This window comes from Paenibacillus sp. 01T431 (assembly GCF_056398625.1).
Genome location: NZ_JBFTPT010000001.1, coordinates 57,672 through 115,342 on the forward strand (window position 1 = coordinate 57,672; position 57,671 = coordinate 115,342).

Annotated in this window: 47 protein-coding genes (2 of these 47 cut by a window edge); 35 read left to right on the plus strand and 12 right to left on the minus strand. The window is 44.3% G+C overall.

Features of this window, described 5'->3' with window-relative positions; translation table 11 throughout:
- From htpG to gucD, 12 genes are all read left to right on the plus strand, one after another.
- Positions 1-456, plus strand: partial view of a molecular chaperone HtpG gene (gene htpG, locus AC1DM9_RS00275; RefSeq protein ID WP_477577981.1) — the final stretch only. 1,425 nt of this gene lie to the left of the window's left edge; 456 of the gene's 1,881 nt are visible here — the last part of the coding sequence; its start codon lies off the left edge, out of view; it ends in the stop codon at positions 454-456.
- A gap of 399 nt (positions 457-855) precedes the next feature.
- Complete coding sequence (locus tag AC1DM9_RS00280; protein ID WP_441885075.1) at positions 856-2,676, plus strand: cache domain-containing sensor histidine kinase; 1,821 nt, start codon at positions 856-858, stop codon at positions 2,674-2,676.
- Positions 2,673-4,247, plus strand: a complete 1,575-nt coding sequence (locus tag AC1DM9_RS00285; protein WP_477577982.1) for a response regulator transcription factor — start codon at positions 2,673-2,675, stop codon at positions 4,245-4,247. Before AC1DM9_RS00280 ends, AC1DM9_RS00285 begins: the two co-directional genes overlap by 4 nt.
- Positions 4,248-4,399: 152 nt before the next feature.
- A complete protein-coding gene (locus AC1DM9_RS00290; protein ID WP_477577983.1) occupies positions 4,400-5,725 on the plus strand; it encodes an ABC transporter substrate-binding protein in 1,326 nt (441 codons plus the stop codon).
- Between the two features lie 67 nt (positions 5,726-5,792).
- Positions 5,793-6,659 carry a carbohydrate ABC transporter permease gene (locus AC1DM9_RS00295; RefSeq protein ID WP_083681827.1) on the plus strand — a complete coding sequence of 289 codons (867 nt, stop codon included), beginning with the start codon at positions 5,793-5,795 and terminating at the stop codon, positions 6,657-6,659.
- A gap of 9 nt (positions 6,660-6,668) precedes the next feature.
- Positions 6,669-7,499 (plus strand): carbohydrate ABC transporter permease, encoded by an 831-nt coding sequence (locus tag AC1DM9_RS00300; RefSeq protein WP_339205068.1) that lies wholly within the window; start codon positions 6,669-6,671, stop codon positions 7,497-7,499.
- Positions 7,500-7,535: 36 nt separating this feature from the next.
- Complete coding sequence (locus tag AC1DM9_RS00305) at positions 7,536-8,315, plus strand: SDR family NAD(P)-dependent oxidoreductase (protein WP_477577984.1); 780 nt, start codon at positions 7,536-7,538, stop codon at positions 8,313-8,315.
- A gap of 49 nt (positions 8,316-8,364) precedes the next feature.
- Positions 8,365-9,711, plus strand: coding sequence for a family 4 glycosyl hydrolase (locus AC1DM9_RS00310; RefSeq protein WP_477577985.1), 1,347 nt, complete (start codon positions 8,365-8,367; stop codon positions 9,709-9,711).
- A 14-nt stretch (positions 9,712-9,725) separates the two neighbouring features.
- Positions 9,726-10,703: an aldose epimerase family protein gene (locus AC1DM9_RS00315; RefSeq protein WP_477577986.1), complete on the plus strand. Its 978-nt coding sequence runs from the start codon at positions 9,726-9,728 to the stop codon at positions 10,701-10,703.
- A 2-nt stretch (positions 10,704-10,705) separates the two neighbouring features.
- Positions 10,706-12,427 (plus strand): dihydroxy-acid dehydratase, encoded by a 1,722-nt coding sequence (locus AC1DM9_RS00320; RefSeq protein ID WP_477577987.1) that lies wholly within the window; start codon positions 10,706-10,708, stop codon positions 12,425-12,427.
- Between the two features lie 49 nt (positions 12,428-12,476).
- Positions 12,477-13,409: a hypothetical protein gene (locus AC1DM9_RS00325; RefSeq protein WP_477577988.1), complete on the plus strand. Its 933-nt coding sequence runs from the start codon at positions 12,477-12,479 to the stop codon at positions 13,407-13,409.
- Positions 13,410-13,442: 33 nt separating this feature from the next.
- Positions 13,443-14,900 (plus strand): alpha-ketoglutaric semialdehyde dehydrogenase GucD, encoded by a 1,458-nt coding sequence (gene gucD / locus AC1DM9_RS00330; protein ID WP_477577989.1) that lies wholly within the window; start codon positions 13,443-13,445, stop codon positions 14,898-14,900.
- Between the two features lie 148 nt (positions 14,901-15,048).
- Here gucD and AC1DM9_RS00335 read toward each other — a convergent pair whose 3' ends face one another.
- On the minus strand, positions 15,049-16,677 hold the full coding sequence (locus tag AC1DM9_RS00335) for a response regulator transcription factor (protein WP_477577990.1): 1,629 nt from the start codon (positions 16,675-16,677) through the stop codon (positions 15,049-15,051).
- Entirely contained in the window at positions 16,667-18,490 is a 1,824-nt protein-coding gene (locus AC1DM9_RS00340; protein ID WP_441885097.1) for a sensor histidine kinase, read from the minus strand. Before AC1DM9_RS00340 ends, AC1DM9_RS00335 begins: the two co-directional genes overlap by 11 nt.
- A gap of 191 nt (positions 18,491-18,681) precedes the next feature.
- Between AC1DM9_RS00340 and AC1DM9_RS00345 the strand changes: the two genes are divergently transcribed.
- From AC1DM9_RS00345 to AC1DM9_RS00375, 7 genes are all read left to right on the plus strand, one after another.
- Positions 18,682-20,043 (plus strand): ABC transporter substrate-binding protein, encoded by a 1,362-nt coding sequence (locus tag AC1DM9_RS00345; protein ID WP_477577991.1) that lies wholly within the window; start codon positions 18,682-18,684, stop codon positions 20,041-20,043.
- A gap of 82 nt (positions 20,044-20,125) precedes the next feature.
- The gene (locus AC1DM9_RS00350; protein WP_441885101.1) at positions 20,126-21,010 is read left to right on the plus strand and encodes a carbohydrate ABC transporter permease; all 885 of its coding nucleotides are present in this window, start codon (positions 20,126-20,128) and stop codon (positions 21,008-21,010) included.
- Positions 21,011-21,065: 55 nt separating this feature from the next.
- Positions 21,066-21,950 carry a carbohydrate ABC transporter permease gene (locus tag AC1DM9_RS00355; RefSeq protein ID WP_441885103.1) on the plus strand — a complete coding sequence of 295 codons (885 nt, stop codon included), beginning with the start codon at positions 21,066-21,068 and terminating at the stop codon, positions 21,948-21,950.
- A gap of 126 nt (positions 21,951-22,076) precedes the next feature.
- Positions 22,077-22,940 carry an ABC transporter permease gene (locus AC1DM9_RS00360; RefSeq protein WP_339209762.1) on the plus strand — a complete coding sequence of 288 codons (864 nt, stop codon included), beginning with the start codon at positions 22,077-22,079 and terminating at the stop codon, positions 22,938-22,940.
- Positions 22,941-22,983: 43 nt separating this feature from the next.
- Positions 22,984-23,886, plus strand: coding sequence for a carbohydrate ABC transporter permease (locus AC1DM9_RS00365; RefSeq protein ID WP_076267345.1), 903 nt, complete (start codon positions 22,984-22,986; stop codon positions 23,884-23,886).
- Between the two features lie 72 nt (positions 23,887-23,958).
- The gene (locus tag AC1DM9_RS00370) at positions 23,959-25,611 is read left to right on the plus strand and encodes an extracellular solute-binding protein (RefSeq protein WP_477577992.1); all 1,653 of its coding nucleotides are present in this window, start codon (positions 23,959-23,961) and stop codon (positions 25,609-25,611) included.
- A gap of 1,490 nt (positions 25,612-27,101) precedes the next feature.
- Positions 27,102-27,554, plus strand: coding sequence for a disulfide oxidoreductase (locus AC1DM9_RS00375; RefSeq protein WP_339205055.1), 453 nt, complete (start codon positions 27,102-27,104; stop codon positions 27,552-27,554).
- 405 nt (positions 27,555-27,959) lie between these two features.
- On the opposite strand, the gene AC1DM9_RS00380 is transcribed toward AC1DM9_RS00375, so the two are convergent.
- Both AC1DM9_RS00380 and AC1DM9_RS00385 read right to left on the minus strand, forming a co-directional pair.
- Positions 27,960-29,315 carry a dipeptidase gene (locus AC1DM9_RS00380; RefSeq protein WP_477509916.1) on the minus strand — a complete coding sequence of 452 codons (1,356 nt, stop codon included), beginning with the start codon at positions 29,313-29,315 and terminating at the stop codon, positions 27,960-27,962.
- A gap of 136 nt (positions 29,316-29,451) precedes the next feature.
- Positions 29,452-30,342, minus strand: a complete 891-nt coding sequence (locus AC1DM9_RS00385) for a LysR substrate-binding domain-containing protein (protein WP_477577993.1) — start codon at positions 30,340-30,342, stop codon at positions 29,452-29,454.
- A 141-nt stretch (positions 30,343-30,483) separates the two neighbouring features.
- Between AC1DM9_RS00385 and AC1DM9_RS00390 the strand changes: the two genes are divergently transcribed.
- The 11 genes from AC1DM9_RS00390 (at position 30,484) to AC1DM9_RS00440 (ending at position 41,139) form a co-directional block, all read left to right on the plus strand.
- Positions 30,484-31,971 carry an SLC13 family permease gene (locus AC1DM9_RS00390; protein WP_076267340.1) on the plus strand — a complete coding sequence of 496 codons (1,488 nt, stop codon included), beginning with the start codon at positions 30,484-30,486 and terminating at the stop codon, positions 31,969-31,971.
- A gap of 21 nt (positions 31,972-31,992) precedes the next feature.
- Positions 31,993-33,228: a 2,3-bisphosphoglycerate-independent phosphoglycerate mutase gene (gene apgM / locus AC1DM9_RS00395; protein WP_477577994.1), complete on the plus strand. Its 1,236-nt coding sequence runs from the start codon at positions 31,993-31,995 to the stop codon at positions 33,226-33,228.
- 254 nt (positions 33,229-33,482) lie between these two features.
- Positions 33,483-35,096: a sensor domain-containing diguanylate cyclase gene (locus tag AC1DM9_RS00400; RefSeq protein ID WP_477509913.1), complete on the plus strand. Its 1,614-nt coding sequence runs from the start codon at positions 33,483-33,485 to the stop codon at positions 35,094-35,096.
- A gap of 44 nt (positions 35,097-35,140) precedes the next feature.
- Positions 35,141-36,016 (plus strand): DUF72 domain-containing protein, encoded by an 876-nt coding sequence (locus AC1DM9_RS00405; protein WP_477577995.1) that lies wholly within the window; start codon positions 35,141-35,143, stop codon positions 36,014-36,016.
- 60 nt (positions 36,017-36,076) lie between these two features.
- Positions 36,077-36,607, plus strand: coding sequence for a hypothetical protein (locus AC1DM9_RS00410; protein WP_477509911.1), 531 nt, complete (start codon positions 36,077-36,079; stop codon positions 36,605-36,607).
- 66 nt (positions 36,608-36,673) lie between these two features.
- Entirely contained in the window at positions 36,674-37,561 is an 888-nt protein-coding gene (locus AC1DM9_RS00415; protein ID WP_477509910.1) for a PhzF family phenazine biosynthesis isomerase, read from the plus strand.
- 42 nt (positions 37,562-37,603) lie between these two features.
- The gene (locus tag AC1DM9_RS00420) at positions 37,604-38,239 is read left to right on the plus strand and encodes an HAD-IA family hydrolase (RefSeq protein ID WP_477509909.1); all 636 of its coding nucleotides are present in this window, start codon (positions 37,604-37,606) and stop codon (positions 38,237-38,239) included.
- Between the two features lie 188 nt (positions 38,240-38,427).
- Positions 38,428-38,691, plus strand: a complete 264-nt coding sequence (locus tag AC1DM9_RS00425) for a hypothetical protein (RefSeq protein ID WP_477509908.1) — start codon at positions 38,428-38,430, stop codon at positions 38,689-38,691.
- Between the two features lie 273 nt (positions 38,692-38,964).
- Complete coding sequence (locus AC1DM9_RS00430; protein WP_477509907.1) at positions 38,965-39,843, plus strand: NAD-dependent epimerase/dehydratase family protein; 879 nt, start codon at positions 38,965-38,967, stop codon at positions 39,841-39,843.
- A 198-nt stretch (positions 39,844-40,041) separates the two neighbouring features.
- Positions 40,042-40,182: a hypothetical protein gene (locus AC1DM9_RS00435; protein ID WP_179089775.1), complete on the plus strand. Its 141-nt coding sequence runs from the start codon at positions 40,042-40,044 to the stop codon at positions 40,180-40,182.
- An 18-nt stretch (positions 40,183-40,200) separates the two neighbouring features.
- Positions 40,201-41,139, plus strand: coding sequence for a magnesium transporter CorA family protein (locus tag AC1DM9_RS00440; protein ID WP_477577996.1), 939 nt, complete (start codon positions 40,201-40,203; stop codon positions 41,137-41,139).
- A gap of 90 nt (positions 41,140-41,229) precedes the next feature.
- On the opposite strand, the gene AC1DM9_RS00445 is transcribed toward AC1DM9_RS00440, so the two are convergent.
- The 6 genes from AC1DM9_RS00445 to AC1DM9_RS00470 all read right to left on the minus strand — a co-directional run bounded on the left by AC1DM9_RS00445 (position 41,230) and on the right by AC1DM9_RS00470 (position 48,344).
- Complete coding sequence (locus AC1DM9_RS00445; protein WP_477509906.1) at positions 41,230-41,889, minus strand: P-loop NTPase family protein; 660 nt, start codon at positions 41,887-41,889, stop codon at positions 41,230-41,232.
- A gap of 181 nt (positions 41,890-42,070) precedes the next feature.
- A complete protein-coding gene (locus AC1DM9_RS00450) occupies positions 42,071-43,267 on the minus strand; it encodes an RNA polymerase sigma factor (protein WP_339205040.1) in 1,197 nt (398 codons plus the stop codon).
- Between the two features lie 398 nt (positions 43,268-43,665).
- Positions 43,666-44,814, minus strand: coding sequence for a DHHW family protein (locus AC1DM9_RS00455; RefSeq protein ID WP_477577997.1), 1,149 nt, complete (start codon positions 44,812-44,814; stop codon positions 43,666-43,668).
- Positions 44,815-44,835: 21 nt separating this feature from the next.
- Positions 44,836-46,224, minus strand: a complete 1,389-nt coding sequence (locus tag AC1DM9_RS00460) for an MBOAT family O-acyltransferase (RefSeq protein WP_477577998.1) — start codon at positions 46,222-46,224, stop codon at positions 44,836-44,838.
- Positions 46,225-46,229: 5 nt separating this feature from the next.
- Positions 46,230-46,754, minus strand: a complete 525-nt coding sequence (locus AC1DM9_RS00465) for a DUF4358 domain-containing protein (protein ID WP_477577999.1) — start codon at positions 46,752-46,754, stop codon at positions 46,230-46,232.
- A 315-nt stretch (positions 46,755-47,069) separates the two neighbouring features.
- On the minus strand, positions 47,070-48,344 hold the full coding sequence (locus AC1DM9_RS00470; RefSeq protein WP_477578000.1) for a DUF3895 domain-containing protein: 1,275 nt from the start codon (positions 48,342-48,344) through the stop codon (positions 47,070-47,072).
- 269 nt (positions 48,345-48,613) lie between these two features.
- Here AC1DM9_RS00470 and AC1DM9_RS00475 point away from each other — a divergent pair, with 269 nt between their 5' ends.
- The 5 genes from AC1DM9_RS00475 to thrC all read left to right on the plus strand — a co-directional run bounded on the left by AC1DM9_RS00475 (position 48,614) and on the right by thrC (position 56,895).
- On the plus strand, positions 48,614-49,270 hold the full coding sequence (locus AC1DM9_RS00475) for a pentapeptide repeat-containing protein (protein ID WP_441880797.1): 657 nt from the start codon (positions 48,614-48,616) through the stop codon (positions 49,268-49,270).
- A 194-nt stretch (positions 49,271-49,464) separates the two neighbouring features.
- Positions 49,465-49,791: a PadR family transcriptional regulator gene (locus AC1DM9_RS00480; protein ID WP_477578001.1), complete on the plus strand. Its 327-nt coding sequence runs from the start codon at positions 49,465-49,467 to the stop codon at positions 49,789-49,791.
- Positions 49,784-50,320, plus strand: a complete 537-nt coding sequence (locus tag AC1DM9_RS00485; RefSeq protein WP_441880795.1) for a DUF2812 domain-containing protein — start codon at positions 49,784-49,786, stop codon at positions 50,318-50,320. Before AC1DM9_RS00480 ends, AC1DM9_RS00485 begins: the two co-directional genes overlap by 8 nt.
- Before the next feature lie 269 nt (positions 50,321-50,589).
- Complete coding sequence (locus AC1DM9_RS00490) at positions 50,590-55,281, plus strand: S-layer homology domain-containing protein (protein ID WP_477578002.1); 4,692 nt, start codon at positions 50,590-50,592, stop codon at positions 55,279-55,281.
- Positions 55,282-55,500: 219 nt separating this feature from the next.
- Entirely contained in the window at positions 55,501-56,895 is a 1,395-nt protein-coding gene (thrC, locus tag AC1DM9_RS00495; protein ID WP_477509898.1) for a threonine synthase, read from the plus strand.
- A gap of 85 nt (positions 56,896-56,980) precedes the next feature.
- Here thrC and AC1DM9_RS00500 read toward each other — a convergent pair whose 3' ends face one another.
- On the minus strand, positions 56,981-57,424 hold the full coding sequence (locus tag AC1DM9_RS00500) for a heme-degrading domain-containing protein (RefSeq protein WP_477578003.1): 444 nt from the start codon (positions 57,422-57,424) through the stop codon (positions 56,981-56,983).
- A gap of 41 nt (positions 57,425-57,465) precedes the next feature.
- On the minus strand, positions 57,466-57,671 hold the end of the coding sequence (locus AC1DM9_RS00505) for a sugar phosphate isomerase/epimerase family protein (RefSeq protein ID WP_477509896.1). Its footprint extends 628 nt past the window's final position; 206 of the gene's 834 nt are visible here — the last part of the coding sequence; its start codon lies beyond the right edge, outside the window; its stop codon occupies positions 57,466-57,468.

The window sequence follows — 57,671 nt, forward strand, 5'->3', positions numbered from 1 at the left end:
GCGAAGTATAAGGATAAAGAATTCAAGTCGGTATCAAGCGGCGATCTTGGTATTGAAGAGGACGAGAAGGACAAGGAAACGGCCGAAGAGCAGGATGCCAATAAAGAGCTTTTCGAGCAGATGAAAGAAATTCTTAACAATAAAGTAAAAAGCGTAAAAGCTTCAAAACGCCTTAAAACACACCCTGTGTGCTTATCCACTGAAGGTGAAGTAACGATTGAAATGGAAAAAATATTGAATTCGATGCCGAACAACCAAGATGTAAAAGCAGACAAGGTGCTCGAAATTAACGTGAACCATGAAATCTTCCAATCGTTGAAGGATGCTGCTGGGCAGGATAAAGTGAAGCTGGCTCTTTATACAAGCCTGCTTTACAACCAAGCGCTTCTCATCGAAGGTTTGCCAATTCAAGATCCAGTTGCGTTTACGAACGATATTTGCAAAGTAATGGTTTAATAGAGCAAGCGTAAAAAGCCCGTACGGGGTCATTCCCGTACGGGTTTTTTTTTCTATGACAGCACAATTATTTAACGAAATTTACATTCCGTCTATCGATTACACAAGGGAGACGAATTGAACAGGATTGCTTCCCCCTATGCTTTCATAAAATCGCCTTCTACGTATTGGAATTCCAGACTATTGATATAGTTGAGATAGCTACCGATAAAATTACACGAGGCGCGTGGTGTGCTTGCGCAAAATATAATAAATCATGGTATTGATTATTATTCCGGATATAATAGCACTACAAGATAAGAAATAATTGAATAAGAATGCAGAAACAAATAAATAAACAAATAAATAAACAATATTCATTGCATGAATCAATGTGAAGCCGCAGAGGAGGGTTTATAGATGATACGGATAAAACGCCGGCTAAACTTAATTACGCTTATTTTGCTGCTCATGTGTATTATTATTGTTCCGGTTCTTATCCAAGGTTATATGTTGGGCAAAGGAGCAGTTAAGCAAGTGGAAACGCTGTATGACAAATCGGTTTCGAGCAATATGGAGTCGCTCTCCATCAGCTTGGACTTTTATGTGAACCATATCGAGGATTATATTCGAACCTTGTCGCAGGATCAGGAATTACAGAGGCTGTTAAGTCGAAAAAATAACGCTCCCATAAATGAACAGGCGGTCAGAGACCGGCTGAAGTCGTTCACTGCTGCGTATCGGTTAAGAGTGCCCTTATACGTTCAAATTATTAACGATCAAGGGGAAGTATTCAGCAATAGCGTTTTGCATGACACAGAAGTTGAACGGTTAAAGCAAGTGGTGCAGCAGTTTAATTGGCCTTCCGAGAGGATACCTTATGATAATAACGTCATGTATCGCAATGTGGGCCCCAATTTTCACGACCTCTCGGAGGGGCAGAACGCATTTTATTTCACAAAAAATATTGTACATGGCAATTCGGCGCTAGGCCTCTTGAACGTAGAGGTCAACGAGAGCTTATTTCAGCGGCTGCTGCGCAAAATTCAACTGAACAGCTCAACCCTTGCATTCATAAGTCAGGAAGACGGCGAATTGCTCATTTCTAGCGAAGATGATGACGACCGCCTGCATGAGCTATCCAGACAGGCGATATCGAAGGCGAAGGTGGACGGTGGGGGATATGAAAGCTTTTTGATTCAGTGGAACGGCCAAAGCTACTTTTGCTCCATCCAGAACATTCCCTTCTTAAGATGGTATTTAATTGCGTTAACGCCGGAAGAGCTTTTGGCCAGTCCCACTAAGCAATTGTGGAGCCATACGCTCACGGTAACCGTGTCGTCCATTCTTTTGATTTCACTTATCCTGTATATATTCACAAGAAAAGCGATGATACCTGTGCTGAATTTATCGAGGATGGTTCGGAAAATACGCTTTAATGATGCTGGGCAGGGGCAGGATGTCATTGGAAATTTCCAATACAAAGGCTTGGAGGAAATCGAAATTTTATTCTCGGGCATTCAGCAAATGCTAAGCCGGATTAATGAACAGATTGAGCGAATTAAAACGGATGAACGGGAAAAGTCGAGCCTGGAGCTCAATCTCTTGCTGTCCCAGATCAAGCCTCATTTCCTGCATAATTCGATTAATTCGATCCGTTGGATGGCGGAAATGAAGGGCGAGAAGATGATTGCCCAGACTCTTGTTAATTTAAGCAGCATGCTGAACTATACACTAAGCAAATCACGAACCATATGGAGCACGGTCGGCGAGGAAATGGATTATGTCAGAAGCTATATTGCGTTTCAGGAAAAACGGATGTTCATCAAAATTGAAACGATATGGGATGTGCCGCATGAGGTGCAGGGTGCAAGAATATTGAAGCTGACGCTGCAGCCGATTGTCGAGAATGCAATCATGCATGGATTTACTAATCTTGATGGAATTACGCCACAGCTGACGATTACTTGCGCGATGGAAGGGGAGCAGATACGGGTGGAGGTTATAGATAACGGAGTCGGAATTGAAGAAGGCTCCATTGCCGGTATGCTGATAACGGATTCCAATGAGTACGAGGATGAGGAACGAACCTCGGGGATCGGGCTTAAAAATGTGCATCGTCGCTTGCAGCTGGAGTATGGCGAGAGGTATGGCATCGAAATTCGAAGTGTAGTGGGTAAAGGGACGAACGTAACGCTTACCTTTCCCTATATCGATCATAATGGAGGAGATTCGGAATGAAAGTGATGATTATTGAAGACGATATGCTAGTTAGAATGGGGATCAAATCATTAATTCCTTGGTCTGAAATGGGGCTCGAGGTCGTCTGCGAAGCCAGAGACGGAGTTGAAGCTGTTGAGCTGTACGAGAGATTTCTGCCGGACATCGCACTAGTGGATATTCTGCTTCCCAGAATGAATGGGCTTGATTTTATTGAGAAGGTAAAGCCCTTAAATCCGGACGGGGAATTTGTTATTTTGACCTGCAATCAAGATTTCGAAACGGTTCGCAAATCGCTGCGCCTGGGCGTTCATGACTTTATTGTAAAATCCACGATGGAAATTGAAGAGCTTCAGCTTATTTTGAAGCAGCTGACAGCGAAGATGAAAGCCAAGCTGCTGGAGCATCATTTTCAGGAAGAAGGGACGCCGGAAGCGGGTTCAAGATTCGTTCGTAAAGCCAGCTTATTAAGAGATTGGCTGCACGGCTTGTATAACAGTGAAGAGACAGAAGCGTTTGCCGAGAAGCTGGGAGAGTATAAATATTTTCTGCAAAAGGGAGAATATGAGGCATGGGTTGTGGCGTTAGATCCTTCTCAGGATGAACCCAAATTAACTTCCCAAGAAATCGTTAAAATAGGCCATTCGATTGACCATATGGCTGTTGAACTTTACCGCAGCAGGCTAATTGGGTTCGTGGAAAACATAAATGATAACCGATGGCATGTATTGGTAAGCAGCACGAATAGCTCGGATATCGACCCGAAGCTGTTGATCGACTCGGTTTCGCAGTATATGGGCCATACTCTATCCATTGCTGTGAGTAAAAGGTTTACAGACTGGCGGGAGTGGACCGTGTATGATCGTTTTGCTAGCGACCTGCTAAGCCTCAAATATTTTTGTGAAAATGACCACCTGTTTCAGGGCGAGCTGCCTGAAGCAACGCTTTCCGATGCCGTGTTTATTTGGAAAAAGGCGATAATGAACAAACTGTCCAGCTTTCAATACGAGCAGGCAGGAGATCTGCTTGCAAACCTCAAGCAGGTCGTCGGCCCGCCATATCCCAAACCAAACCTGCTGCACAATGTACTGGAGGATATTTTATTTCAACTGAAACAAATCTGCGAAATGTCGGGACGGCGTCCATCGGAGACTTATTTCCAAAGATCTGAGCTGCTGGACTGCGTTTCATTAACGCAAGCGGTGCATTTGTTATACAACGCTATCCATGTGCTGCAAGAACCGGCATTCAAAGAGAAGAACGGCCATGAAAGAAAGAAGTTTGTTGAAGCCACCGAAATGTTTATTCAAGAGCACAGGTTTGATGAAATTAGTTTAAATGCCATCGCGATGCATCTTAAAGTAAGCCCTGTATATCTCAGCAGAATATATAAGGAAGAGAAAGGGATTTCTTTCAGCACCGCTGTTTTGACAGCCAAGGTGGAGCAGGCCGAAACGATGATCCGCAGCGGAATGACCTTAACTGAGGTTTCGGACAAGCTGGGCTACCTAAACTTAAGCTCGTTTACCCGCATGTTTAAGAAAATTAAGGGGATTGCACCCTCACACTATGCAGATGCTGAAAAGAATTAAAAGATGTTAACTGCGGCTTGAAAAATGATAAATGGTATCCTCTTCGGATATAAAGTGATAAATCAAATGGTTGGCTTAGGAGATTCATCTGCTTATGGAAAGCTTCTATACTAGGAAGCAAGACATCAACTAACGAAAGAAGGAAGGTTTCCATGAGAATGAGAAGATGGTCTGTTTTAAGTATAGCTTTAATGATGCTGGTTACAATGTCGCTTTCTGCATGTTCCAAGAATAAAAATGAAAGCGCTTCTACAGGTGGAGAAGGACAGGAGAAAGTCAACATTGTTTTCTGGAATTCAGGGTTTGCGACCATTGATGAAAATAACAAAGCGAAGAAAAAAGAAGACTTCTACATTTCTCAGGCTGTTGCCCGATATGAGAAGGCCAATCCCAATGTGAAGATTGATGTGCAGGATGTTCCATCCGGAGATGAGCTGTTTGCTAAATTCCAAACGGCCAGCATTGCCAAGAACGGTCCTGATTTAACGGTACTCTGGTCAGGTTCCTATATGCTTCGGTTTAAGCAATTTTTAGAGCCGATGGATAGTTACTTTTCAGGTGAAGAAAGATCCAGAATCGTTGGATGGAGCGCAACAACGGAAGACTTTACGGCCGATGGCAAAGCCTATGGCGTTCCATTTGGGACAGACGGAACTTTTCTTCTAGCGTATAACAAGAAAATTTTTGCGGATGCCGGAATCGATCCCATTGCCCAGCGCCCGAAAAATTTTCAACAATTTGTAGCTATGCTGGAGAAAGTGAAGACGAAGGATATTACACCGCTTGGTTTATTTAAAGACAGCTTCCTTCATGTACCGGACTATTGGATTGCTCAAACGGTGGATATTCCGGGCCTGGACAGCTTGGTCAAAGGCACAACCAATTTCTCCGATCCTAAGCTGGTGAATGTCATGAAGGGCTGGCGCGAACTGTTCGAGAAAAACTTGGTCATTGCCGATGATTCAGTTCGACAACTGTTTATTCAAGAGCAGCTCGGCATGACGGTTGGAGCAAATGCGGACATCTTGAACTTCAGCAAGGAGATGGGCGACAAGGTCGGCTTTATGAAAATTCCAGACTTCAGCGAGGATGTCAAAATCCACGATGGCGGTCCTGGCGGGGTGGGCGCTGCGTTTGTGGTGACGAACTACTCAGAGCACAAGAAAGAAACGGCTGATTTCGTCAAATTCCTGATGAGCAAGGAAGAGCAAATCAACAAAATCAAATCGGGCGAAGCACGTATTACAGTCGTCAACGATGTGGATGTGAACGAGTACGTATCCGATCCGCTAGTGAAAACGATGCAGGATATGGCCAATGAACCAAGCACTATTTTCTGGCCGGACAATGTTTACCCAGCGGAGCTGACAAGCGAGATGATGTCGCTGCAATCCCTAGTTTCCAGCGGGAAAATGACGGCAGAGGAATTTATGAAAAAAATCGACCAGAAACGCGATTCGCTTCTAAAAAATAAATAGGCGGTTAAGGAGCGGCCTTCATAGGAAAGGAGGTCGCTTCTACCAAAAGGCAAGGAGGAATAGAAGGATGGGTCTCAAGCAAGAACGATGGGTAGGTTTGTTCTCCTTGCTGCCGGCTTTTCTGTTACTAGCTGTATTCGTAGGTTATCCCATGTTCAACACGTTTTTTCATAGCTTTACAGAATGGGATGGGGTCACTTCTACGTTTGTTGGCTGGGATAATTTTAAGACGATCCTCAGTAATGGCGATTTGCCGCTTATGCTGCGTAACAATCTGATCTTTTTATTATCGGTACCGGGCATCTTGTTCATATCGCTTACGGTGTCGGTTCTGCTGCATGAGGAGGTTCCGGGGTGGCGCTTGTTTCGTTCAGTGTATTACTTGCCGGCTATCCTCTCCTCGGTCGTTATCGGTTTTTTGGCAAAATCCATGTTTACGAATAAAGGGATCGTGAATACGCTTCTGGAAAATGCCGGACTTGGCGCGTTTACGACGGATTGGCTGAATACGGTGCCGACCGAATTTATGATCTTGATTCTATGTTTTTACTGGCAGACGCTAGGCCAAGGAACGCTCATTTTTTTATCGGGGCTATCTTCGATCTCCAATGAATTGTTTGATGCGGCCAAAATAGACGGAGCCAATTGGCGTCAGCGATTAATGTACATCGTCATACCGTCGTTATATCCAGCGATATTTTACTTTACGATCGTCAATGTTATTTACGTATTTGTCGGGCTGTTTGGCCTTGTTTATTCGATCACAGGCGGCGGGCCCGGTTACGAGACAACACCGATCGATTATATGATTTATATTCAAGCTTTCCGAAGCGGAAATATGGGCTATGCGAGCGCGCTTTCGGTATTCTTGTTCTTCATTGTTATGTTCATTACCTGGATTCAGTTGAAAATATCCAAGCGCTTGGAGCAATAGGAGGACATTATGAAAACAGCCTCTAGAAGAATGGTTAGATTTCTGATTTTTATCGTGCTCGCTGTCATTGCCTTCATGGCGATGTATCCGTTGTTCTACATGGCTATCAGCAGTATGAAGCCGACGATAGAATATATCAAACATCCGATGGGTCTTCCAAAAACGTGGTATTTTGATAACTTCATCGCACTGATTTATCGCTTCTCTCTCGTTCGGTTGTTTGGCAATACGCTCGTCTACGTGGGACTTAGCTTAGTTGCTTCCCTAGCCTTGTCTATTCCGGCAGCCTATGCTTTTGCCAAATTAAAATTCAAATACCGCAACGGGTTTTATATTATTATGATCGCTACGATGACCATACCTGGTATTACTTTTATCATTCCAAACTATTTGTTGATGTCAAAGATCGGCTGGACAGACCATATCATATCCGTGGTGACCATCTGGTCTGTCTCGGCTATTCCGAGCACGGTCTTCTTACTCACTTCATTAATGAGAGCTATGCCCGACGAAGTGCTCGAAGCGATAAAAATAGACGGCGCCAAATATCATCAGGCGATGTTCAAAGTGATTTTGCCCATGAGCTTGCCGGGCGTGGTCACGGTATCGATCTTTAATGCGACGAACTGGTGGAACGATTTGTTAACCCCGCTGATCTATTTGCAATCGGATGGCTTAAAGACCGTAACCGTTGCGGTAGCGACTGTGCTCAACCGGTTCAGCTCAGACTACCCGCTGTTATTGTCAGGGCTGTTGCTTGCTTCGCTGCCGCCCATTGCGATTTATATTATTTTTCAAAGCTATATTCGTAAAGGGCTGGTTATTGGAGCTGTTAAATAAACGATATCGAATGAGGATAGGAAAGGATGTCATCACATGAGTACGAAGCAAGGACGCCTCTTATCAAAAGTAGCGATTATTACAGGAGCGGCATCAGGAATCGGTAAAGGAACGGCGCTGCTCTTTGCTGAAGAAGGCGCGAGTCTTATCCTGGTTGACATCAACGAGGAGAAATTAAACGAGGTAGCTGCCGAAATTCGCCAAATGGGCGGAAGCTGCGAGATCGTATGCGGCAGCGTGGGCCTGATGAAGACGGCTGAAGATGCTGTGGCAAGCGCGGTCAACGCTTACGGCGGGCTTGATATCGTTTTTAACAATGCGGGCATTATGCCTGTTGGCGATATTTTGGATTATGAGGAAGAAACTTGGGATGAAGTGCTGCAAGTTAACCTGAAGTCGATGTTCTTAATGTGCAAAAAGGCGATCCCCGAAATGCTCAAGAGAAATGGCGGTTCCATCATTAATACATCTTCAGTTATGGCCTCCTTAACGGAGCCAGGCTATACCGCTTATTCTGCTTCCAAAGCAGGCATTATTGGTTTAACCAAAGAGATTGCCGTCTCCTATACCGAGAAGGGCATCCGCTGCAATTCGATTTCGCCAGGCTGGGTGGAGACGGATATGAACGTCCGTCTTGCCGAAAGCATGGGCGGAATGGATAAATTGTATCCCATCATCAAGCAGCAGCAGCCGCTCGGAAGAATGGCAACGACGCGCGAGGTTGCGTATGCCGTGTTATTCCTAGCCTCCGACGAATCTGTTGTCGTTAGCGGCTCTAATTTAAGTATTGACGGAGCAGCATCGGCTGCGATTTGATAACAAGCCCTCATTCAAAATCATTCACTCTCATATGGAGGTTATACCTATGGCTAAAATTAGTATTATCGGAGCAGGATCTGCCATGTTCTCCCTCAGCCTAATCAAGGACATCTGCTTGACGCCTTCTCTTGAAGGCAGTGTCGTCAGCTTTATGGATATCGATGAGCAGAGATTGGAAAGCGCATATTCCCTTTGCGAACGCTACGCCAAAGAAGCTAATATCCATCTGGTGCTGGAGAAGACGACGGATCGTAGAGAATCGCTACGCGGAGCCGACTTCGTCGTGCTTGCTGCACTGGTCGGAGGCCATCAGCGTTTGAAGGACGGATGGGATATTGCCCAGAAGCACGGTTATCGGTTTGGCGGGAGCCTGCATGTGATGCATGACGAAGGCTTCTGGATTAATTTCGATCAGCTGCGGCTGATGGAATCGGTCATGCTGGATATTTTGGAGATTTGTCCGGACGCTTGGTATATGCTCGTGTCCAATCCGGTCATGGCGGGCGTAACCTACTTGCAGCGCAAGTATCCACAGGCCAAGCTGGCAGGCTTCTGCCATGGTTCTAACGGGGTAAAAGCTGTGGCTGAGGTAATTGGACTCGACCCGAATCATATTACGTATGAGATTCCAGGCGTGAATCACTTTATTTGGCTGACCGAGTTCCGATACAAAGGGGAAAATGCATTTCCTATTTTGGATCGTTGGATCGAAGAAAAATCGGCTGCTTACATTGAGAACTGCGCTACCTGCGACTGGTTAGGTCCCAAAGCGCTTGATCTCTATAAGAAATTCGGCGTATTTCCAATTGGCGATACGGGAAATCCGGGCGGAGGCTCTTGGCCAGCTTGGCACCATGCGGATCAAGAAACGGAGCGTCTCTATAAGGAAGACCCACAGGCTTGGTGGCGGGATCTTTACTTTGCGGGAGGTGCAGCTGGCGTAGAGAGAATCCGGAAAGTTTCTGAAAATACGACAGAAGCAGTTATGGATCATTTCCCGCCGGTGCATTCGTCAGAACCGATGATTCCTTTTATTGAAGCGATAGCCTGTGATGTGCCTAGAGTGATGATCCTTAATATATTGAATGACAGCAACTACGTGCCGGGCATCCCGCTCGATTTTCAGGTGGAAATTCCTTGTTACGTCAGTGGAATCGGCGTTCAAGGCATTAAGACCAAAGGCTTGCCTAAGCCTCTGATTAACTTTGCGCTTCGCGATCGTGTCGCACCCGTAGAGATTGAGCTGCAGGCCTATGATAGCGGGAATCTTGAAGATCTTGTCCAGTTAATTATGATGGATCCGTGGACCCGTTCCGAGAAACAGGCTCGTGCGCTGCTGGATGATATTCTTGAACTGCCCAGCCTTGCTGCGATGAGACAGCACTTTAATTAAGGAGGCAGGCAGAATTGGCTATCGAACAGTTTGAGCTTTATGGGGAAACGGCAATAAGGGTAGGGAATGAGGAGCTGGCGTTCACGCTGGTACCGGCTTGGGGAAGCAACCTATTATCTTTGCGATTAAAAAATAAAGATCTTGAATTGCTGCGATTTCCAGAAAATCAGGAGATGTACAAGGCAGATCCTATCTTGTATGGCCTGCCGATCCTCTTCCCTCCCAATCGCATTGCGGATGGCAGGTTTGCATTTAATGGCAGGGACTATCAGTTTGATATTAATGATGCTGCTGAACACAATCACACCCATGGCTTATTATTTGATGCGCCATGGAAGATTTTACGGGCAGAGGCAGAAGGAGAGAGGATCGTACTGGAGACGATCATTCATTCCGATGAGCATGAAGCGATTTTAGCTCGGTTTCCACATTCATTTAGTGTTCAAATGAGTTACATCTTGGAGCGGGCAACGCTCACGATTAAAGCGACAATCAGCAGCCGGGATGCCGCGCCATTTCCTTGGGGACTCGGCTACCATACGACGTTTAATAATCCGTTTGATCCCTCAGGGGATCTGGCGCAGTGCCGATTTTCTCTGAATGCGGATAAGCAGTGGGTGCTGGACGAACGTTTCTTGCCAACTGGCGAACTAGTGGATATTCCTTATTTGGAGGAGCTGCGCGAGGGGAAAAGCTTAGTCGAGCACGCGCTGGACGATGCGTTTCAGACAGCGGGAACGGGAGCCAATGAAGCGGTGCTAACCGATCTGAATTCCGGCATTCGCGTTGTGTACAGCGCGGACGAGCAATTTAAGCATTGGGTGGTCTACAACCATGATGCACGGCAGGGTTATTTGTGCCCAGAGCCTTATACCTGGATAACGAATGCACCAAACTTGCAGCTTCCGCAGGAGCTGACGGGCTTCCGTGTTCTTCAGCCTGGCGAGCAAGTGACAACAACAACACGAATTCGGATTGAAGAGGTGATTTGAGCATGTCTTTGCGCAGTGACCGATGGTTTAAACACCCGTCAAAGGAAACGCGATTCCAGCATCTGTCGGCCATGAGGGCTAATGGGCATGTTCCCGAATCATTTGTAGGCAAGCCGATTATTGGCATCTTCAACTCATGGAGTGATTTGAATAGCTGTAATGCGCCCCATAAAGAATTAGTCGAATTTGTTAAACGTGGAGTGCTGCTTGCAGGAGGATACCCGCTTGAGATGCATACAATCACGACGCCTGCTGATTTTATGAAGCCTTCGGATCTGCCTTATCGCAATTTGATGGCGATGGACGTTGAGGAATCCATTCGAGCATTGCCAATTGACGGCGCAGTGCTGCTTTGCGAATGCGATAAGACAACACCCGCCCAGCTTATGGGTGCAGCGAGCAGCAATATTCCTTCGCTGCAGCTTGCTGCCGGTCACCGGGCATCGGGTTCCTTTCGCGGGAAGAAAGTGAATTATGGGACGGATCTTTGGAAGCTGATGGATGATTACAATGCGGGCCTTCTGACAGACGAGGAATGGAGCGAACTGGAAAAATGCATTTCATGCACGCAGGGCGGATGTCCCGTCATGGGCACCTCCTCTACCATGAAATGCTTGTCGGAGATTCTCGGCATGATGCTGCCGGGCACTTCCACGATTCCGGCCACACATGCCAGCCGTAAATGGGCAGCCGAAGAAACGGGCAAACGAATTGTTGCGATGGTTAGGGAAGAGTTGACTCCGGCTCGTCTAATGACGGAAGCTGCATTTGATAATGCCATCAAGCTGCTTGCAGCGCTTGGCGGCTCTACCAATGCCGTTATCCACTTAACTGCGATTGCAGGGCGGCTCGGGATCCATATTCCCTTAAAGAGATATGAAGAAAGATCAATTGAAATTCCGCTTTTGGTCAATCTTCAACCAAGTGGAGAGCACAGTATGGATGACTTTTTTGAAGCAGGCGGACTTGGCGCTGTGATCAGAAGGCTGCTGCCCCAGCTCGATGCGACCTGTCTGAGTGCACTGGGAACTACGCTTGAAGAATGTTATCGCGATTATCCCGCTTACCGGGATGATGTTATTTATTCTCTGGCCGAACCTTATAAAGTGGAAGCGGGCATTGCTGTACTAACAGGTAATTTGGCGCCTTCGGGAGCTATTCTGAAACGAGCAGCTAGTTCCTTAATTAATCATCAACATAGAGGCCAAGCGATTGTATTCGATAGCTATGAAGAGATGAATGAAACCATAGATAGCGAACAGCTGGAGGTTGATGGAACCTCGGTGTTAGTGCTGCGAAACTGCGGACCGGTGGGAGCAGGGATGCCCGAATGGGGAGCGCTGCCGATTCCGAAGAAGCTGCTAAAGCAGGGAATTCGGGATATGGTACGAATCAGCGACGCCCGAATGAGCGGAACTAGCTTCGGAACGAATATTTTGCATGTTTCACCGGAAGCCCAGCTTGGAGGGCCTATCGCTGCCATTCGAAGCGGAGATTGGATAGTGGTAGACCTCGATCACGGTACGCTTAGTGTAGAGCTTACGGACGCGGAAATACGCGAGCGTTTGCAGGATTGGTCGCCTATTCGTCCCCATAAGCGAGGGTTTATGAAGCTGCATGCGGATCATGTTTTGCAAGCCGACGAAGGCTGCGACCTTGCTTTTCTGCGTCCAAATTCCAAAGAGGAAGTTAGCTTTATAGAACCAATCGTCGGAAGAGGCTAGTGGGAGTTAGTCATTCACATACATGGAATGCTTCGAGGGGGAAACAACGATGAACAAAGCTCAAGCGTTTGCGGCTAGTCTTGGCCTGCCGGACAAAGAGCAGTATCAGCTCGCGACAAGTGCTAAAAGATTTGAAGATGGAGCCCATTACCGTGTGGAAATCCCTTCGGTAGAGGGTCCTGCAATAATGGAGAGCGTTATTGAAGAAGCCAAGCAATTTGGACTAACGGTCAACCGCGTCTCTCAGGGCAGCGGAATTATGCTGTTAAGCGATTCCGAAATTAGCGATATGGCCCAAATGGGCATAGCAGAAGGGATGGAGGTATGCCTCTTTGTTGGGCCGCGAATGAGCTTCGATATTGGAGCGATGTCTCTTAGCAGCAGCGGAAAGCTGCTAGGCGGGCGGCACGCCGGAATGGATCAACTGCTCTATGGATTGGAAGAAATATTTCGTGCGGCTGAATTAGGCATTCGAAGCGTTCTTGTGGCGGATGAAGGCTTATTATGGCTGATCAATCAAGCGAAAATCAAGGGACAGCTGCCAGCCAATTTAGTCGTTAAGATTTCAGCGCTGATGAGTCCGACCAATCCGGTAAATGCTCGGATTTTTACGGAGCTTGGCGGCACTACTTTGAATTTGCCTGGCGATATTACACTTCCACAGCTGTCATCGATTCGAACCGTGGTTGATGCTCCGATTGATCTCTATATTGAGTCGCCGGATGACTTGGGCGGTTTTATCCGCAACTATGAAATTCCGGAAATTGTAAGAATCGCTTCACCGGTTTATCTGAAATTCGGGCTTCGGAATGCTGTTAGCGTGTATCCGGCGGGGATTCACAACAAGGAGCTGGCCATCGCCCAGTGCAGGGAGAAAGTGCGCAGAGCTCATTTGGGTATTCAAGTTCTCGACAGGTATCATTCGTCTGCCATTCAATCCGACAGTTTTGCCGAGGGGTTGGGAATTCCTTCAGTGAGCTAAAGCGATAACCCAAGGGATGGAGTGAATAGAGAAATGACTATAGAGCAGACTTATTTGAATTTTATTGATGGAAAATGGAGCGTATCCGCAACCGGAAGGTTGACGGAAAGCATTAATCCTGCGAATTCGTCTGAGATCGTTGGATATGTGCAAGATTCCAACGAAGCGGATCTTGATCTTGCGGTGAATGCCGCTAATCGTGCCAAAGAAGCATGGCGCAGGCTCTCGGGCGCAGCCAGGGGCGAATATCTGTTCAAGGCAGCCAACCTTTTGGAGGCAAGACTGGAAGATATAGCTGGAACTATGATGCGCGAGATGGGCAAGACCCTTGCGGAATGTAAAGGTGAAACGGCTCGTGGAGTTGCCATTCTTCGTTATTATGCCGGGGAAGGCATGCGGAAGACAGGTGACGTTATTCCTTCAACTGATCATGAGGCGATCATGTTCACAACTCGAGTGCCTCTAGGTGTTGTAGGTGTCATAACGCCGTGGAATTTTCCGGTTGCGATCCCGATGTGGAAAATGGCACCGGCGCTTATTTATGGCAATACGATTGTCATAAAACCAGCCATTGAAACGTCGATTACGGCAGCAAAGCTGCTTGCATGTTTTGAGGAAGCAGGCTTTCCGCCTGGCGTTGTCAATATGGTCACAGGTGACGGTGCCTTAATTGGAGGCGGTATTGCCAATCATTCCAATATTCAAGGTATTACCTTTACGGGGTCCAATAAAGTAGGGAAGCAGATTGGCCAAGCGGCTCTTTCGCGTGGAGCCAAGTATCAATTGGAGATGGGCGGTAAAAATCCGCTTATCGTCGCTGAAGATGCTAACCTCGATCTTGCGGTAGAAGCAGCGATTAGCGGCGGTTTGAAATCCACGGGACAAAAATGTACGGCTACGAGCAGGGTCCTCGTGCAAGCCTCTATTTATGAAGCGTTCCGGGCTAAGCTGCTGGATCAAGTCAAACTATTGAAGCTGGGAAATGGGAAGGATTCCACCACATGGATGGGGCCTTGTGCCAATGAAAAGCAGCGTAATACCGTTCTTTCCTACATTAATAAGGGAATCGCGGAAGGAGCGAGCCTTCTCTATGGCGGAAGCATACCGGAGGATGAGGAATTGTCGAATGGCTATTACGTGCAGCCGACCGTCTTCGAAAAGGTAACCGTGGATATGACGATTGCCAAGGAGGAAATTTTTGGTCCGGTTCTGGCGCTCATACCTTTTGTGGACTTGAAGGAGGCTTTATCGCTGGCCAATGACGTGGAATATGGACTGAGTGCCTCTATTTATACACAAAATATTAGCCATATTCTGACCTTTATCTCGGACATGGATGCAGGCTTGGTACGCATAAATGCGGAAACGGCAGGTGTGGAGCTGCAGGCTCCATTTGGCGGAATGAAGCAATCCAGCTCGCATTCGAGAGAGCAGGGGCAAGCGGCAATCGAATTTTTCACCTCAATTAAAACTGTTTTTTTGAAAGCTTAATGTAAATAGGAAAACAAGAAAGTCCCAGTGAAGCAAGAGTTCACTGGGACTTTTCAACTCAACTTTCGCAGCTTGAAATCGGTAGTAGCGGAGAAGGTTGCTATAAGCTGCCGTCGTAGTTTTTTTGTTATGCGGCACACGGCTTGAGTCAGCCCGCATTGTAGTTTTTTTGATATTGCCGCGGCGTAAGTCCTGTCCACTTCTTAAAGGTTGAGCTAAAGTGACGTTCCTCCTGATAGCCGACCAGCTTGGAAACCGCATAAATTTTATAGCTTTGGCGCAGCAGCTCTTTCGATTGCTCTACGCGGTATTGATGCAAATAATCAAGAAAGTTAACGCCAAGCTCTTGCTTGAACAATGAACTTAAATAGGAATTGCTGACGAAGGTTTCCTTGGCAGCAAGCTCTAGTGTGAGATTTGTATTGTACTTTTGCTTAATCAGCTCGATGGTAGCATGCACGGTACGATGCAGTGACTTCTGGTTCGATACAGCCTCGACGATGCTTTGCACGATTTTTTGCAGAACGACGGAGCAGTCATCAAGCGTCTCCATGTTAGGGATTTGCTCGATCCAGTTCACGAAGCTGTCCTGCCATTCGATAGAGGCAACTTTGCGCTCTTGGGCGAATTTTTGCAGCTCTAAAATAAGACTTGTGGAGCGCAGATGAACCTCAGCTTTGGAATAGCTCGAATTGTTCCGAATATGCGACATGCTCGCTTCAATGGCATCGACTGCCTGCTCATAATGCTCGTTCTGCAAGGCGAGAAGCAGGTCTTTCTCGAGTCGATGCAAATAAGCATCGTCTAGAATGGAGCTTTTGGCAGCGGTTTGCTTACCAGCCTCGGCATGAAAAAATATACCGCCTCTTCCTTGATAGAATCTGGCTTCCATCGCTTCAATCGCTTGCTGGTAACCAATATGCGCATAATCAACCGAAGCAGCAGCAGAGCTGATTGATATGCTGATCGAGAGCTTCAGATAAGCTTCAAGATTAAGCTGGAGCTCCTTCATAGCACCTTCAATCGCCTCGTTGGTCGTGTTTTCTGGATAATTTCCGATCCATAACATCTCGTCGCCATGCCGAAATACCTCAAGCTTGCCATCGTACAACGGCCGAAGGGTTTCACCTGCAATATTCAGCAGCGCATAACGTATAAGCTCTAAATCACGTTTGGATGCGGTGACGTTCTGCGCCTTGTTGGAGTCAATGCGGATCAGACCGACTTGAATGGGGCCGCACGAGAGCGTCATGTCCACTTCACTCATTACGCTGAATCGATCCTCCAGAGGCATGAGCGGATGCTGAACCCATTGCGATAAAATCTGATTTTTGAGCAGATGAAGGTTGCGATTCCAGCTGCGGTTAAGGGCATTTAAAGCTTTATCTTCATTTTCGGATTGTTCAATTTTTTGCTTTAAGTCCATAATTACACGAATAATATCATGCGGCATACAAGGCTTTAAGAGGTAGTCGGAAACGCCAAGCTTGATCGCTTCCTTGGCATATTCAAACTCATTGTAGCCGGTCAGCAGCACAGAATGAAATTCATGGCCGGCTGCTTTGGCTTCACGAATAAGGTCAAGACCGTTTAGAAAAGGCATACGGATATCGGTCAGCAGCAAATCAGGGGGATTGTTATGAATCATTTCCAAAGCCTGTTTGCCATTCTCCGCTTCTCCGGCAATCTCAATGCCATACAGCTTCCAGTCGACAAGTGTAAGAATGCCTTCTCGGAACGATTGCTCATCCTCTGCAACGATCATTTTAAGCACCATTTCCATTGCCTCCTTGTTTAATTCGCAGTTGCACCCTCGTGCCTAAGCCTTCCTTGCTTACGATCTCGAATTCTGCCTGTTCATAAAATAAAGCGAGCCTTTCCTTGATGTTAGCCAGTGCCATCCCAGAGTGAGCGTCATCCGTTTGCAAGTTGCGCATTGGCTCCTCTACGGTTGGTTGATTAAGAAGGTATACCTGTTTCTCCGGCATGCCTGGTCCGTTATCGGTGACTTCTAGAATAATAAGAGAGTCCTCTGTATAAGCCTTGATGTGAATATGTCCATTTCCGCCTGAGGGCTCGATGGCATGGATAATCGCATTCTCGACGAGCGGCTGCAGGAGCAGCTTAGGCATACGAAAGTGCTCAATTGAGGGCTCCAAATCAATCTCAAAATTAAACCTCGTCGTAAATCGTTTCTTTTGCAAAAATAAATAGTTTCGTACCAGCTCGATCTCGTGCTTCAGCTCTACAAAATCGTTGCCGCTATTCAGGCTTAGTCGGAACACTTGGGAGAGTGAGAGGACCATCTCGGATATTTCTTTATCCCCCTTCTGCACGGCGCTCCAGTTTATCATATTTAAAGTGTTGTATAGAAAATGTGGATTAATTTGCGATTGCAGCGCCTTCAGCTCGGCTTCCTTCTGCTTCAGTCGCGAAGCATATACGTCATCAATTAAGGTTTTAATTCGTCCAACCATCGTATTGTACAAATGGCCGAGTCTGCCGATCTCATCGTTGCCGTTGAAGTGTACCCTCTGCGTAAAATCCCCCGTTTGGAGAGCCCTCATGGAGAACATCAGCTTTTTCATCGGATTCGTAATAATGCGGGCAATGACCCAAGAGACAATAATCGTGATGAGCGTTACGATCGCCATGATCGAGAAGGTGACGGAGCCGATATGCTTCAATTCGAGCACCAGCTTGCTGCGATCTTGGATAACGACAGTTCGCCAGCCGGTAATATCCGATAAGGAATCTGAAACGATATAATGTTCGTTTTCCTTAAGCAGCGCTAATCCTTCTGCAGGTTCGATGGCAGCTGTATCCATCTGATCGAATACAGGCAGCATTGTTATCGGTTTGCCAATCATGCGCAAATCAGTTGAGGCGAGTATGGTGCCTTGATCATTCATTACAAACTGTGTAGCTTCCTCATCGTCATGATATAAGGATTTGCTTAGCTTATCTGCGTCCATCCCTATAATTAAAAGGCCGCTTCGAACATAGTTGTAAAAGTTTTTGTACGGCTTCACTAAAACGATCTTATGATGGGTGTCACCAAGCAGAATGCCATCCGAAGGGTAAAACATATCCCAAATTTGTCCTGATTCTGTATTAGCGAGCCTCTCATAGTAACGTGTTTTCATAAAACGCTCAAGGCTGATAGCGCTTGCAATACCGGTCTGTGTAATCGCAAACGGCTGAGCGGGCACATCATCCTTCGTAGAGGGATAAAGCACTAGCGATTGGATCGTTTCACCGGTAACCATAAGCGGCAGCAAATTTTTGAACACTTGATCACGACGCTGCTGCGTGTCGCCATTCATAACCATGCTTTGAACGGTCGGATTTAGAAACAAGTAATTAGAGAAGCTTAACGTGTTTTTGGCAAAATAGTCGAGTTGATCCTTTGTCTTGATCGCCATGTTCATTTGAGATTGATGAAGCTTATCTACCACTTCTCCCGAGGCAATGTAATAAGAATACAGCCCGGTAATCCCAACGGTTGCAATCAGAAGGGGAATGACTAAGGTTAGCAGTTTCCGTTGCAGCGTAATATGTCGAAAGGGAGTAAAAAAGGATCGCATCATGTTCACCTGTAGCATTCAGATTTGTGACTTCAGTATACCAAGAAATAAATCCAGTTAGGCTGATTTTGGGAATGATCCAAAAAATGAGGCATCTATTCTTAAATTTGGCTCATATTTTGTCGCAGATATAACACGATATAATGGGGACAGAACAGGGAACGCCTGCTCAAATAAAAAAAGGTGGGGTAGCGATGAGAAAAATATGGATTTCGCTAGTAGCAATAATGATGGTTTTTACAGTAGCAGCGTGCAGCTCCGGCAATAATGGGAAAAACGGAAGCAGCGAAGCGACGAATAGTCCAACTAATGCAGCAAAAGAAACGGAGGCGCCGAAAGAGAAGGAGCCGGAGCAGGTAACACTTAAGTTTTTCACAGCGCTGGCTGACCGCTCTAATGGAGCAGGTAAAATCGAGCAAGCAATCATTGATAGTTATGTGGCAGAAAATCCAAATGTGAAAATAGAAGTAGAAGCGCTTCAAGATGAGCCTTACAAAGCGAAAATTAAAGTATATGCATCAACAGATGCAGTACCTGACATTATCCAGGCGTGGGGCCAAACATCTTTTATTAAACCTTTGATCGACAACAACATGCTGCTTGAGTTAAATGAAGCAGATTTTGAGAGCAGCAACTTTGTACCAGGTGCAAAAGATGGATTCTCCCAAGATGGCAAACTATACGGATTGCCGCGTGGTACAGATTTCTTGGTTATCTACTATAACAAGAAAATTTTTGACGACAATAACTTAACGGTTCCAACAACAACGGCAGAATTGCTTGAAGTATCCAAGCAGCTGAGAGCAAAAGGCATTAACCCGCTTGCAACAAACGCAATGGAAGGCTGGTCACTGCCAATCTGGTTTGAGTATGCAGCACAGCGCCACACAGGCAATTTTGACAAAATGGATGCGGTATTGAAGGGTGAAGCTAAATTCTCAGGCGACGCTGACTTCCTTGCAGCAGCACAAGACATCGCTGCACTGGCAGAGAACAAAGCACTTGCAGATGGATTCATGACAGCAGATTACGGCACTTCCCGCAACTTGTTCGGGCAAGGCCAAGCGGCAATGTTCGTGATGGGTAACTGGGAAGCAGGTCTTGCAACAGACGAGAACTTCCCTGAAGATTTCCGCAATAACGTAGGAGCGATCTCTTACCCGGCTTCTGATAAAGGTAAAGCAACAGATGTAGCTGCATGGTATGGCGGCGGTTACTCCGTATCGAAAACATCGAAGCACCCTGAAGCAGCAGTCGCTTTCTTGCAATATTTCTTCAAGCCTGAGAACTGGGCGAAGCAAGTATGGCAAACAGGATCAGGCACTCCAGCTCAGAAGTTTGATCAATTCCTGACTGGCAACGAAACAGCGCTTCAAAAACAATTGGTTGGCATTTTCAGCGCAATGACTTCTTCCAGCGGTACACCGGTACATGATAACGGTACGGATGAATTCAAGACAAAAGTAATGGAAGCTCACCAAAAGCTGTTTGGAAAACAAATTACACCTGAGCAGTTCTTAACAGAAATGGACGCAGCTGTCGGTGTTCTGAAGTAAACAAATGAGCTAGTTAGCTGATGGGGCAGCCGAATTCATTCGGTCTGCCCCGCCTTCTACCAAAGAGAGAGCGGGGAGAACCATGCACAAACTGATGAGCAATCGCATCACCATTTTTTGGCTAGTCGCACCGGGTTTTATGCTGTTTCTCTTCATGGTTTGCTTTCCTATCATTATGAGTGCATATTACGGTACGACGAATTGGACAGGAATCGGTGCTTACGAGTTCGTTGGACTCGAGAATTACCAAAAGATTTTGTTTCATGACAGCGTTTTTTGGCGTTCATTGCTTAATGCCCTACTGCTGCTTGCAGCTACGCTTCTGATTCAACACCCGATTGCGCTTTTGTTCTCCATATTTGTGATGCATGCAGGAAAGCTAGAGAAATGGTTTCGGGCTATCTTTTTTATACCAGCAGTGATTTCAATCGTTGTTACTTCGAAAATGTGGGTAAGCGTATTTCATCCGAACTTTGGGATGTTAAATAAATTGCTTGAAGGCGTTGGTCTAAGCACCTGGAAACAGGATTGGCTGGGCGATTCAAATATTGCCATTTGGTGCATTATCGTTGTGGTCATGTGGCAAGGCTTTGGTTATGCGCTTCTGCTTTATTACGCCGGACTTCAAGGCATACCAAAGGATCTTTATGAGGCGGCAGAGCTTGATGGAGCTGGAAGAGTGAAGCTGTATACGCGTGTTATCATTCCACTTCTCTCGCCAATGGTTCGAGTTGCAGTCGTCATCGCGGTTACGGCTTGCTTGAAGCAGATGGAAACCGTATTCCTCATGACGAACGGAGGACCTGCCAATACGACACAATTTATTGGTAATTACCTTTATAAAACGGCGTTTTCCTCGTCTCTGTACGGCTATGGAAACGCAATATCCGTTGTGTTCGTTATCATTTGTCTCATTATTACGGTAGCGATGAACAAAGCGTTCAAAAAAGATGTTGGTGAGTTTTAATACTCATCCTTGTATATGCACATTTGGTATATGAATTATTTTAGGAGGCATGCCCGTGGAAGCTCTTGCAGCTAAGACCAATCGCCAAGCGAAAAACGGCAAGAAGAAGGACGCCGCATCGCCCGCATTAAAGGTCATTCTTCATCTCGTTTTATGGGTCGTAGCGCTTCTGCAAATTTTTCCACTCATTTGGCTCATCAATTATTCCTTTCTGAAGAGCGGAGATTTTTTTGGCAGCGGCATATTAAAATGGCCCAAAACATTTGAATGGAATAACTATGTGAATGCATTCAATTACGGGAGCGTTCCAAAGTTTCTATTAAACAGTGTTTTTATTACGACTGTAACGATCTTGGTTGCTGCTTTTCTAGCGCTTATGCTCGGCTATGCGTTCACTCGGATGGAATGGAAGCTGCGCGGTCCTGCGATGGCGTTCATTATGCTCGGTATGATCGTACCGATTCATGCGACCTTGCTGCCAAACTTTATTTTGTTCGACAAGCTGAATCTCATTGACAACCCTTTGTCCTTGATCCTTCCTTACATTGCTTTTTCGCTGCCAATAAGCTTGCTCATTATTTCGGGTTTTCTTGAAACCATTCCGAAGAGCATAGAGGAGTCGGCGGTTATGGACGGCTGTTCGGTCTATGGCGTTATTTTCCGCATTATTATGCCGATGACGAAACCTGCCATTGCGACGGTTTGTATTATGAACTTCATCAGCTGGTGGAATGAATTCATTATGGCCAATACATTTCTAACATCCGAAACCTTCAAGACGCTGCCTTTTTCCATTATGAAATTTACCGGTCAGTACTCATCCAATTATGGCGCACAGTTCGCGGTAATGACCATCATCGCTTTGCCGACAGTGATTATCTATTTATTGTTTACAGAGCAAATGTCACGCGGAATTACGGCTGGTGCAGTTAAGGGTTAAATAAGGAGAGTATAAGGAGGCTGAGGTAGCGTGCAAACACCTGTTACGGCAAATGCAGCAGTAAAGAGCTCGCGAAGAGAGAAACCGCTGTGGCGGCGGTTTCTGGCGCAATGGCAAGTACAGCTCATGATATTTCCAGCACTGATCTTTATACTCGTTTTTAATTATTTTCCGATGTACGGTGTCTTGATGGCATTTCAGGACTACAGCTTATTTAAAGGTTTTTTTGGCAGCACATGGGCGGGTTTTAAACATTTCGAAATGTTTTTTAACTCGCCGGATTTTTATAGAGTCATTCGGAATACGATTGTGATCAGTTTGCTTAAGCTGGTCATTAACTTTCCGGCTCCGATTCTGCTTGCCCTGATGTTAAACGAAGTAAGAAATATGGCTTTCAAAAGAATCATTCAAACGATCAGTTATTTGCCTCACTTCTTATCATGGGTTATCGTGTCTGGTTTTACGATCTCCATTTTGTCCGTGGATAACGGCAGCTTAAATATTTCACTGCAAGCGCTTGGGCTCATTGATAAGCCGATTAATTTCTTGTCGTTGCCCGAATATTTCTGGGGAATTATCGTGACGACGAATTTGTGGAAGGAAATCGGATTTGCAACGATTGTTTATCTAGCAGCTATCGCAGGCGTGAATCCCAGCTTGTATGAAGCGGCTTCTATTGATGGTGCCAACAAATTCAAACAAATATTTTTGATAACGCTTCCATCAATTACTCCTGTTATTATTATTTTTCTAATTCTGAACATCGGAAGCTTATTGAATGCAGGGTTTGATGATTTGCTCTTGCTCGGCAGGAGTGCAATGCTCCGAGACGTGGCGGACGTCATCGATACGTATGCTTACCGGGTAGGCATTATTAATAACCGCTTCTCGTATGCGGCGGCAGTTGGTCTGTTTAAAGCGATTATAAGTGTAGGCTTGCTGACGATGGCAAACTACATGGCTAGGAGAGCAGGTTCAAGCCTATGGTAATACAGCGAACTTATATTAATATTCAGAAAAGTGGTGAAGCCTAGTGAAGCTGAGCAGCAGCGATAAAGTATTGCAGGTTTGGATTTATATTTTACTAGTGCTACTTGGACTCGCTACGCTGTACCCGTTCTGGAACTCCGCGGTGATCTCCTTTAACGAAGGGCTGGACACGGCAAAAGGCGGAATAACGTTATGGCCAAGGGTGTTCACGATTGATAATTATAGAATCGTATTTCAAAATAACCGGATTATTGATGCGTTCCTAATCTCGGTGTCCCGTACCGTTGTCGGCACGTTGATCTCTATTTTCTTAACGGCCATCTTCGCTTATGGCTTGTCCGTTAAAGGCGTTATCGGCAAAAAGTATTATATGATCTTTGCGATTATTACGATGTATTTCAGCGGGGGACTTATTCCCTTTTACCTGCTGAACCGCGAGCTTGGCTTAATGGATACGTTCTGGGTTATGGTCATTCCGACAGCGGTAAGCGTGTGGAATATGATTATATTCCGTACCTTTTTTATGGGGCTGCCTGATGGACTAGAGGAATCTGCGAAGATCGATGGAGCCAGTACGTTTGGGATCTTTTTCAAAATCGTTTTGCCTTTATCTGGCCCTGTTTTGGCAACGCTTTCACTATTTACAGCTGTCTATCACTGGAATGACTGGTTTACAGCTACGATTTTTATTAATGACGCTAAGCTATATCCGATTCAAACTTTACTGCAGCAAATTATGAACTCCAACACGATGAGCGAGCAGCTCTCGATCGCTTCACAAGGAAGCGGTGCTGCCTCAGATGCGTTAAGCAGAATGCAGAGTGTGACGAGCAAATCCTTAACGATGGCTACGATGATGGTAGCGACGATTCCTATCGTTTTGGTGTATCCGTTCGTACAGCGTTTTTTCGTAAAAGGCGTTATGATCGGCTCCTTAAAGGAGTAATGTGGGTATTCGACCTTAGCGCTTCGGTGAAGGGTATGAGTATATATATTAAAAATTGGGAGGTTTACGAACATGAAAGGAAAAAAGCTGTTAACTGTGCTTATGACCGCTGGTCTTGCCGGTACTGTGCTTCTAGCTGGCTGCTCCAGTAACGACGGCGGAAAATCAAGCAATTCGGGCAATACAGGTAAGGAAGGCACGAATAAAACAGAGACTAGCAATGGATTTGTTTTGGGAGAAACACCGGTTAACTTTTCTTATTATGTTCATTATGATTGGTGGACTACGGAGCCGTGGGGTGCTAATCCGAATAGTAAATGGGTACAAGATAATCTAAAAGTAACAGTAGAGCCTATACAATCCGGCGGCGCTGCAGCGCAAAAGTTGAGCACGATGATTGCGTCGAAGGAGCTTCCGGGTGCAATTATGATGGACCGGGGACCTGAAGTAGAACGATTGAGAGCTGCGGGAGCACTTGTTCCGCTGGATGATTATATCGACAAATATCCGAACCTGAAGAAATGGGCAGGCGAAGAGACGCTAAACATGCTCCGCTCGAGCGACGGCAAAATCTATCAATTCCCGAACTGGTATACAGCAGCGCCTACGGGCAACGGCGGCTGGTTTGTGAACAAGAAAATTTACGCAGACCTTGGCTCACCGAAGCTTGAAACAATCGATGATTTGTATGCTTACTTAAAGCAGGTCAAAGATAAATATCCGGACGTGATTCCATTAGAGGTAGGCGGAAATGGCTCGGGTGTTGAGGTAATGTTCCCTAGCTTCCAGGAGGGTGCAAACGGTGCGTTCCACTCGATGAAAGCATATCCTAATGGGGATAAGTTTGATACGATTTACAACAACGAAGCTTGGAAAGAAACGATGCTGTTCGCAAGCAAGTTATTTAGAGAAGGCCTTATGACACAGGATGCAATGACTCAAAAGGATGATCAGGTAAAAGAGAAGCTTGCAACGGGCAGAGTAGCTGTATTTGTAGGCGGTAATGCGACTAATGTGGGACGCGAAGGCCATAACGCATTAAAGGCAAAAGATCCAAATGCAGGTTATGAATTTATTTGGCCAATTGCTAAATCAGGATTGGATAAAAACAAAATTTATCCAAACGGTTATAACGCACTAGGTTGGAACGTTAACGTCATTACAACAAGCGCTAAAAATCCAGAAGGTATTTTTGCGTATTTGGATTGGATGACGGGCGAGGAAGGCACTCGTATCATGTTCTTCGGGCCAAAAGGCTTGTACTGGGATGAATTTGATGCGGATGGCGCACCGATACCGAACGACAAATGGTTCAGCACGCCGCAAGAAGAGAAGGACAAAGATAAGCTGGAAGCCTATGTATGGGCAGGAAACGCAACCTTTGTAGATACGAGCAAGCAAAAGATCGAGCAAACGCTGCCGGAAGAACAGCGCAACTGGGGTTCGTTGGCACAGCTTAACATTGCATGGAAAACGTCAATGAATATGACGCAATTCAACAACATCGATCCGGCGCCAGAGACGGATGAAGGAATCATTAATCAGCAAGTGACGGAAACAGCAAACGAGTATTTCGGTAAAATTCTGTTCGCGAAAAGCGATGCAGAGGTGCTTAGCTTGATCGAGGAAGCGAAAAAGACAACAACCTCGCTTGGCTTCGATAAAGTTAACGATTATCGTACTGCAAGATGGCAAGAAAACCTTGCTTTGATTAACGGCAAGTAATTGTTGTAAATGAGCGTGCTCCGGTGGGCTGCTCCTAGGTAGGATTCTACCTAGGAGCGGCCTTCTTTTTGTTGTTGTAAGAACGAATGGGTTTCTACAACAGTATTTCACACGTTCGCCTCCACCGAAATGAAGCTGTAAGCACGTATACGTTCTTACACCGGACAAACTGAGGTTACTTTGTGACTGTAAGCACACATAGGTTCCTATAGCAGTGTTTCGCACGTTCGCCAACGCCGAAAAGAAGCTGTAAGCACGTATACGGTCTTACACCGGACAAACTGAGGTTACTTTGCAGCTGTAAGCGCAAATAGGTTCTTACAGCAGTGTTTCGCACGTTCGCCGACGCCGAAAAGAAGCTGTAAGCACGTATATGTTCTTACAGCGGACAAACTGAGGTTACTTTGTGACTGTAAGCGCAAATAGGTTCTTACAGCAGTGGTTTGCACGTTCGCCGACGCCGGAATGAAGCTGTAAGCACGCATACGTTCTTACACCGGACAAACTAAGGTTACTTTGCAGCTGTATGCGCAAATAGGTTCCTATAGCAGTGTTTCGCACGTTCGCCTACGCCGGAATGAAGCTGTAAGCACGCATACGTTCTTAAACTAGACAAACTAAGGTTACTTTGTGACTGTAAGCACAAATAGGTTCTTACAGCAGTGTTTCGCACGTTCGCTAACGCCGAAAAGAAGCTGAAAGCACGCATACGTTCTTACAGCGGACAAACTGAGGTTACTTTGTGGCTGTAAGCACAAATAGGTTCTTACAGCAGTGGCTCGCACGTTCGCCTACGCCGAAAAGAAGCAGTAAGCACGTATACGTTCTTACACCGGACAAACTGAGGTTACTTTGCAGCTGTAAGCGCAAATAGGTTCTTACAGCAATGGTTCGCACGTTCGCCTACGCCGAAATGAAGCTGTAAGCACGTATACGTTCTTACACCGGGCAAACTGAGGTTACTTTGCAGCTGTAAGCGCAAATAGGTTCTTACAGCAGTGGTTTGCATGTTCGCCAACGCCGAAAAGAAGCTGTAAGCACGTATACGTTCTTACAGCGGACAAACTGAGGTTACTTTGTGACTGTAAGCACACATAGGTTCTTACAGCAGTGTTTCGCACGTTCGCCGACGCCGAAAAGAAGCTGTAAGCACGTATATGTTCTTACAGCGGACAAACTGAGGTTACTTTGTGGCTGTAAGCACACACAGGTTCTTACAGCAGTGGTTTGCACGTTCGCCGACGCCGAAATGAAGCTGTAAGCACGTATACGTTCTTACACCGGACAAACTGAGGTTACTTTGCAGCTGTAAGCACACATAGGTTCTTACAGCAATGGTTCGCACGTTCGCCGACACCGAAAAGAAGCTGTAAGCACGCATTGATGCTTACAATTCACAAATATAATTCACATGCAATAGCCCTTTCGAGTCATGTTTTTACCCTCCCTATCGAGGGAGAATAGGAGATAGAAAAAAAGTAATATAACCTATGGAAGCCGAGGCGAATGATGTGGAAGAGGATTTGGCTAAGAAAAAATCATTTTGGTTGTTTGTGGCTTGGGCTACAGCAGTTTTGGCGACGGCGGGAAGCTTGTATTTGAGTGAGGTTATGCATTTTGCACCATGCAGCTTATGCTGGTTCCAGCGAATATTCATGTATCCATTGGCACTCATACTAGGCATAGCCTACTCTAAGGGAGATGAAGGCATCGTATCGTACGCACTGCCTTTAGTTGTAATTGGTGGGGGCTTCTCGCTTTATCATACGGTGCTGCAAAAGCTGCCGCATGATTCTCCGCTTGCCGCATGCGGCCCCGTTTCTTGTCAGGGAGACTATTTGAACTGGTTTGGATTTATTACCATTCCAATGCTGGCTCTCGTGGCGTTTTTGATCATTTTGACGGCGCTGCTTCGCTTGAAGAAGCTTAATAAACAGTCATAATTTCATGGAAAAGGCAGCTGAGCAGCTCAAAAAAATTGAGTGCACAGCTGCCTTTATTGCCATTGTTTATAAAGCTAAGCGCATATCGTCGCAGGATCATTTCTCTAACGAACTGTATTATGCTTATTATGATGAAAACTACTTTTCTTTCATTTTAACGAACCGTATTAACACTATAGGCTGATTTATAGGGTGTCATGAGTCAATTTTCTCAAAATAAAGATTCTGGTATTCGTTACAATTTTAATTCATAACAAATGGTTTAATTAAGACCTACTAGGTTCGTTAGCTATACGGATGATAAGGGGAGAACATCGTTCTGCCCAAGCTCCATCAGAAAAAAAGCAGGAGCTGTTCCAAGCGTAGATCAATCTACGCCTAGAACAGCTCCGTTTATGCCTCGGCTTAAAGTTGTTTCAAAAACTCAACAATCGTCAGAAGTCCCTTGTCAAAGTTCTCAAGGTTGAAATGCTCATTAGGAGCATGCAGATTTTCGTCTGGAAGTCCGAAGCCCATCATGACGACAGGAGCGCCTAATACACGGGAGAATGTCTCGACAATTGGAATCGAGCCGCCATCCTTCGTGAAGAGCGCGCGAGTGCCATATACTTTTTCGTAAGCATCGGCTGCCTTTTGGAGCATTGGATTTGATGGGTCCATGTCGAAGGCACGAGCTTTTTCGCCGCGTTTTATAATTAGCTTTGCACCGGACTGAACATGCGATTCCAGATGAGTTACAATACGCTCTAGTATTTGAGCCGGGTCCTGATCGCCAACTAGACGACAAGTGATTTTGGCGTGAGCTTCTTTTGGAATGACCGTTTTCGAACCTTCGCCTTGAAACCCGCCATAAACGCCATTTAGTTCAAGAGTTGGCCTTGCACCTGTTCGCTCAACAAAGGAATATCCTTCTTCCCCGTATAAGGCGTCAAGTTCGAGATTTTTTCTTAATTCTTCTTCATTATGATTTTGCTTTAGGAACTCTTCACGCATAGCAGCGGAAAGCTCTGGCACACCTTCATAGAAACCTTCGATTGAAACTCTGCCTTGATCATCATGCAATGAGCTCAGCAAGGAAATCATGGCGTGAAGGGCGTTCGGAACACCGCCGCCGAATGAACCCGAATGCAGATCGGTATTGGCAGTAAGTATCGTTACTTCAAGGGAGCACAGTCCGCGCAGCCCAGTAGAAATAGCAGGTTTTCCTTTTTCAAGAAGCGATGTATCTGAGATGACAATGACGTCAGCCTTCAGCTTATCTGCATTCGTCTCCATAAAGGTCGGCAGATTAGGGCTTGAAATTTCTTCCTCGCCTTCAATACAAAACTTAACGTTGACTGGAAGCGCATTTTCTTGGTTCAGAAGCGCCTCAACCGCCTTTACATGCAGGAAAAGCTGGCCTTTATCATCGGTTGCACCACGAGCATATAATTTGCCATCGCGGATGGTTGGCTCAAAAGGAGGAGTCTCCCAAAGGTTAAGCGGATCTACAGGCTGCACGTCATAATGGCCATAGATAAGTACTGTCGGTTTGCCTGGTGCATGGATATGCTCGGCGTACACGATGGGATGCCCAGCTGTAGGATGGATCTCCACATTCTCAAGACCAGCCTTCTCTAATTTGGCTGCAACCCATTTGGCTGCTTCGTTCATGTTGTTTTTATGAGTGGATAAAGCTGAAATACTCGGGATCGTCAAAAACTGCTTCAGCTCATCCAAATGTTGTTCTCTTAGGTTCTGAAAATAGGATTCATAGCTCATTGGATAGTTGCTCCTTACATTTGGTATAGACTAAGTATACGTCTACAAGTGAATAAGTAAAACAGCTGCAAAATTTAATTCGTGTATTGCGGGCAGCAATCTGCAGAAATAGTGGAAAGCAATCCGATATCTGCGTTTATAAATAATTAGTATCCAGCAAAGAAATAAATTGTTTGGCCGCAGGGGAAAGATGCTTATTCCTATGATAGACATAACTAATTCCTCTATTGAATTTTACTCCTTTAATGTTCACCTTCACCAATAAGCCGCTTTTGATCTCCTGTTGAATAGCAAAGCTAGAAACAATAGATACCCCAAGCTCATGAATAACCCCTTGTTTAATTCCTTCTAAATTGCTAATTTCCATTTGTGTAGGAAACTCAAGCCCGTACTCAGCAAATTTTTTCTCTAAGTAAATGCGTGTTGCTGATTTATCGGGTTTAATAATTAACGTTTCGTTGACCAAATCTTCGAGTGTGCACTCTTGTTTATGGGCAAGCGGGTGCAAGGGGTTCACAATTAAGACAAGCTCATCCTCGTAAAAGGTTTTACGCTGAAAACGGGATTCATCGATTTCAATACGATCAGAAATAATTAAAAACTCTACTTTATTGGATTCCAACATATGAACAAGGTGATTTGAAGCTGTAATGTTCATGTTTATTTTAATCTGCGGAAATTTTTTGGTATAACCTCTAAGGATCATAGGAAGCAAATAAACGCCTACAAAATTGCTCGCACCAAACGATAAAGTTCCGTATGACAAGTCTTCCAGCTGCTTAATATGGTCTTTGGCTGTATGAAGCAGGTTAATAATTTGCTCTGCGTATGGCTTGAAATTTTCTCCCTGTTTCGTTAAATAAAGCTTCTTGCCAATTCGATCAAATAGAGGAACGCCAAGCTCTTCTTCTATAATTTGAATTTGCATGCTTACCGATGGTTGTGAGCAGTAGAGAAGTTCCGCTGCTTCTGTAAAGTTTAAGCATTCTGTTAGCGTAATAAAGGTCTGAAGTTTATTGATATTCATTTCCACGACACCTTTCGACTTATCATTTAAAAATAATCTATAACGAAACGTTATGGTTATTCAAAGTTAATCAAATTGTATTATATTTTCTGGTTTTATAAAATGAAAACGGTAACATTATTAGTTTGAGGAGGATGCAAGATGAGTGAAGTCTCGCGAGATGTAGAGAATGAGACTAAAAAGCCGCCTATGAAGAAAAAAGGGAAGCTTGAAGAAGGGATGCAAAGATTTGGTATTCCACTTGCACTTATTGTGGGGCTGCTTTTGTTCTTTATGCCTACACCGGAAGGCATGAGCTTAGAAGCCCAAAGAGCAATTGCAATATTTACAGGAGCATTGATTTTATGGATTACGACTCCGCTGCCTATTTACTTAACATCTATCATCGCTATTTTGCTTCTTCCATTAGTAGGAGCAGTTGAAGATCAAGAAGTGGCATTCGGTACGTTAGGATTTGATGTGATCTGGCTGATGGTTTCCGCATTCATCCTCACTTCCGCCATGATAAAATCAAATTTGGGTAGACGCTTATCCTTATGGATGGTCACGCAGTTTGGTAAAACGCCAAAAAAGACATTGTTTTTATTAATCGTTATTAATTTTATTTTAGCTTTTTTTGTTCCTTCAACTACAGCAAGAGCTACGCTCATGGTGCCAATATGCTTGATTTTATTAGAGGTGTATAAAGCGCTGCCGGGTGAGAGCAATCTTGGAAAAGTAATGATGCTTCAAGGCGTGCAAGCAGATGCACTTGCTACCTCAGGTGTTATGACAGCTACTTCTGGCAATATCATAGCTGTTGGTTTCATTAATGAACAAGCGGGCGGCGATATTGGTTATATGGATTGGCTTCTCGCCTCTATGCCAACTGCAATTATTACGATGATGATTACTTTCTTCATTGGTTTAAAGCTCTTCTCCATCAAAAGTGAATCCCACTTCGATCATGCGAGGGATACGTTAAAAAATGAGTTGTTAAAATTAGGTTCCTTCTCTTTAGATGAGAAAAAGGCAGTAACGATATTCCTCCTTACGGTGGCATTATGGGCTACAGGAGATTACCATAGCGCTTGGTTTGGCTTTGAACTCAGTACGGAACAGACAGCTGTACTCGCTGCACTTCTCTGTTTGCTTCCAAGGGTAGGTTTGTTGACCTGGAAAGAAACGAACATCAAATGGGAGCTCATGATTTTTGCAGCAGGCGCTTATGCAGTAGGGAATGCATTGGATAAATCCGGCGGCGCAGAATGGATTATTGGAAAAGTAGTCGCTGCGCTCGGATTGGAGAGCATGAATCATGTTTGGGTATATGTCGTTGTCGTATTCCTTAGCATGTACAGTCATCTTATATTTACGAGTAAAACAGTGAGGGTCACTATATTAATACCAGCATTCATCGCTTTAGCGAAAACGCTCGGCATGGACCCTGTGCCTCTTGCATTAGCAGCAGCTATGACCATGACCTATACCATTACACTTCCGCCGCATTCGAAGGTAAATACGATCTATTTTGGAACAGGGTACTTCTCCGTGTTGGATCAAGTGAAATATGCGGTAGTTACTTGTTTTGTCGGAGCATGCGTAATTAGCTTGGCGATCTTTACTTGGTTTAAAGTAATCGGAATATAGAGAGAGCAGGAGGGAGCCATATTGAACAGAAAAGTTATTTTAGCTATTGCAGATGGAATAGGGGATCTTCCACATCCTTTGCTTGAAAACAAAACGCCATTGGAATATGCAGATACACCTAATCTAGATAGATTAGCTTCTACGGGGGTTACAGGCATCATGGATTTGATTAGCCCTGGCATTCCAGTAGGCACCGATATGGGGCATCTAATTTTGTTTGGCTATCAGCCTCATCATTATCCGGGACGCGGGCCAATTGAGGCTTTAGGAATTAACATGAATGTTCTTCCGGGCGATATCGTGCTGAGGTGCAACTTTGCTGCAGTGGATGAGAATGGGATTGTCGTTGATCGCAGGGCAGGACGGATACGCAATGGAACAGAAGAGCTTGCTGACGCGATTAACGGGTTAGAAATAATGGGAGTGAGCATATATTTCAAACCGGCTACAGAGCATCGTGCTGTACTTATATTAAGAGGAACTGGGCTCAGTGATCAAATCAGCGATTCAGATCCGAAAGCGCCAAACGATGGCTGCCCATATCATACTATAGTCTCTCTTGATTCCTCGGCGGAGTCCAAACGAACAGCTATGGTTCTAAATTTGTTTCTTCATAAAGCGCATGTCATCTTATCCAATCATCCTGTTAATGTAGAGCGTATGAAACAAGGGGAATTAGCAGCTAATTTTATTCTCACGCGTGGAGCTGGACAGATGATTCAGCTTGATCCCATAACCGATGCTCTTCATATGAAGGGAAGCTGTATTGCTGGAGAGAGTACCGTACTTGGCGTTGCCAAATTGGCTGGCTTTAAACCGGTAACAGATAGTAGAATGACAGGAAATATGGATACGGACGTTGTACTAAAAGCTAAGCTGGCACTTGAAGAAATTTCTGAAAATGATTTTGTATTAGTGCATCTAAAAGCACCCGACGTTAAGGGGCATGATAATAAACCGTTTGAAAAAGCAAAAGCGATTGAATTGTTTGATCAAATGGTAGGAATTATAGCGCAGGGAATATCTGAAGATGTATATTTGGCTGTGGCGGCTGATCATTCTACCCCTTGTGAAATCGGTGAGCATACCGGCGATCCCGTGCCTATTTTAATCAATGGCCCTAGTATTCGAATAGATCGAACCAAACAATATAATGAATTAGATTGTGCGTATGGAGGATTAGGGCGTCTAACTGGACATGGGTTTATTCAAACATTGCACGGATTAATTGGACGAGTGAAAAAGCAGGGTAATTAGGGTAGGAAGAGAAGATCAATCTTGTTCACAAAAGCAAGGCGAAGCGATAGTTATAATTTAATCATAAAGGTCAAGCCACGTTTCCGAAACGTGGCTTTCTTTTTCTTTTAATGGGTTGATGTCGATATTTGACAAATGAAAGACGATTTTGTCACTACATGGTAATATTAGGCTTAAGAACGATAAGGAGGTAACTATTCGTAATATAGCAACTTATTTTTTTGAGATTTCGGACTTGTTAAGGGGTGAGTGGTATGTATATACTGCGCAAAATTACAGAGAAAAAGAAAAATAAAATCAGTTTGGCTACGCTTTTAATCGGATTAGTATCGATTTCAGTTCTACTTACGTTATCGATATTGCTTTTTGTATCTTATGAATACAAGAAACAATCATTATATGAAACAACGCTAACTCTAAATCTTTCAACCGCTTCTAAGATGAGTCAAACGATGGATTCTCTCTTTATATCCATGCGCAGCAGCCTCAAAAATGCTGCTTCTTTTTATTCAGTGGTTAATGCGGCAGATGCGGACTATCTTGATCTCATCCGTAAAAGCAGCAACTATTTTAACTCGATTATGGTCGTAGATGAATCAGGCGTGATTAGGAATATTTCTCCTTCTTCTATTGGGGCTAAAGGGGAGAACATTGTTACGGATGCAGCGATTGAGGCATTTAAAGGTAAAAAACCATATATATCAAAACCATTCATGAGCCCATCTACGAAACAGCTTATCGTATTTATCAGTGAGCCTTTATATGACGAAAAAGGAATCTATCGCGGTTTTATTGGCGGGAGCATCTATTTGCAAAAAGATAATGTCCTAAACATGATTTTTGGAAATTACGGTCTTAATGAAAGCGGATCGAGCTTATATGTTGTAGGCTCTGATGGAAGTCTTCTTTACGATCCTAATATCATTCAAATTGGCAAAAATATTAGCTCCTATCCGATTGTTCAGCAGCTCAAGCAAGGAAAAAGCGGGTATACACTTACGAAAACAGATGGGATTTCTTTATTGGCTGGGTATTCCTATGTGCCGGAAAATGAATGGGGAATTGTAGTATATTCCGAAATGAGTACGATTAAAGCACAACTTAATATCCAAATCCGACAGATTTTGCTTTATTCGCTTTTACCATTTATTCTATTAATGCTCGCTACGATTTGGTTTGCTCACCGACTAGCAAGGCCATTTGTTATGCTTGCCAATATCGTGGGCAACATGGGGAACAAGGAACAAAAGCTCCTTACGATGGATCAGCACTGGAATCGCGAAGCGGATGTGCTAACCAAAACGGTAGTGCTTGCTTTGAATGGCATACAATTGAAAACAGATCAGCTAACCCAGGCGGCAATGACGGATGCATTAACGGGCTTAAGCAACCGAAGAAGCTTAGAAAAAACGATGAAGCAATGGATAGAGGAGCAAAAAAACTATTCCATCATCGTACTGGATATTGATCGATTCAAGCTGGTTAATGATACGTACGGACATCAAGAAGGGGACAGAGTACTTCAGCATTTGTCGAAAATCGTCATGGCTACGATAAGGCCAGGAGACTTATGCAGTCGCTATGGAGGCGAGGAGTTTGTTGTTCTGCTGCCCTATACTAATGTGCATGATGCTTATGAGGTTGCTGAACGCATTCGGGAATCGATGGAAAACAGTGAGAATCACTTAAAGCATAGGATTACCATTTCACTTGGCATTGCTCATTTTCCATCACAATCAAGAAACGCGGATGAGCTGTTTGTACTGGCAGATCAAGCCTTGTATAAGGCTAAGAATACGGGAAGAAACCGGACGATGATCGCGGAAGTGAAAAATGAGTATTTGTGTTCATTTAATAGAAATAATTAGATTAAGAGCACGCCATGAATGAATGTATTTAAGAGGGTGAAGATATGATTTCAATAGGCCTTGCAGGATGGGGCGATCATGACCAGCTGTATGTTCCAGTTAGCAAAGCGGGCAGCAAGCTGCGGCAGTATGCAAAACATTTTCCTGTTGTAGAGGTAGACAGCACTTTTTATGCCATACAATCTAAAGAGCGATTCAGCAAATGGCTGGCGGATACGCCGGAATCCCTTCACTTCGTCATTAAAGCTTATCAAGGGATGACCGGACATCAGCGCGGACCTACCGTGCCGGCTTCGGAGACAAATGAAATGTTCGGTGCATTTCGGCAAATGCTGGAGCCCGTAATGGAGACAGGCCGATTGACGGCAGTCTTGTTCCAGTATCCGCCGTGGTTTGATTGTACAGCAGCCAATGTGCGAATTCTGCGGGAGACAAAAGCAAGGATGAATGGCATTCCTTGCGCGCTGGAATTCCGTCATCAAAGCTGGTTTACACAGGAGTACTGTGAGAAAACGCTGGATTTTATGAGGCAGGAGCAGTGGATGCACAGTGTTTGTGATGAGCCGCAGGCAGGAATAGGCTCCATACCGATCGTTCTCACAGCAACCGATGCACAATCAACTATTGTGAGGTTCCATGGACGCAATGTGTCTGGCTGGAATCAAGCCAGTGCACCGAATTGGCGCGAAGTTCGGTATTTATATCGCTATAGCGAGGAAGAGCTGCAAGATTGGGCGAATAAGCTGCGGCTGCTGGAACAGCAGAGCGAGCATATTTACGTCATTTTTAATAACAATTCCGGAGGGGACGCAGCAGACAACGCGAAGCGGATGATGGAGATACTGGGACTGACTCGCCCGAACGGCGAAAGTCCGAATGAGCCGCCGCCCCCGATTATCGAGCAGTTGGATTTATTTTAGATTGACGAATATAATTTAGTAAATACAAAATCATCCAATTAATGTAATGGGAGGCTTGATATGAACCAGAGATGGAGCGTGAAGAGAACAGTTGTAAGTTTCAGCTTGTTCATTCTTATCGCATTGGTTTTATCCGTAATTATTTGGTATCGAATAACGGACCCGTTAGTAAATAACGGACTTCAACGAATCAATAATCATGATGGAAAGGTAGTAGAGTATGTCGTTGAGCTCAGCAATGAAGGGTTTCAGAAAATCGACATTAATAAGGTCAGCGTGAATGGTGAAGATCGCTCGAATGACGTCCAACTAGGCATCTCTTATGATTCTACTCATATGGTGCAGGTCCTTCCGAATTCAGATCCGGCTACTCAGTTTATGAAACTATCGGCCTCTTCTATTTATCCAGCGCTTTCTCGAGGTGAGATTCAAGCAGCACTAGAGAAAAAAGAACATACACCAATGCAATACGGCCTCCGAATTCGCTATGAACATCAACCCATACAGAATGTAACGATCACGTACAAATATTTAGGTTTTACGAAAACGAAAAGTATAACCAATTGGTTTGAGTCCGATTCTCTACAATAAGTGAGTACAACTTTATTCTCCACTTTAATAAAAATTGAATACGCTGAGTAGGCGGGGGGACTGTTTATGAGAACGATCAATGTGTATCACTATGACGCATTCAGCAATATTCCAAACATGGGAAACCCTGCAGGAGTCGTATTTAATGGTGATGATCTCTCCGAAGAGCAAATGCTGACCATCGCAGAAAAAGTAGGCTTCAATGAGACGGCATTTCCGCTGAAATCGGATATGGCTGATCTTCGAATTCGTTATTTTACGCCAGGTCATGAAATAAATCTTTGTGGACATGCAACGATGGCAACCATTTATGCGCTGCAAACGAAAGGGCTGCTGGAACATCCGTCAGCATTCACGATTGAAACAAAAGCTGGAGTATTGCCGATAAAAATCGATTTTGATGCAAATGGTGAACCTCTTATTACGATGCGGCAAGCCGCTCCTCAATTTCAGCCATTCCATGGTTCTTTATTGGAGCTGGCTCATTCTATGGGCATCGAAGAAAGTGAGATCGAGACGGAGCTCCCCACTGTGTATGGAAGTACCGGTGCGTGGACCTTATTAATTCCTATAAAAAGCCTGAGTACTTTCAGTAAAATGAAGCCAAACAATTCGTTGTTTCCGCATATTTTAAAAGAAATGCCAAGGGCGTCCATCCATCCGTTTTGTTTAGAAACATACGATGTGAATGCACAGATGCATGCCCGTCATTTCTCATCGCCATTTTCAGGAACGATTGAAGATCCCGTAACAGGTACGGCTTCTGGTGTAATGGGTGCATACTACGCGAAGTACATAGATAACAACTCGGAAAAATCAATTCATCTTGTCGTTGAACAAGGGCAAGAGATTGGCCGCAATGGCAGAGTTGGTGTATCTGTAACAAGGAATAATGATCAGCTCGATATCGAGATTACTGGCAACGCTATTTATGTTCATGAATTTGAGATATAACTACCTAACGCAGCAGTGATAGATTGAGGGTGCATTTAATAGATGTATAAACATATAATATTTGATTTTGACGGCACACTAGTAGATTCAACGTCGGAAATAATGATGGTTTATAACGAATTAGCAGTAAAATATAATTTTAAAAAAGTAAATCATGAAGAATACAAATTATTAAACCATCTATCATTAAAAGAACGGTTTAAAGCTTTAAACGTTCCGATGTACAAGTTCCTTTTGATTAGAAAAATAGGAAAGGAATTTAAGGAGCGCTATAAACAGCATCTTAACTCGATATTATTTATTGATCAGATGAGAGAAGTGGTAAATGCACTTCAAAGTGAAGGTTATAAAATCGCAATCATTACATCGAACTCTGCAGCGAATGTCTCTGATTTTTTACATACTCAAAATTTCAAGGGTATCCATGAAGTTCGATCGTCAAATGGACTATTTGGAAAACATCAAACGCTAAAAAAATATTTGAAATATAATCAATTAAATTGTGAAGATGTAATTTATATCGGTGATGAAACAAGAGATATTATTGCATGCAAGAAATGCGAAATCGATGTCATTGCAGTGTCTTGGGGATTGGATACAAAAGAATCATTGCTGGCACAGAGTCCGAATTATTTAGTCGATCAACCGCATGAAATTAGGGAGATCTTAATAAAATAGAAGAAAAAATTATTGAATATTTTAAACAAGATAAGGAAATTCAAGTATGAGAATCGTCCAATCCATAACGATATTATAAATTTAAATTCGAGGTGAAGCGATGTTTAATCCAGCGGTCTTCTTCTATTAGTTGTGCCGGCATTTATGGCTTAAGAGCCAAAATCTAACCCGTCACAACGGGGATGAAGATGTTTGATGAGAAGGAAATGACAGCTTGGGGAAATGAACAAAGTTACGCTAGAGAACATGTGAAAATTCACAAAAACCCTAGAAGAGCGAAGTTAAGAGACTTCCGCAAAGGAATAAAGGGCGTTCACTATAACAAAGAGGTCAAAGAAGTAAGGAAATCAGACTATCGTAAGTATAGAATACAAATGAAATGCCTTCTTCGAGGCGAGCATTACGAATTGCTGCGAGGCTATCAACGAACAGGTGGACGGATTACTTGGTAGGTCGATAAATAACAGACATTAAACTAGGAGGAGATGAGAATCTCCTCTGATTTGCATGCTTACTGCCATGTATATCCATAGGTTACTTATAGGTTACTAAGTAAAAAGAAATTGCGTACTTCATATTTGTATATCGTTGTACTATTATTAGACATGAAAGGCTTAAGCAGATGAATAAACAAATGATTCAGATATTTGTGGAAGCGTTATCATGATAGTAACCAACCAAGCTATACCATTTTAAATTACGATAAAACTGACGAGGTGAACGAAATGAGAGTTGTTGTGACAGGGGCTGCGGGCAATGGAGGTCAGGCCGTATGCAAAGCATTGGCCCAAGCTGGTTATACCGTTCGGATGGCAGACGTTATGCCCCCTCAGTCTGATGATTTGAAGCAGCTTGAGTTTGTTAGATGTGACATTAGGACGCCAGGCGATGTACAGCGTGCGGTGGAGGGCATGGATGCCGTTGTTCACCTGGCAGCATGGCACTGTGCACACAATCCGCCAGTTAGTGATGAAACTATTTTTTCTGTTAATGTCGATGGTACTTTTTATCTATTAGAAGCATGCAAGCAAGCGGGTATAAAAGCGATTGTCTATGCCTCCTCGATGGCATTCGGATGGGGCTCGGTTTATGGAGTAAGCAAAGTCATCGGGGAAGACCTCTGCAAGGCTTATCATGAAATGACAGGCGCATCGATTGCAATGCTGCGTTATCATGAATTTATTCCTCGGCCATATTTAGAGTTTGGGGAACGATTGCTTCGCAATGGGGTAGATAGACGAGATGTGGCGGCAGCTACAGTGGCATCGGTCAAAGCAGCTTTGGAAAAGAAGATTGGGCTATTTCGCACAATTGTACATACCAATCATCATATGCCGCAAGAGGTTGTTCAAAACTTCAGCGAGCTTGGCGCAGAATGGTGTGAGACACAAGTGCCGGGCGCAAGCCGCCTGTTGAAGAAGTATGAGTTGACGCTGCCAAAACAAGTTGAGCAGCATGATCTATCAGAGGCAGAGGAGATGCTTGGATGGAAACCGGCATATGGTTTTCTTGAGTTTTTGAGAGACTTAAAGAGCAGAGATGAAAAAGGGATCGACGTTGCTAATCTATGGGTTCCTTCGGAAATTCCAGCGTTAAATGAATAGGTTGAATAGTGAAAAGCAGCGCTGTCTGAGGATAGCGCTTGAATAAGCAAATGCCATATTTAGGCGTACAAGAGGTGGTCCCTGCAAGCACGGGCCATCTTTTTTTATGATTTTTTTAATTTCATGACATTTTCATTTATTTGGCGTATTATAATGAGCGTGCTTAACCATAGCGAAAAAAAGGAGTTGAGTTCTGTAATGGATAGTCGAAGTAGCGCCGAACCCGAGCCAAGCTTGTTGCAGGGGGAAGTCATGAACAAACCAATCTTCAGAAGATTGATTACTGAACTGAAGGTCAACTCTTTTGTATGGCAGGGGCATTTCTGGCTTCCTCATTAATCTGAGGAGGTTGTAACCATGTTGAATATTTATATTACTGACGAGCACGGAATACTGAAAGAAACGGATGAGATTACTTCAGGATGCTGGGTCAATCTTGTAGCACCAACGGAGCAAGAAATGAATCTAACAGCTGCTAAAGCACAAATTCCTTTGGATTTTATAAAGGATCCATTAGATGAAGAAGAACGGTCAAGGATTGAAAATGATAATAGCAATGTGCTTATCGTTGTAAATCTGCCATTGGTTTCGACGGATGACAAGGGTATTCCCATGTATGATACGATTCCACTAGGGATGATTATTGCGGACGATTGTTTTATTACAGTGTGTCTAAAAGACAATCCGATTTTTCACGTTTTTGCACAAAATAAAATAAAACAATTTTACACGTACAAAAAAACTAGGTTTTCATTTCAAATTTTATATTTAATAGCGACTTCATATTTGAAGTACCTTAAGCAAATTATTAAAATGACAGACGAAATAGAGAAAAAATTGCATCAGTCGATGAAAAATAAAGAACTATTTTCCTTATTGAATATGGAGAAAAGCTTGGTCTATTTTACAACCTCATTAAAGTCCAACAACATCGTCATGCAGAAAATGTTGAAAAGCAAATACATGAAAATGTATGAGGATGACCAAGAATTGCTAGAGGATGTCATTGTAGAAAACCAACAGGCTATTGAAATGTCTGAAACGCATACGACGATATTAAGCGGTATGATGGATGCTTTCGCTTCGGTCATTTCCAACAATCTGAATATTGTTATGAAGTTTTTGACATCGATTACGATTATTTTATCGCTGCCTACGATGGTCGCAAGCTTCTATGGGATGAACGTTAAAATTCCGTTTCAGGATTACCCTCATGCCTTTTTTATCGCGATGACCATTTCCGTTATTTTATCGAGTGTCACTGCCGTTATCTTCTGGAAGAAGAGGTTCTTCTAAACTATAGCTGCTTTAAATGAAGTAGAGGCTGTTCTAAACGTAGATTTATCTACTTTTAGAACAGCCTCTTTTGGGGTTAGATGAGCTTATTTAATGAACTGGAAGCAGCGAATCAATGAATTCACTAATCTGCTGGTGATATTCATCCCAGAGATAGTCTTTATTCTCAATGATTAGTTTTGGGATGTCCCACGCATTAACAGTTGCACGGACAAAGGACTGACTCCGTGACCACACCTCTGCAGCTTGTTTGAAATCCTCATCTGTATGCAGGGAGACAGGACCCCATTCATTTCCTCTTACGCTGCAAATAAACCGCCATTGTTTCTCAACATCCACTTGATAATAGTAAATAAGGCTAGGTGCCAGTGGTGCCAGTATCTGCTGTAGGGAAGAAGAGAAAACGAGAAGCTTCTGTTTATCCATGCCCATGAGATGAGCGACACTAATGGTGTCTTGAAGAAACACACTTTCAATAATAATGACTTCATGGGCACTGTGTAGCTCAGCTTGAACAAAGTCAAGATAACGAGTGGTGAGAAGCTGTATGAACTGATCTGCTTCTGCTTCATTTGTGAAAGAACTGAACTCCGGTCCTTGTAAGAGCAGGGGATGTAGTGCTTCCTCTTCTAAAAAACACCTTGCTGCTACTTGTTTTGAATTTAGTTTATCTAAAATGGATTTAGCTGTTGTCGTTTTTCCAGAGCCAGGAATACCGTCAATAATAATTAATCTTTTTTGTTTACTCATGTATAGATCCTCCCTAAATTTAAAATGAATAAGGACGGATCATTCTTGGTTTCAGACAGCAAAAATTGAAATTAGCGTTCATTTTCACTTGTTATACCTCCAAACGTTTGGATTCTAACATTAGATTCGCTTCGTTTAATTCATTTCCCTTTTTCTGGTGAGGCTCATTTCACTAGGAATGTTAATTCAACCTTGCTTTGAGTGTATGAGACCAAAGCTTGTGAATTTCTGCTGCAGAACAGTTGAATGCATCTTCAAAATCGAGTGGATTTCTGATGATTTTATTAAGGGCGTCAATGCCATAGTGTTGTAAAACAAATTCAGAGAGCGTATAAGAAAACTGAAACCCCTTTTTTTCATCAAATTCCCATGTGTTATCTTCTAAATCCTCAAAAGTAGGAATTTGGCTGTGTTTCACAAGCTCTGCTATTGAAGAATCGATGTATTCCTTTGTCATGAGACCAGCTTCGTATCCGCCTAGTCCTTGGTATAACCATTTTGGAGCGGCAGGGTTAATATCTGTCACCAACCAAATCGTATAGAGATGGAGTGTTGATTTAAGAATGGATTGATACGTATGTTCTGGACCTGGATGGAGCGGAGAAGCAATTTTTATCGTATTATTCTCAATTACACCCATAAACCAATTGGGCGCATCTGGCTCACCAACCGCATGATGGAAGGATTGAAGATCTGGATAAATTTCTATTGATATTTTTTTTGAAGGTTGATGTCTTAATTGCGTACAAATACGATCAACGCTGGTTTTCAGATGATTGATGATATCTTGATACACCTTGCTATCCTGCTCGGATGCACCCTTAAGCTCATTTTTACTAATAACAGTAATATAGTCGATTACAGACATAAAGCTTCGAACCTCCTCGTCATTGTGCAATTCTTTTCTTAACTTTTCTAAAGCTCTGTACAGGCGATTTTTGACTGCGCTTAATTTCATCTGAGTAATCTCGGACACCTCTTTCAAAGTGCAGCCGACATCATAATGGAGCGAAATGATTTCACGATCAATCTCGCTTAATTGTTCTAAAGCTAAGGTGATATCGATTCGTATCTCTACATTTTTGGTGAATTCAAAAGATATAAAACGATTTTCTAAGTGGTTTAAGTCTACATAGGTTTCGCAATTACGATCTTTTCTTCGGAATTCATTTTTTAAATTGTTGTTCGCAATATGGCATATCCAAGTGAATAGACTAGAATCACCACGAAAACTATTGATGTGCTCCATAGCCTTCATAAATGTTAGCTGTGTTAAATCCTCTGCAGTCTGAATGTCGACCTTCAGCGAGAGAAATCTTCTAATTCTATCGTAATATAGCGTGAAAATGTCCTCGAATTTGTCGTGGGCCCCTGACATCAAGTGAACCTCCCCCTGTCTTCACGTTTATTAGACACCAGGGAGATGGAAAAAGCCACAGCAAAATGTATTATTTATGGATTGAATTTTTTGTTAGTGCTTAAAGGAAAACCTCCCGTTAATTCGATAAATAAATGGCTTTTTGCCCCATTAGCAGGAAATTCTCCTGCTATATTCGTCAAATAGGCCCATTTGGTGAGGATATGCTGAAAATAACAGGAGTTTTTCCATCTAGTGGCTTTGAGAGCAAATAATCGTTTTAATTAGCGGGAGTATTTCCTGTTAAACGGCTTAGCAGCTGCTAAGTTACCTCAGATAGGAACGCCAAAAAACAAAGGAGCAGCCATCTCGGCTGCTCCTTTGTTTTGCGAATCCATTGTTTGAACTTCCACCCACCATCAATACTTCAGCTTCAATAAATTGCGTTCCGCAATGAAGGTCGTTGTATTAAACAGCAGCAGGACATCCTCAATCCCGTTGGCTTCCATGTAGTCACTAATATTGCCGTTATTGTAGCGAATGTCGATCACATGGATATCCTCGACATGTTGCGTCAGGAAAGGGAGGAAGCTGTGCGCATATGAATCTTTAATGACAAGCAGCTTCTTCTTATCGGCTTGCTTCGGAGGAAGCTCGCTGTGAAGCGTCATTAAAGCGTGCACGCCGCCAAGAAAATACGAGTATTTATCCTTCTTTTCCAAATAGCTCGAATCATACATGGTCGTAAAGGTTTTGTCCGTATCAGCCACGTACATGTCTGTTTTCATTCCGTTTTTAGCTTTGTAGGCTTCAATGGAATCAGGTGTTAAACCGCTGAACTGACCGCGAGTATGATAGCTGCCTAGAAAAGAGTTGGTAACGGTCTCGATGTCGAAATCCTTCTCGGCCATTGGCGTCCAGCCCATCTTCTCCGCGTAAGTAACATAGGCTAGATAGGCGCCATAAGTCGTCCAGTGGTGGTCTGTTTTGTAATAAAGCGGTCTGCTGCTGCCGGCTTCAGGCTTCAGAAATTCGAATCCGTCGATAAACGACAAGCTCCCTTTAACCTGATCGGCAATAAAGCTGTTTACCTTCGTTTGCGGGTAAGCATCAGCCAGCCATGGCAGCCGTTCTGGATACAGGCCAATGGAGGTCGGAGCAAGCATAAAGGTGATGTTGGCGTTAGGATGGTTTTGTACAAACTTCTCCACCGCAGCAGTGTATTCTTCTATATCTTTATCGTTCGGTTTATTAAATTTCTCGAACAAATAGCCGTCAGAGCCTTTGTAGATGCCGTTATTTTCCTGCTGCAGGCGAAGCTGCTCAAATACAGACTTCGTCCATACCCAGTTGGTTCGGAAAGGAAAATGATCGGTTACGTAGTTTTCCGTATTATCGGCAAACTTCTTAGACCAAAGATTATCCCAAGTCAGCTCAGGTGACTTCTGGAGCGTGCGATTCTCAACGTCCGAGAATGCTTGTACGGGCAGTAAAAAAAATAATAACGACATAGCAAATAGGACACCGACGAAACCCCACACAAAAACGTGGTCCGTCTTCTTGCTCAAAACCGCCAGCCTCCTTTTACATTAAAAACGGAAGTAAAGAAATGGGTTAAACGTCGCATCAACCAAGTAAGCAACGGACATAAAGAACAACAAAGCATGCCAGCCAAGCTGTAAAACGGGTCGCGTACTTCTGTTTTCCTTGAGCTTGCGCTTAGGCAAGGATGCGAGCACTAATAATACGAGTAAAATTGCATTTGTGTACAACAAATAGAAAGTTTCATTGTTCCATAATGGCTGGTCATTGGCGCCAAACATAGCAGCAAAGTAAGTACCCATATTTCCTAAATCGTCAAAGGCAAAGAATACCCAGCCGATCAAAATAAGCAGCAGCGCATACATATGCCTAACCCAAGCTGGCATTCGCTGCAGCAGCTTTAGTCCAAACCATTTCTCGAACACAAGAACAACGCCGAAGTATAAGCCCCAAAGTAAAAAGTTCCAGCTGGCTCCATGCCAAATACCGGTCAGCAGCCATACGATCATAATGTTGCGAAGCTGTATCCACGGACCTTTGCGGTTGCCGCCAAGCGGTATGTACACATAGTCGCGGAACCAGGTGCTGAGCGATATATGCCAGCGGCGCCAAAAATCAGTAATGCTTTGTGCCGTATAAGGACGATTGAAGTTTTCGTTAAACCGGAAACCAAACATCATGCCTAGCCCAATGGCCATATCGGAGTAACCGCTGAAATCAAAATAAATTTGGAAAGCAAAGGCGATAATGCCGAGCCAAGCGGTCAAGGCAGGCATCGTATCTGCTCCTGTGCTTGATATCGTATTCCATAACAGTCCGATATTGTTTGCGAGCAGCACCTTTTTCGCTAAACCGATAATAAATCGTCTAACGCCTTCAGCGAACAGCTCGATGTTCACTGTGCGATGGCGCAATTGCTCCGCAATTGTAGAATATTGCACGATTGGTCCTGCGACCAATTGAGGGAACAAAGCGACAAACGTACCGAAATCAATCCAGTTGCGTTGTGCCTTTGCTGTACCTCTATAAACATCAATAATGTAGGACATCGATTGAAAAGTATAAAAGGAGATACCGATTGGCAACGCCAGTTCAGTTAATGGTATTTGTGTACCTAATAGTGCATTCACATTGTTAATGAGAAAATCAGCGTATTTAAAATAACCAAGCAAGGTTAAGTTTACGACGACAGAGGCGACGACAATCCATTTCCGCTGCAGGCTGCTCCGCTTCGGGTTGCTAAGAGCAAGTCCGAAGCTATAGTCAGTAACCGTCGAGAGCAGCATAATTGCGATGTACACGGGCTCGCCCCATGCGTAGAATACGAGGCTTGTGGCGAATAAAACAAAGTTTTTAATTCGCCACGGAGACACGAAATACAGCAGCAATACAGCAGGCAGAAATAGAAATAGGAAAAGTAGACTGCTGAATACCATATTGCTTATTTTTTAGCGAAGAAGGAATCGAATTCAGTTACAAATTTATCCGCTTGTTCAGAAATGACGAAAAAGACGTGATTGCCTTTCGCTACAAGCTTGTAGTTTTTGGCGTTTTCGTACTGATCCGGCAAATAAGTTTCAAACGATTTTTGAACATCCGCAGCACGTTTCTTGATTCCGTCCTCAACAGCAGCAATATCTTTAGCATCCTTCACTTTGAAAACAGCTATTTCATTTGTTTTGACATTCATTAACGGTGACATAATTGTATATTCTTCCAGCATAGATGGGTCGAAGTAATACATTTGTTTCACCATGTCGCCTGTCATTTCTGCTAGCGCGGGTTGTTCAATTTTGGCCAACATGCCGTCAACCATCTCTTTTGTCGTTTTTGTTGTTACGAACTGCTCTTCTTTGTTGCCTGATGTATTGGAGTTAGCTCCTGAATTTGAGTTTGAACCTGAGCATGCCGTCAGCACCAAACCTAAAGCAATGACAAGCATAAATGCAAAATATCTTTTTTTCATCGTAATCAATCTCCTCGGTGTCATTTTTGTTATCAAGTTTAAAAACGGAAAATATTAAGTTTATGTTGCAGTTTTAATTATTATGGTAAAATATGACGTTAATAATTCATGAGAATTTGATTATTTCATTCGAGAGAAAAATGAGTGATTACGCGGAGTTTTTGCCATAGAGGAGAGGCTTGACCATGAAGCAGCAATGCTTTTCGATATATCGATGGTCAAGCTCTCACAATAAAACGAGGTCGATAGAGTGGACTCAAAAATAGAAATTCGATTTGGAAAGAAAGCTGGATGAACGCACGGCACAAAAAGCAATTACGAAGTCTTCGAATTCGAATAAACGCGATCCTCGGAATTGCCGAGCACGAGCTCACATTGGCCTGCAGCTGAAAGCTTGTCCAAATAGGCTGCCACTGCAATGTAGATGCCAGGTTTTCCGGTAGACATTCTTATATCTTGTACAAGCTTCTGTTCAATTAAGAAGTTAGAGATCGCTAATGTGCTGATACGTCCGTACTTGAGAGCATCATCAACGACGCGTTGAGCCGGCTGTGACAAATAAAAGGGACTTGAAGTTTTGGCATTCGAGCTGCTTAGCTCAGATTCTCGCATTGCGGCAGCGCCTAATTTTTTGCCAGCCTCCTCGAATGCAAACGCATCTTGGTTCACCGGAGGCTCATCGAACACAAACGCGCCTTGGCTCTCCTCAATCTCATCAAAGACGAATGCGCCTTGACTGTTTTCGATTTCATCAAATACAAACGCACCTTGGCCATTATCGGAATTGTCAAAGCTGAGTACGCCTTGCGTTACTTCGTTATCTCCAAAATCGAAGGAGCCTTGCGAATGTTTTGGAGGGTCAATAGGCTGATTACTGTTCTCCATGATGTCCTTGTCGGAACGGTAGTCGCTATGCAGGTTCGGGGTCTCCGGTATTTGCTGTTCATCGTCTTCTGAAGACGATTGATCATAGAAGGTTAAAGCGGCTGCTATTCGCTTCTTCCTGCTCGCTAGGTCCAGTTCATGCAGTCTTCTGCGGATACGGGACAGCTGTCTCTCCAGCAGCGGAAGATTGGCATCGATATGTGCTTGAATGTCGGCAGGTACTTCAAGCTCAGATGGCAGCGGCAAAAAAAGATGCTGATCGAGCTGCCAGCCATCTCTATATTTGCATAACATTTCATTCATCTCGCCATCGAGGATGTCGAAGCCTTTCATAATATCCGATATAGCTTTCGCATCAATTCCGGTATGCAGCTGTAAATGCTCGATACCGAAGTAGCGAATCGTATTGGTAGGGAGATGAAGCACCTGATGCTGGTAGCGCAAGGAACGGCCGCATTCACATTTTGTATGAGGAGACACTTCGCCGCTATCGGTGAACCCGATATAGTCCCATTCTTCAATAAACGATTCAATATCCTCGAATTCAGCATCCTCAGGAATGAACTGGCATTTTTTTCGGGCAAGCTGTCGTGCGAATAACGTTCTTCTGCCTCTAACGAGCTCATGGTGCAAAAAATGACGTTGCTCCTCCGTGAGCGTTCCCATTATGTTATCGCGCTGCTCCAGCGACATCTCGTATTTCATAACACACCTCTATTCCGTCTAAAAAGGGAGTGAAGTCCCCCTTTATTGCATACTTTATTTATTCACATTATAGATGGGGGAGCACAAGAAGTCATTAGCGATGCCAAACTATACAACTCATTACCCGTTTTTTCATAATGTTCAATCCGCATCATTAAGATTTGTTGCTAAAAAAACGAATTCGTCCTATCAGGAATTGAAAGTGTATAATATAAAGAAGCTGAGGTTGTATAGATTTTATTTCATAATAAAGGCAGGTCCTCATACTTATGTCCAGCAAAAAAGAGAAAATTGAAGCACCTAAAATATCAAGCGAATTGCAATCTTTAGACGTTCCTGATTACGAATGGGCGGATGAGATTGAGATTAGCGACAGCATCATTCAAGACAGCGGTGTTCATAATCAATCGGCTTATAAGCCTTGTTTTGATCGCGTGGTGTTTAATAACGTATCGTTTCGGGCGACAAGCCTGCGAAAAGCGGAATTTACCGATGTTCGTTTTGACAACTGCGATTTATCAAATATCGATCTAAGTGAAGCGGTATTTCATAGGGTCACATTCCTTAATTGCAAGCTGCTTGGCATGGATTTGACAGGCTCAATGCTGCGCAACGTAAGGTTCGAGCAATGTGTGGCGGATTATGCCGTACTGCGCTTCACCAATGCCAAAGGCGTTAAATTCGACAAAAGCTCGTTAGCCAAAGCGGACATGTCCAATATGACATTAGCTAATTTCTTTCTGCATGAAACAAATATCGATCAAGCGCAGCTTTCACAGACGAAGCTTGGCGGCATCGATATTAGCAGCTGTGAATTTAACAGCTTAGGCGCTTCGCTAGAGGATTTGCGGCGCTGCATCATCTCGCCTGCACAGGCGATTACAATGGCGACGATTTTTGGGCTTGTTGTGAATGATGGAACATAATGGCGAGCAGTATACCAACGCCTAAATGGTAACAAAGAAGACCACTGCGTACGAGCAGTGGTCTTCTTTTTGCATGGGAATGATTTACTTATATATCGTGTCGTGATACAATCACATCATGATATATCGAAATGCGATATAACGTAGGGTGATATACACTTTCAGTAGTTCCACACAAAAGGAGCCGAGTCACAATGGAGAAATTACTTCGCAATTATTTGCCTATGTCGGAAACGGCTTTTTATATTTTGCTGTCGCTTATAGAGACTCGTCATGGTTACGGGATCATGCAGCATGTAGATGAACTAACGAACAACAGAATTCATTTAGGCGCTGGGACTTTGTACGGAAGCCTGTCGCGCATGGAAAAAGACAGCTTGATTGAAGTTGTGCTTGAAGAGGATAGGCGTAAATTTTATCGCATCACGGATGACGGTAAAACCTTGCTCCAACTAGAGATGAACCGGATCGGGGAGCTGTATCATAATAGTTTAAAAGTGGAGGGGAAACTTCATGAATAACGAGAAACGGGTGACGAAATGGTGGGTAAGTTGGGATTCGGAAAAAATAGAGCGCTGGCTTGAGCAAGAGGAAGCTGAAGGATGGCATCTGAGGAAAGTAAGCGGCAATGTCGTTCGTTTCCATTTCCAGAAGGGTGAGACTAGAAAGCTAAGATATTGCCTCGACTATCAGATGAACAAAGACCCAAACTATGTGCAGCTGTTTAAAGAAGCAGGCTGGGAGCTCGTATATTCCGGCGCAGGCTGGTATATTTGGCGAATGCCCTACAGTGAGGTGCGGCCTGAAATCTACTCCGATCTGGATTCTCTAATTGATCGCAACAAAAGAATTTTGTCCCTGCTTTCAGTCGTATTATTCGCACAGTTTCCCATTATATTGATTAACATTTTTCCGTTACAAATGTTCAATCCATGGTCATTAATCATTTTAGGCTTGTATATGATCGTTGTTGGGTTGTTTGTTTATGGTATTATTCGTATCGTTTCCAATAATCGAATGCTTATCAAGAGACGAGATTTGCATAAATAGCACAGAAGTAGAGGCTGCCCGCGGGCAGTCTTTTTTCTTTTTTCACATGTGTGCACACCGTTTTGAGCAGGTGAAAAAATCAAACCTGAGTGAACATAAACGCTTCATTTTCGGGAGAATTAGGCGGTCTAATGGAAGTTCATTGCTGTCTAAATTGTTCAGTTGAAGAGACGGTACACCTAGGCTAACATTCATGGAGACGTTCTAAGCAGCATGATCTGCAAACGCATACATAAAGAGCGGATACCCAAACTAAAGGAGGAATTCAATTGTTGAAAAGAAAGAAATGGCTGTCTTTGGCGCTATGCTTCTCTCTATTAGCAAGTTTTCTAACCTCGCTTGCCCCTGTAAACGCAGCAAGTGAAGGGCTAGAGGAAGCTTTAGCTGTCACCGACGATTTTACAGAGCAGGAGCTGAAGGATAACGATTATATTTTATATTTCGTTAATGCAGGCGATTCAACCCCAAAGACGGTTGAAGGGAACGACAAGCTGGGCTTGTATAGCTCGGTTACGGAGCAGGTATATGGAATGGATCCCCTAACATCTAAATCATGGGGCTTGTTGACGACAACGAGCGGCACAAACGTCTGGGATGCAGCGACCAAATTCGGATCGTTAAGATATTATAACGGTACGCAGGTTAGAGATAAGGCACTGGCTTATGACTTTGAGCTGCCAGCAGGCGAATATGACGTGACCTTTGGCTTCAATAATCCATGGAGCGGAAGAAGCGTGAACTTGCTGCTGGAAGGGAATAACGTTTCTGGCGGTGATTTTGCCATTGGCGGTGAAGGGGCTGAGAAATCGGTTACTTATCGCAAAATCGGCGTTACCGATGGGATGTTAAACGTAAGGATACAAGGGCCGGCAACAGCTGCGCTCTCAAACTATAACGATCCACTCGTTAATTATCTCATCATTAGACAGAACAGAACGGTTCCACTTTCTGATTTAGATGACAAGATTGCAGCAGCAAGAGCTGAAGCAGCAAACACGAAATATACGCCATTCAGTCTCGCAGTACTGAACGAGGTCATTCAAGAGAGTGATTCCATTCTGCAATCGCTAGTGGGCAGCGGTGCGGATATTACGGATCTCGCAATTCAGGAGCAGATTATTTCGGCTATCGCAGCATTATCAAAGGCGATATCAGAGCTGGCGGTTAAAGAGACATACAATTCTTTTAAGCCCGGTGCGGTTTGGAGAGATACGAACGGAGCGCTCATTCAAGCGCACGGCGCTGGCATGATGTTTGATGAGAATACACAAACCTATTACTGGTATGGCGAGGATAAAACCTATGGTTATTTGCCTGCCAGAGGGGTAAGGGTTTACGCGTCCAAGGATTTGTACAACTGGGAGGATCATGGACTCGCCCTGACAGCGATCGGTTCCATAGATGACTTTGAGAATGATCCGCTTATTTCAGAGCTATATGCAGGTCGGACAGATCAAGCTGATATTTTGAACGACATCGGTACGGATCGCATCATTGAACGTCCTAAAGTCATTTATAACGATCATACAAAAAAATATGTGATGTGGATGCATACGGATGGCCCAAGTGCGACATCGACAGCCAACTATGCGAAAGCAGAAGCCGGCTATGCGCTTAGTGACTCTCCGCTCGGACCTTTTGTCTATCAAGAGAGCCACCGCATGGACCAAGCGCCTAAGGGAGCAACTGATAACGGCCAGCCAAATCAGCCAGGCATGGCGCGGGATATGACGTTATTTAAGGATGACGACGGCACCGGTTATTTGATTTATTCGAGTGAAGAAAATTTAACGATGTACATCTCCAAGCTCAATGATTCGTATACAGATGTTGTTGGTTGGCATAAAGACGGCAACGAAGAGCGAGATACGGAGTACAAGGGAGTGCATGGCGAGGACTATGTGCGCGTATTCCCGCTCGCTCAGCGCGAGGCACCAGCACTATTTAAGTACCAAGGGAAATATTACATGATTTCATCCGGTGCGACGGGCTGGGCTCCGAACGTGGGCAAATATACGGTTGCCGACAGTATGATGGGACCGTGGAAAACGATGCGCGATGTTGCGCCTGGAAGCTCAACGACCTTTGGCTCGCAGAGCACTCAAGTGATTACAGTAGACGCGGCTGCGGGGAAATTCATCTATATGGGTGACCGCTGGAATCAAAACGATCTTGCGAATTCCCGCTATATTTGGCTGCCGATTGAATTTGGTCAAAATGATGAAATTGCCCTTCAATGGCATGATGAGTGGTCGCTTGATTTGCTCGACAGCATGGGGAAGGTGACATTGAATACTCCGCTTCCTGCAAGTACAACAATTGGCAAAGCGCCAGCACTTCCGACTACTGTGCAAGTGACCTTATCGGATGGAACGGTGAAGGATACGCCGATGAGCTGGAGCATAAATGAAGCGTCATTCAAAATTCCGGGAACGGTGCGCGTCAGCGGCAAGCTGACAGAGATCTCCAATAAGGTAATCGAACATCAGATGTATGTCATTCCAGAGGGCAGCACTTATTTTGTTCATGCAGGCGGTGCGGAAACGTCAGATTATAAAGATATTACTCAATTGATTGGCGAAGATCATTTGCTAAACGGAAACGTTATCGATCAGAAATATGATCCGGCGAACAATCAAACTTGGGGTTATATCGGTGACAATACGCTGACATCCGGTACGAACAGCGGCAATATCTTTGATGGATTGCGTTATTTGAAAAGCAATGCAGGCAATGATCTCTCGTACCGCTTCGACATCGATAATGGAAGCTACGATGTTTATGTAGGCTTGTACGACCCGTGGTCCCAGTATTCAAATGGCAAACGGATAGCTGATATTTTGCTGAACGGAACGGTAAAAACAAGCGGGTATGTTTTCTCCTCAGCAAAAGATGTGCTTAGCTATGGCAATGTAGCCGTTGATAACGGAAAGCTGGAGCTGACGGTGCATAGAGCAGCGAATGCAGGTGCAACAAGCTCTGATCCGCAAATTAGCTGGATTATGATAACGGATAGCAAAGGCGATGTTGTTGAGACTCCTACAGAGCTGATTGTCCATTATGACATGAGCAAGCTGGAAGGTACTTCGGTCATTGACCAGACTGGCAATTATAATGGCAAATGGATTAACCCTGCCAACGCGGAGTGGATTAAGACAGATGCAGCCGGAGCCATCAGCTTTGCAGGAGGCAATACAAGCTCTTATATTGAAATGCCGCAGGGTGTTTTGGATGGGCTGACGGATGTCACGGTATCTGCCCTTGTCAATTGGAAAGGCAAGAACAGTGCAGAATGGCTGTTTGCGCTTGGACAAGGCGATACACATTATTTGTATATGACGCCAAAATATAATGCAGACAGCACGGCGCGATTCGGTATCGCAACGAATGGCTGGCGCAATGAAGTGGCGACGAAAGCGCCGCTGCTCCAATCAGATGATTGGAAGCTCGTTACGGCAGTAATGTCGGGTACAGAAAACAAGCTGTTGCTGTATGTAGACGGCCAGCTAGTCTCGTCTGGTAATGCTGGCGGCTTTACTCTCGATCAAATTAACAATAAAAACGGCATCAGCGGTTTTATTGGAAAATCCTTTTATGCGGGAGATGCTTATTTTGGCGGTATGATCGCAGACTTCCAAATCTATAGTGGCGCACTTCTTGCCTCTGAAGTGAGCGAGCTTAATGTGGCGGCAAATGAGAAGCTGGCAAGCATGGAGGTGCTGTTGCTTCAACATGCGGCCGATCAATTAGACGACCTGAGCTTCCTTGGGGAGAATAGCAGCAAGGATGCAGTGATGACGGATCTTGAGCTGCCAACAACTGGGTTGCATGGAGCAACCATTACATGGCAATCAGATAATGAGTCAATCATTAGTAATAGCGGTACTGTTGCACGGCCTGTTTTTGAAAATGGAGATCAGAATGTAACACTGACCGCTGTTCTATCAGATGAAAAATCGACTGTAACAAGAACTTTTACGTTCACTGTGTTGAAGCAGCCGGATACGGCTGTTCATGTAACAGGAATTACGGTGAACAAGGATGCGGTTACGTTGAAGGAAGAAGAGCAGCTGCAATTGACTGCAGAAGTTGCACCGCTGAACGCGGATAATAAAGCCGTGTTATGGTCCAGCGATGCAGCAGCCATTGCATCGGTCGATACAAACGGCATTGTTACAGCTCTAAAAGAAGGAACAGCTACCCTTACGGTTGTGACGGTAGACGGTGGATTTACAGCTAAGGTTGCCGTTACGGTGGAGAAAAAGAAGGACACTGGCGTAGAGCCTAGCCCAACTCCAGATCCAACACCGAGCCCTAGCCCGGACCCAACACCAAGTCCGAGTCCTGATCCAACGCCCAGTCCGACGCCAAACCCTGGAACGAACCCAACACCAAGTCCGGTTCCAACACCGAGCCCAGATCCAGAGCCGCATTTCAAGGATACAGCAGGGCACTGGGCAGCAGCATCGATTAACAAGCTGTCGGACAAAAACATTTTGGGCGGTTTTCCAGATGGCAGCTTTAAGCCTAATCAGGAAATGAGCAGAGCGGAATTTTCAGCGGTTATTTACAGATTGTTAGGCCTCAAAGCAGAAAGCAGTGAATCTGGCTTCGGAGATATTACGCCGACTGCTTGGTATAGTAAATATGTGAATGGCTTGTATGCCGCTGGAATTATAACTGGTTTTGATGATGGCAGCTTCAAGCCGAATCAGGAAATGACGAGAGAGGAAGCATTCGTTATTTTGTATAGAGCAGTTAAAGATCAAATGATCGTTGCCTCCGGAGCGGCCAAACCATCCTTTGCGGATGAGCAAGGCGTGTCCAGCTGGGCCAAAGAAGCGATAGCAGCATTAACGGAAGCGGGTATCATTAAAGGTTATGAGGATGGTTCAATCAGGCCAAAGGAAAAGATTACACGCGCCGAGATTGCATCGATTGTAGCAAACTTCGTCAAATAGCAGGTTTAACGCGAGACATCCCAAAATAAGGGATGTCTTTCGTTTATTTAAATATAAGGCAGTATATTTTTTTCTAAAGAACGCCGAATGCGTTTTAGCTTGTTAGACGATAAAAATGATATACTGTTGTGAAAACAATCGATTATTATGGAAAACGATGATATGATTTAAATAACGAAATTTGACGATAATTGTGCGCATGTAGGAGGCTATTTACAGATGGAGTACATTAGTACAAGAGGAAATGTTGGCAAAATAGGGTTTATCGATGCGTTTATGATGGGCTTAGGCAACGATGGAGGACTGCTTGTTCCGAGCGAAATTCCAGTTATTTCAGCTGAAACATTGAAGGAATGGCAGAATCTTAGCTATCAAGAGCTTGTACTTGCTATATTCTCACATTTTACGAATGATGAGATTCCAGCACAGGATTTGAAGGATATGGTGTACGCGAGCTATGCTACTTTCCGTGACCCGGAAGTAACGCCTGTCCGCAAGCTGAAGGATGATCTTTATTTGCTGGAGCTGTTCCACGGGCCTACCTTTGCATTTAAAGATATCGCGCTTCAGTTCATGGGCCAGCTTTATACGTATGTTGCAGCGAAGCAAAATAAAAAAATTCATATACTCGGTGCTACTTCCGGCGATACAGGAGCTTCGGCAATCGAGGGCGTTAAAGGCAAAGACGGCATCAAGATTTGTATTCTACATCCACATGGCAAAGTAAGTAAAGTACAAGAGCTGCAAATGACGACGGTTCAGGACGACAATGTGCTCAATCTATCCGTAGATGGCAACTTCGACGATTGCCAGCGCATGATTAAGGATTTGTTCGCTGACCTTGATTTTAAAGCTAACAATCAGCTTGCGGCGATCAACTCCATCAACTTTGTTCGAATCTTGGCGCAGACGGTTTACTATTTCTATGCCTACTTCCAAGTGGCGAAGCAGACGGATGCGAAGCAGGTTAACTTTAGCGTACCGACAGGCAACTTCGGTGATATTTTTGCAGGTTACCTAGCGAAGCGTATGGGACTTCCTGTAGGTAAGCTCATTCTAGCTACGAATGAGAACAATATTTTGGAGCGCTTTATTCTTGAGGGCGTGTACAAGCCGGGCGACTTCCGCAGCACGTACAGCCCATCGATGGACATTCAAGTAGCCAGCAACTTTGAGCGTTACTTGTATTATGTGCTTGGCGAGGATGCTGCTCAAATTCGCAGTCTGATGGATCAGTTCAAAGCCGAAGGACAAATCGTCATTGCCGGCGATGCGCTGAGCAGAGTGCAAGCCGAGTTTGGCGCGCATGGCGTACAAGGCCAAGAGTGCCTGAGCACGATTAAGAAATATGAAGCGGAAAACGGCTACCTGCTTGATCCGCATTCAGCTTGCGGCGTCGCTGCGGCTGACAAATACAGCAATGAACAAGGAATCACGATCTCGCTTGCGACGGCTCATCCGGCTAAGTTCAACGAAGCCATCGAGCTTTGCGGCATCGAGCAGCAATTCCCTGAGCAAATTGCTTCACTGTTCAGCAAAGAACAGCGTCAGACTCGCGTAGACGGATCGCTTGCAGCGGTCGTTAGCGAATTAGAAGCATTTTATAACGCATAATCATGAATGCTTGGATACGATGGAAAAGGCAGCAGCTAGAGGAGAAATCCTTTCGCTGCTGCCTTTTTTCTATTGGAACCTACATTTAGGCTCGTTTAAGTATATTTCGGAGCACAGAAGTGATCAGCTTATGATCTTGATCATCGGGCAATCCGGATACAGCAATGGTTCCGATTACCCCGAACCCTCGAGCGTGGATGGGATACGCTCCGTTATAAGGAGCATAGAGCGAAGGGGATAACGAATAACGCTCGGCAAGCGTTGTACCGGCAGCGCGCAACCCGATTTCCATACGATAAGAGCTGACTCCGAAACGATTGACGACGCGTGCTTTTCGCATGACCCAGTCATCATTGTCTGCCGAGGTGCAGGGAAAAGCATAGTGAAACAGCTGTTGTTCGCCTTTTCGAATATCAATCGTTACCGACTTGTTCTCCAATTTGGCCTGTTCAATGAGCCCAAGCCCGATTTGCAGGGCGGTTTCGTTCGTGAAGGAGTCGAATTGCAGCTCCTCTTCCTCACGCTTCAATTCCTATAGGAGTTGTTCGTGATTCATTATGCCGATCTCCTTTACAGCGATATATTAAGCTCTGAAGCCGTCTTGCATATGTACTCTCGAGCTTGCTGATACTGCTCATTGGTGGATAGGTGCTCGATAATGAGCGTCGTATCCGGGTGCAGCTTGTTCAGCTCGGTAAGAAATGTACGGTAATCAAGCAAGCCTTGGCCTGGGATGACCTCATCCATATGAACGGTCAATTGACCGCGCAGCAAAA

Excerpts from the sequence above, each read along its gene's own strand:
- AC1DM9_RS00320 (WP_477577987.1), top strand. The coding sequence starts at position 10,706 with ATGTCTTTGCGCAGTGACCGATGGTTTAAACACCCGTCAAAGGAAACG.
- AC1DM9_RS00415 (WP_477509910.1), top strand. The coding sequence starts at position 36,674 with ATGAGAACGATCAATGTGTATCACTATGACGCATTCAGCAATATTCCA.
- AC1DM9_RS00290 (WP_477577983.1), top strand. The coding sequence starts at position 4,400 with ATGAGAATGAGAAGATGGTCTGTTTTAAGTATAGCTTTAATGATGCTG.
- AC1DM9_RS00470 (WP_477578000.1), bottom strand. The coding sequence starts at position 48,344 with ATGAAATACGAGATGTCGCTGGAGCAGCGCGATAACATAATGGGAACG.
- AC1DM9_RS00370 (WP_477577992.1), top strand. The coding sequence starts at position 23,959 with ATGAAAGGAAAAAAGCTGTTAACTGTGCTTATGACCGCTGGTCTTGCC.
- AC1DM9_RS00335 (WP_477577990.1), bottom strand. The coding sequence starts at position 16,677 with ATGGTGCTTAAAATGATCGTTGCAGAGGATGAGCAATCGTTCCGAGAA.
- AC1DM9_RS00305 (WP_477577984.1), top strand. The coding sequence starts at position 7,536 with ATGAGTACGAAGCAAGGACGCCTCTTATCAAAAGTAGCGATTATTACA.
- AC1DM9_RS00300 (WP_339205068.1), top strand. The coding sequence starts at position 6,669 with ATGAAAACAGCCTCTAGAAGAATGGTTAGATTTCTGATTTTTATCGTG.
- AC1DM9_RS00310 (WP_477577985.1), top strand. The coding sequence starts at position 8,365 with ATGGCTAAAATTAGTATTATCGGAGCAGGATCTGCCATGTTCTCCCTC.
- thrC (WP_477509898.1), top strand. The coding sequence starts at position 55,501 with ATGGAGTACATTAGTACAAGAGGAAATGTTGGCAAAATAGGGTTTATC.
- gucD (WP_477577989.1), top strand. The coding sequence starts at position 13,443 with ATGACTATAGAGCAGACTTATTTGAATTTTATTGATGGAAAATGGAGC.
- AC1DM9_RS00410 (WP_477509911.1), top strand. The coding sequence starts at position 36,077 with ATGAACCAGAGATGGAGCGTGAAGAGAACAGTTGTAAGTTTCAGCTTG.
- AC1DM9_RS00460 (WP_477577998.1), bottom strand. The coding sequence starts at position 46,224 with ATGGTATTCAGCAGTCTACTTTTCCTATTTCTATTTCTGCCTGCTGTA.
- AC1DM9_RS00280 (WP_441885075.1), top strand. The coding sequence starts at position 856 with ATGATACGGATAAAACGCCGGCTAAACTTAATTACGCTTATTTTGCTG.
- AC1DM9_RS00420 (WP_477509909.1), top strand. The coding sequence starts at position 37,604 with ATGTATAAACATATAATATTTGATTTTGACGGCACACTAGTAGATTCA.
- AC1DM9_RS00485 (WP_441880795.1), top strand. The coding sequence starts at position 49,784 with ATGAATAACGAGAAACGGGTGACGAAATGGTGGGTAAGTTGGGATTCG.
- AC1DM9_RS00380 (WP_477509916.1), bottom strand. The coding sequence starts at position 29,315 with ATGAGCTATGAATCCTATTTTCAGAACCTAAGAGAACAACATTTGGAT.
- AC1DM9_RS00400 (WP_477509913.1), top strand. The coding sequence starts at position 33,483 with ATGTATATACTGCGCAAAATTACAGAGAAAAAGAAAAATAAAATCAGT.
- AC1DM9_RS00465 (WP_477577999.1), bottom strand. The coding sequence starts at position 46,754 with ATGAAAAAAAGATATTTTGCATTTATGCTTGTCATTGCTTTAGGTTTG.
- AC1DM9_RS00350 (WP_441885101.1), top strand. The coding sequence starts at position 20,126 with ATGCACAAACTGATGAGCAATCGCATCACCATTTTTTGGCTAGTCGCA.
- AC1DM9_RS00340 (WP_441885097.1), bottom strand. The coding sequence starts at position 18,490 with ATGATGCGATCCTTTTTTACTCCCTTTCGACATATTACGCTGCAACGG.
- AC1DM9_RS00375 (WP_339205055.1), top strand. The coding sequence starts at position 27,102 with ATGGAAGCCGAGGCGAATGATGTGGAAGAGGATTTGGCTAAGAAAAAA.
- AC1DM9_RS00385 (WP_477577993.1), bottom strand. The coding sequence starts at position 30,342 with ATGAATATCAATAAACTTCAGACCTTTATTACGCTAACAGAATGCTTA.
- AC1DM9_RS00425 (WP_477509908.1), top strand. The coding sequence starts at position 38,428 with ATGTTTGATGAGAAGGAAATGACAGCTTGGGGAAATGAACAAAGTTAC.
- AC1DM9_RS00390 (WP_076267340.1), top strand. The coding sequence starts at position 30,484 with ATGAGTGAAGTCTCGCGAGATGTAGAGAATGAGACTAAAAAGCCGCCT.
- AC1DM9_RS00325 (WP_477577988.1), top strand. The coding sequence starts at position 12,477 with ATGAACAAAGCTCAAGCGTTTGCGGCTAGTCTTGGCCTGCCGGACAAA.
- AC1DM9_RS00450 (WP_339205040.1), bottom strand. The coding sequence starts at position 43,267 with ATGTCAGGGGCCCACGACAAATTCGAGGACATTTTCACGCTATATTAC.
- AC1DM9_RS00440 (WP_477577996.1), top strand. The coding sequence starts at position 40,201 with ATGTTGAATATTTATATTACTGACGAGCACGGAATACTGAAAGAAACG.
- AC1DM9_RS00430 (WP_477509907.1), top strand. The coding sequence starts at position 38,965 with ATGAGAGTTGTTGTGACAGGGGCTGCGGGCAATGGAGGTCAGGCCGTA.
- AC1DM9_RS00285 (WP_477577982.1), top strand. The coding sequence starts at position 2,673 with ATGAAAGTGATGATTATTGAAGACGATATGCTAGTTAGAATGGGGATC.
- AC1DM9_RS00475 (WP_441880797.1), top strand. The coding sequence starts at position 48,614 with ATGTCCAGCAAAAAAGAGAAAATTGAAGCACCTAAAATATCAAGCGAA.
- AC1DM9_RS00295 (WP_083681827.1), top strand. The coding sequence starts at position 5,793 with ATGGGTCTCAAGCAAGAACGATGGGTAGGTTTGTTCTCCTTGCTGCCG.
- AC1DM9_RS00480 (WP_477578001.1), top strand. The coding sequence starts at position 49,465 with ATGGAGAAATTACTTCGCAATTATTTGCCTATGTCGGAAACGGCTTTT.
- AC1DM9_RS00435 (WP_179089775.1), top strand. The coding sequence starts at position 40,042 with ATGGATAGTCGAAGTAGCGCCGAACCCGAGCCAAGCTTGTTGCAGGGG.
- AC1DM9_RS00360 (WP_339209762.1), top strand. The coding sequence starts at position 22,077 with ATGATATTTCCAGCACTGATCTTTATACTCGTTTTTAATTATTTTCCG.
- AC1DM9_RS00445 (WP_477509906.1), bottom strand. The coding sequence starts at position 41,889 with ATGAGTAAACAAAAAAGATTAATTATTATTGACGGTATTCCTGGCTCT.
- AC1DM9_RS00405 (WP_477577995.1), top strand. The coding sequence starts at position 35,141 with ATGATTTCAATAGGCCTTGCAGGATGGGGCGATCATGACCAGCTGTAT.
- AC1DM9_RS00345 (WP_477577991.1), top strand. The coding sequence starts at position 18,682 with ATGAGAAAAATATGGATTTCGCTAGTAGCAATAATGATGGTTTTTACA.